This window comes from Methylobacterium sp. P1-11 (genome assembly GCF_008329595.1).
Taxonomy (GTDB): domain Bacteria; phylum Pseudomonadota; class Alphaproteobacteria; order Rhizobiales; family Beijerinckiaceae; genus Methylobacterium.
Genome location: NZ_NPKS01000010.1, coordinates 113756 through 170916, shown reverse-complemented (window position 1 = coordinate 170916; position 57161 = coordinate 113756). Strand labels below are relative to the sequence as shown.

Below are 57161 nucleotides of genomic sequence, written 5' to 3'. Positions count from 1 at the left end.
GAACACGCCGTCCCGGCAGGCACGATGCTCTTCGAACAGGGTGAGATTCCGAGCTTCCAGTTCGTCGTCGTCTCGGGCTCCGTTCAACTTTTCGGACGCTCGCAGGACGGTCGCGAGGTGCTCATCGAGGTTGTCAGAGCCCCGGATCTGCTCATTCCCGCTGCGGTCATGAACAACTCGCCGTACCTGATGCAGGGGCGCGTTCCGGAGCCGACGCGCTTCCTTCTCATACCGGCAGATGCGTTCCGTGATGCGGTCGACCAGGATCGGCAACTCGCAAACGCCGTTCTTGCAACAATCGCCGAGCAGTTCCGCCGGATGGTGCGCCAGACCAAAAACCTGAAGCTGCGCTCCGCGGCCGAACGCGTAGGCTGCTACATCCTCGTCCTTTCGGAACGACAGGGCACACCGGACCGCGCGATCCTGCCCTACGAGAAGCATATGATCGCTTCCGAACTCGGCATGACGCGGGAATCGTTCTCGCGAGCTTTGAAAGCCCTGGCGAAGGCCGGAATTGTGGTGACAGGCCAGGAGGTCGTCATCCACGATCGCGCGCGGCTCGCCGCGATCGCCCTGCCGGATCCCATGATCGATCCGCCCTATCCCGACGAGAACGGGCCCCGGATGTCGGCTCTGATAGAGCGGCTGAGAGGGAAGGACATCCTGACGGTCTGAGACTGCCGGTGGAAGCCTGCCGGGAGCCTGACCATACGGCTGTTGTCATTGATCACATTGCACCCGCCTCGCTCGCGTACACCGCCGCTTTTCGTTCGATGAAGACGCGTGCACTCGGGACAGGTTCATAGGGAGACCAGGTGGCGGCTCTGGGCTCTGGTTGCCTTCGAACGGAGCATCCTCCGCTTCCCGACGCATGCGGGCCGCGATGACGGCTGGGCACACGTTCGGTTATTGCAATCGGAATCGGCCACGTCTTCCGTCCCTGTGAGTGCTGGCGAAGCAGAGCAAGCTATGGGACGCGCGGCAGCCGAGCGCGCCGAGCCGTCCGGATCATCGCGGAGGGCGCTCGTCGGTCGAGCAGCAGGCAATCGGGCACGGGATCCAGCACACAAGTGTAGGAACCGCGCTGGACCGTAATCGGCCTGTCATTCAACGTCTCGATCGGCGACCGCGACAATGGACCGAACGGCACCGCCGCGATCATCGTGCCGCTGCCGACCCACGGCTGAACAGACGCGCAGACAGCTCGCTTCAGCCACGCTTTGCAGAAATCTCGGTCCGGCGGATCTCGCCGTCTTGAAGTCCGAGCGCAGCAGGGGTCCCGAACCAACCCCTGCGGACACGGCACCCGATCTGTCGTCTTGGGTCACATCGTATCAAACCCTAAAGCCAAGCAGCGTTCTTTGCGCTGGATCAAGGTTGTAGCTGCGCGCTTCCAGCAGGTTCCGTCGTAGATCTCGCCGCCGGCCCGAAGGACCGCTCATGTCGATCGCCAGCATCATGGTCTCTCTTGACCTTGCAGAGGCCGCCTCCAGCCGCGTTCGCGTGGCGGCCAGCCTCGCCGAACGCTTCCAAGCGACGCTCACGGGCATTGCGGCCGGCAAGGTTGCGGTCCCCGCCCTCTTCGGCGACATCGCGGTCGAGCAGTCGGTTTACGACGAAGACACCGCGCGGCTGTGCGCGGAGCTTGCGAGCGCGAAGGCGGTCTTCGAACGCGGTGCAGACCGCGCGCCACGGACCGGATGGCGGCAGGCGGATGCACTCCCGGAGGCCTTTCTGGTCAGCCAAGCACGGGGCGCCGATCTCATCATCGTCGGTCGTGGTCCCGGCGGAGGCGTCGCGGATCGGTTTGCGGCGGCTCCCGACGCCGTCTTGATGCAGGCCGGACGGCCGATCCTGCTGGTCCCGCCGGACGTCGAGCGGTTGAAAGCCGCTCGCATCGTGGTGGCCTGGAAGGATTGCATGGAGGCACGCCGTGCGGTCACCGCCGCCCTGCCCTTCGTGGACTCGGCGGATCAAGTCTTCGTCGTGAGTGGCGGCAGCGACGCCCGCCTCCAAGGTGCGGAGGATGTCGCCGAGTTGCTGGCCCGGCACGGCGCGCATGTCACGACGCATCTGATCAATGCGGCTACCGGCGATATTGCTGACGAGATCCTGCGCTTCGCCAATCATCAGGATGCGGACCTGATCGTCATGGGTGGGTACGGCCATTCCCAGCTTCGCGAACGGCTGCTCGGTGGCATGACCCGCGACATGCTGCGGCGATCGCCGCTTTGCTGCCTGATGGCCCATTGAAGCGCGTCGCGAGAGCGGCGGACCGATCGATCCCGGTCACGGTCGGCAGGTCACGCGAGTTGCCTGCGGAGTGTTCGGGATCGTCGATGCCGACCGACGCGAATCGAACCCGCGCAACAAGGATCCGGAGGCTGCGAAATTGGCGCTGATCGTTACCGTCCGCCCGAATTTCGGCGCAACACCGTTGCGAAGCCGCACACTTGCGTGGCCGGTCTCGTGAATGCGATGACCCGTCTGGAACGGACCCTCAACGCCGCGCGCGCGTTCACGTCAGCTCGCCGCCAAGCGTTCGAGCCGGGCCGCATCGAGCAAACGCACGCCGCCCGGAACAAGCAGGATGCTGTGGGCCCGGTCGAGCCGCGACAACATGCGGCTGACGGTTTCGATGGTCAGCCCGAGGTAATCTGCCATGTCCTGACGGCCCATCGGCAACTCGACGGTGACGGAGTTGTGCCCGATGCGCGCGAACCGATCCCGCAGGGACAGGAGGAAGGATGCAACCTTCTCCTCCGCCGTCCGCCGTCCCAGCAGCAGCATCTGGTCCTGGGCGAGCGTCAGCTCGTACCGGACGCGGGCGTGGAGGCTCTTCAACAGATGCGGCTTCGCCTCGGTGATGGCGGCGAAGTCCTCGCGACCGAAGCGGCAGGTTTTGACTTGGCCGAGCGCCTCCGCAGAGACCGAGTGGCGTTCCTGCAGAGCCAATCCCAAGAAATCTCCCGGCAGAGCGAAGCCCATGACCTGCCGCCTGCCATCGGGCAGCAGTCGCGTGAGCCTCAGGCATCCCTCGATGACGTTGAAGACGGCGCTTGCCGGCTCGTCCTGGCCGAAGAGGGTTTGGCCCTTGTCGAGCGTCAGATGCTGGCTGAGTCCTTCCAGCTGCTCCAGTTCGACCAGGGAAAGCACGGAGCACACGCTGATCGGGCGCACTTTGCAGTCGCCACATCCATTGTCCGAACGCCTGTGATGGCAGACATGCGCGTTTCTCTCGCACGCCCCGGTGTCAACCAGCATGTCGACTCCTCGCGAAATCGGGACGCATCTCCGGGCATATCCCGTCGTCCCGGCCCGTCCGCAAAATGGATCGAGGCTGCTGCCGTGCATTGATCCAACGCAAAGGGCCCGACTCCGCTCATCAACGGGCCCGCGTTTGAATCCGGATCGAGCCGGCCAGTCAGGTGAACTGACCCGCCTCGACCTGCAGGCAGATGTCCCGAAGTTCCGTCGACACCACGCGTGCTTGCCGGAGAGGCTACCCGGCCGACGGTCTCATTGTTTTCAGCATCCTCCTGCCGTGGCGAAGCGAGGGGTGTCGGAGCCACGCGAAGGGGCGGACCAGCTCGGCTGGTTGTTTCACACCTTGGATGGTTTGGAGCGCGATCCCGGCAGTCCGTGCGGCCGCAAAACCATCGCTTCAGCGACATCGATCAGCGAGCACCTCACCATCCGGCATGACCATCGCTCATCCCAAAACTTCGAGACTATTTATCGCCCTACCATCAGATCCAAATATTCTTGTTCGACATATTGCGGCGTATCGCGACCGTCGGCCGACGGGTCACTCAGGTGCCGCGTCGGGCTCGTCGGCAGCCATGCCCTTCAGAAGCGCAGCTGCATCCGGGCTGTTCCGGCATGCGAGACGAAGTGGTCTCCGACCTGGCCCTGATACTCACCGGTGACCTCGATGCCGCCGCCGAGGCTGATCTGGAAGCCCAGGCCCATCTCACCGAGGCGATCGGGGATCGCCGATTCCGTGGCGAACAAGCCGAGCGCACCGGTGCCCTGGAAACTCGCCTTGCCGGTGAAATGGTCGTCCGAGAGGAGCGTCACGCCGAAGGTGCCGTAGGGCCGGATCCAGCGGCCCTCGTCGAGGTCGATCCGGCCGCCGATCTCCAGCATCGGGCTGAACGCCACCAGCGTCTTGGCAACCGGCCGCATGTCGAGGTTGAAACCGGGGGCGCCGGTCTCTGAATAGGCGGGGCTGTAGCTGTAGAGCAGGTCCAGATCCGCGTAGGGCTTGAGGTACCAGTCCCCGAACAGAACCTGATAGCTGGCTCTCATCCGGCCGCCCGCGGTGAGAATTCCGGACTTGCTGCGCGCCGTTGCGGTCGCGCCGCCAAAGTCGATCAGGCGCTTGTTGTCGGCCCAGGAATAGCCGAGGTTGGCGGATGCCGCGAAGAGCCAGGGGCCGATCTGGTGCTTGAGCGCCGCTGAGACATCGGCGGCATCGCTGGTCGTCCCGGTGATCCGGTCGGGGTCGCTCTGGAGGGCGCGGGTATAGGCTCCGGTGAGGCCGAAGAACCAGTCCGGCGCGAACTCGGTCTGCAGTCCGCTCTGGTAGCTGAGGGCGGTCTGACGGTAGCCGCCATCATCCGCGGTCGCCGACTGGGTCGTGCGAGCGCTGGTGATCCGACCCCAGACGCACTCGCCCTCGCGGAGGAGCGTGCCGGTGCCGGTGAAGGCCGGACAACTCATGGCGCGCTGGAGGCCCTTTCGGGTGTCGAGCGTCCGGTCGGTCAGGATGTCCTGGTTGGATTCAGGCTTCAACTCGTCCAGGGCAGCCGCATAGGCCTTCTGGCTGTCGACCGAGAGGAAGCGCGCGTAGAGGGTGCCCAGCTTGGTGGTGTTCCCGTCCCAGGCATCCTGCAGGCCCTGCGCGACGTTGCGTTGATCCGAGGTGAGCGTCACGCCCACCGGCGCCGTGAAATGGGCCTGCGGCACCAGAGCGATGCTGTCCCCTGTCGCGACGATCGACCAGGAAATCGGGATCGCCCCCGAATGGATGCTGCCCCCGGTGGCGACGGCGCTGGCATTCACGACCTGACCGGCTCTGAGGAAAGTGTAGCGGCCGGGCGAGAGGCCGTCGATCAAATGCGGCTCGATCACGCCCTTCAGCGAGGCGGTGCCGGTGACGGTCAGCAGATCGTTGCGCAGGGCGGAGTCTGGCGCCAGGGGTGCGATGTCGACGAGCAGACGGCCATATTCCGTCTGCTCGAAATTGCCGGTCACCGTCGCGCGCGCAACGGTGCCGACGCCGCCGATGTCGAGGATGGCGCTGTTGCGCAGGCGGCCGCCGGCTCCCAGCGCGACCACGCCTTCGGGCCCGGTACGCAGGATCGCCGACGTCGAACCGGCGTTGTAGGGACCACCGTTGTTGAAGACGACGCTTCCCGTCTGGCCGCCAGTCAGGTCCACGTCGCCGACCACGGTCCCATGGTTGTTGATCTCGCCGGCCGTGAACGCACCGACGATGGCACGACCGGAGGCCGCGCTGACCACGGCGCGCGCATCGATATCGATCGTGTTGTAGCGTCCCCCGTCGATGCGGATCGCCGCTCCGGTGCCGCTGCCGCCTGTGACAAGGCCGTTCACCCGGACGGTGATCGTGCCGCCCCGCTCCCGGTCGGGCTCGAGGCTGCCGTCGGTGCGCTGGACTCCGGACTGGGCGAAGATCGCGTTCGCGTCGAGACCTGAGGCGATGATCGATCCGGACGACTCGATGGTGATGTCACCGCCTTTGCCCGTGGAGCCGAGGCGGCTCTGGCCTGAAGCGGCAGTGGCTGCGGCGGCCGGATCGAGGAGCAGGCCGCCGCCTGCGCCGAGGCTCTGGGCCAGGATTCCATGGGATTGGGTGCCCGTCGTGCGGATCGCCGCGCCGTCGTCCAGCGTCACGCGGATGGCCCCGCCATCGCCGTTTGACCCGTCGCGAAGCACATAGGGGACGGCGTAGCCCATCACCTGATGCGCACCACCGTATCCGCCACCGCCGCCGATGGATTGCAGCAACAGAGCCGGCGCCGCGTCGCCTGCGGTGAAGACTTGCGCGCCCGCGGTCAGGCTCACTGTGACCGGGCCGCCATTCCCTGAAGCGCCGCCGGCGCCACCGATCCCGAACGTATATCGGTGGCCGCCCGGCCCGGCTGCAACGGAGGCGAGTCCGCCGCCGCCGCCGATGCTCTGGGCCAGCATGCCCACGGCCCCGAACCCGGTCGTCGTGATCGAACCGGATTGCACGATTGTCACGTCGCCGCCATTGCCCGCCATGCGTCCGGAGCCGCCGAGCGTCAGGCTGCCGGATTTCTTCGACACACCGGTCGGATCCTCAGGAGGAGCGATCCGCTCGATATCGAGTGCGCCCAGCAGGGCGTCCGCCAACGCCTGGGCGTCGCTCTTGGTATCCTTCTTGGCCTGCCCCGTCCCGGCGGCCGCACCCCCGTCCTGCGCGGAGGGCGAGGCGGGCTCGGCCTCGGCCATGGCGGCCGACGGCGCGGAGAAGCTTCCCCCGCCGCCGCCGATGCTCTGCGCGACCACGGCATGCGCCTCGGTGCCCGTGGTGGTCACCGTTCCGCGGTTCTCGACCCGAACCGATCCGCCATTCGCCCCAGCCCCCCCGGACCCGCCGACGGTCAGGTTCAGGGTCAGGCCCTTGTTCGTGTCGCTGCTGGCGATGGTGGCGGCGACCCCGTTGCCGCCGCCGCCGCCGATGCTCTGCGCGTACAGGCCGTAGGCGGCATCCTCCACGGTCGCGACGCTGCCGGTGTTCTGGATCTCGACCGCGCCGCCGGTATTGCCGCTGCCGCCCACGCCGCCGAGCGTCGCCGACAAGTTGGTCCGGTTGGTCGCCTCCGCGAAGGCGAGGCCCCCCTGGCCGCCGCCGCCGCCAATGCTCTGCGCCATGATGCCGTGCGAGCCGATGCCCCGCGTCGTGATGGTGCCGGCATTCTCGATGGTGACGGTGCCGCCGCTCCCGCCCTGAGCCCCGTCGCCGCCGAGCGCCAGGGTCGCCGAGACGTCCGGCAGCTTGGCGGCGCCCTTCTTCTGCGCGTCGAGATAGCTCGAGACGCTGCCGCTGTAGGATTTGAGCGCCTTGCCGAAATCCGAATTCTTGAGCTTGTCGGCCAGATTCTTGTACGTATCGCTGCTCTTGATGTCCTTCACGAATTGATCAAGAGCTTGCTTGTCTTCCTTGTTACTCTTGTCCTTCGCCCACTTCTCGTATTCGGCGGCACCGATCGTATCCTTGATCTGGCGCCATATCGTGCCGATCGTGTCGGGGTCGGTATCGTCGCGCGCCGCGATGCTGCCGCCCATGCCGCCGCCGCCGCCGATGCTCTGGGCGACGATGCCGTGCGATCCGTCGCCCCCGGTCTTGATCACGCCGGCGGCGGCATTGGACACGGCCACGTTCCCGCCGCTGCCGCCGACGCCCCCTGTTCCGCCGAGCGTGAGGCTGACGGCGAGCTTGCCCACGGCCGATCCGGACACGTTGCCACCATTGCCGCCGCCGCCGCCGATGCTCTGCGCCTCGATGCCGTGGGCATTCGATCCGCCGGTTGTGATCGCGCCCCGGTTCGTGACCGTGACCAGGCCGCCGCGGTTGCCGTTGCCCGTCCCGCCCCCGATCGTCTCCGTGACCGCGAGCGAGTCGGCGATTGGCAGCTTGCCGATGAGGCCGTTCAGGGTCTTGTCGAAGGAGAAACCAGTGGCCGCGAGGGTTGAGGCATTGCCGCCGTTGCCGCCGCCGCCGCCGACGCTCTGGGCGAGGATGGCGGCGGCATAGGCGCCCCCCGTGGTGATGCTGCCGGCCTGCGAGACCGTCACCGCGCCGCCGACCCCGCCGCCGCCCGCGGTCCCGCCGATACCCCGCGACACGGTGATATTCTGGCGCAGGCTCACGCTGTTGCTGGTCGCGGTGGCGCCGCCACCATTGCCGCCGCCTCCGCCGATGCTCTGAGCCTCGATGCCGATGGCGCCGTCCCCCGATGTGCGGACCACATCGCTATTCTCGGCCGTCACGGTGCCGCCGTTGCCGCCGCCGCCGCCCCTGCCGCCGAGCGTCGAGGATGCGGATACGGCCGTCTGGCCGGGCGGCGCGACTGCCAGCGCGTAGGCGGCCGCATCGCCGCCGATACCGCCGCCACCGCCGACACTGAGGGCGAGAAGACCGACGGCAGAGTCACCGTAGGTGGTGACCGAACCGGAATTGAGGATGCCCGCCGCGCCGCCGTTGCCGCCCGAACCGCCCGAGCCGCCGATCGCGGTGGAGAAGGCGAAGCTCGGCAGCGCCGTACCGCTCGGCGTGACGAAGGGTGCCGTGATGGCCTTTGCACTGGCGAGGCCACCGACTCCGCCGCCGCCGCCGATACTGAGGACGGACAGGCCGTTCGCCCCGAAACCCGAGGTCGTCACGGTCGTGCTGCTGTCGATCCGAGCCTCGCCGCCGTTTCCGCCCAGGCCGCCGCGCCCCCCGATCGCCCAGGAGGCCGAGAGTACGACCCCGGCCGCAACGCTCTTGACGTCGCCGCCCACGCCGCCGCCGCCGCCGACGCTCTGAACCAACACAGCCGTCGACCCAGCGCCGCTCGTCTCGATCGCGCCAGATCTGCCGGTGAAGCGGGCAAGACCGCCATCGCCGCCGCCGCCACCGCTCCCGCCCAGACCCACAGAGAAGAATGCTCCAGCCGGGAGGGCGCCGCCGCCGCTGCCGCCGCTGCCGCCGATGCTCTGCGCCAGAGCGCCGAAAGCCGTGTCGCCCTCGGTCGTAATCCGGCCGCCTTCGTTGATGATTGCAGCAGCGCCGCCTGCGCCGCCGGTACCGCCGGTGCCACCGCTGCCGAACCAGTACGACAAGCCGCCGGCTCCGCCACCGGTGGTCTTGGGCGCCACATCGAGGGCCGAGACCGGCAGGGCCGAGAGGGCGCTGCCGCCGCCGATGCTCTGCGCGACAAGTCCGCTTGCCCCTGTGCCGGAAGTCGTCACGGTGCCGCCGTTGATCACCGTGACCGAACCGCCCGCGGCGGCAGCGCCGCCGGTGCCGCCGCCGAAGACGCTGCCGCCCCCCTTGCCGCCCGGCCCGCCAACGGATTGCGCGACGAGGCCCAGGGCGTAATCGCCCTCGGTGACGATCGTGCCGCGCTGGGTCACGGTGACCGCACCGCCGTCTCCGCCCCGCGCACCCGGCCGGCCGCCGGCATCGGGCTGGCTCCCACCGTCTCCGCCGATGCTCTGGACCAGCGCGCCGAGGGCATAGTCGCCAGCGGTCCTGATCGTGCCGGATGTGTGGAGTTGCGCCGTGCCGCCCGCGCCACCCGCCGTCACGAAGGGGTTGCTGTAGAATGTGCCGCTGCCGCGAACGGAGCCTGCGCCGCCGAGGGATTCGACGATCACCGCGGTCGCGCCGGTGCCGTCGGTGACGACCTGCCCGGATCGCGTCACGGTGAGCGCGGCGGTGCCGCCGGCGCCGCCGGTCCGCGACGCAGTCTGGTCCGCGTCGGTTCCGCCGCCGCCAGCGGCACCGCCGGCCGCGCTCACCCGCACGCCCAGGAAGGCCTGTCCCTCCGTGGAGATCCTGGAAGACAGAACCAGGCTGGCCGACCCGGCATCGCCGCCACCGCCGACATCGTGCTGTCCGTCGCCCCCGCGGCCGCCATAGGAATAGACCCAGAACCGGGGGATCGGCCGAAATTGGAGCTGGGCGCTGCGGTTGCGCGTGGTGTAGCTGACCTGCTCGCCCTGCCCGGAGACATCCTCCTCCAGCGTCACCGCGACGGCTCCGCCACCTCCCCCTCGGGCGCCGGGGACGGAGGCCAGCCCGATGACCGCATCGCCCCGACCTCCAGTCCCGCCCACCGACCCGATCCGAATCGTCGCGGCAGGGTCGTTGCCGGCGGCCGCGGCATCAACACCGATCAAGGACAGGTCACCGCCGGTCGCGCCGGGCGTCGCGGCGATGTTCGAAGAGAACACGTTGGCTTTCCCATCCCGGCCGTTTGCACCGGTCACCACCTGGGGCTCGGGCCGCTCGGCGGCGCGCACGGGCACGTCAACGATTAACACCAGGGTGGTGATGGCCGCGACCAGAAGCCGTCCGCCCTTGCGAACCTTCTGGTCACGGGTCGGGACACATGGCTGACTTGGAAAGCACGGCATCTAAAAAGGGTCTCTTTGCGCGCTTCGACCCGGGCATGCACGCGGCTCTCAGCGAGCACGTCAGGATCGTCGGCGCCTGGGCGCGGGGCGGCGAGATCACACACCGTGCTGTAAATTTTCTTTTAGGATGGTTAATGAACCCTTTATGACGAGAATGCCCCACGATGATCGCGCAGTTATTTTTTAATCTGGCATAAACACGATCATAGAAGCAGTATATTGTCAGCATTAGGTTTTACATGGCGACACGCCTTGCATGAAACCCGCGAACGCCACGTCCGTTTATTGTTTTCGATACCGGCGGATTCCATCCGCACACCGTCGTTGGGGCAGGTTCCGTACTCCTCGATATTGATGCCAAGACGCTGACTTCGACGGGGCCCATCCGTACGTGCGCGGGCGCCTGTATTCGTGACGAAGCTCCCTGCGGCTGCGTGCCCCGCGGACTCGCGCTCACACCCGAAGGCGAGCCTCTTCTGGTGGCGCGGCCGGACGGAACCTTCATTCTCCCCGTCCTCGGCACCTCCGGCGTCCCGCGCCTGCCGGTTCATGTGCGCATCGATCGCCGAACGGGCCGGTCGAGCAGAGCACCCGACCCAGCCGCCCGCTCTCGACCTGATGCGGATGGCGTGACCGTTGCACCCCCGGTCCTGCGTCTGCAAAGAGCCCACCCGACACATCTCCAGACGCGTCGCGGCGGATCGCGGCCGAGGGAGGATCATGACGGACCAATCCACAGAGGTGTCGGCAATGGGCCGCGGACGTCGTCGATGAAGGCGACGGAGTACGGCGATCGCGTAGGCGCGATCTGCCAAGCCCTGCGCCGGGCCATCGTCGAGCGGGCGCTCGCCCCCGGCGACCGCCTCCCGGAGGACGCCCTCGGCGAGCGGTTCGGGGTGAGCCGCACCATTGCCCGGCAGGCCCTGCTGCGGCTGGCCGGCGAAGGCCTGGTCGACCTGCGCCGCAACCGCATCGCCGTCGTGGCGACGCCGAGCTGGGAGGAGGCGCGCGACACGTTCGACGTGCGCCTCGGCCTGGAGCGGCTGGTGGTGCGCCGCCTCGCCGGGCAGCTCAGCCCGGAGCAGCGCCAGGGGCTGCTGGACCAGATCGCCCGCGAGGAGGCCGCCCGGGGCGGGCCCGAGGCGCTGTCGATCCGCCTCGCCACGGAATTCCACCTGATGCTCGCCGAGATGACCGGCAGCGCCGTGCTGACCCGTTACGTCGCCGAACTCGGCTATCGCTGCGCCCTGATCCTGTCCCTCTACAGCCGCCCGCACTCCTCGGATTGCGCCGTGAGCGAGCACCGCGACATCGTCGCCGCCCTTGTGGCGGGCGATGCCGGGCGCGCCGCCGCGCTCATGGACCACCACCTCGACGCGGTCGCCGAGCGGGCGCGCATCGTGCCCCCGACCCCGCGCGAGCGCGATCTCGGACGCCTGCTGGCGCCCTACGTCGCGGGCGGCGGGGCCTGACTCCGCCGCATCAGGCCGTGAGGCCGTGCTGGGTCAGCAGCCGCTCGGCGCTGTCGTTCCAGACCTCCATGCCGACGATCAGCCCGTCGCGCACGGTGAAGCGGTCGACGTAGCGGTTGCCCTCGAACGGCGTGCCGTCCGGCCACGCGCCGTACAGGGTGCCGAGGCTGTAGACCGTGGTGACGCCGTCGCCCGGCACCACGTCCAGCCGCTCCATCCGCTTCTTCACCCAGGCGTAGCGGCCGGCATTGAAGGCCGTGACCTCGGACGGATGGTTGAAGACCCGCGCGCCGGTGAACACGATCCGGGTGCCCGGCGCCATGTAGCGGGCGGCCGTCTCGGGATCCGGCACCATCGAGGCCTCGAGATAGGCGGTGACGTTAGCGGCGTCGCGCGCGGTTGCCGCGCTGGGGTTCACATCGGTCATGGCAGGCCTCCTGTCGGCCCTAACGTGCCGCAAAAGCGCGGACCGTGCATGCAGGAAGTGTATGCACTTTGACACGCGATTGAGCACAGAATGCCTCGGAAGGTGCACGCATGCGGCACCGGGGGTGGCAGGGCATCGGGATCTCGGTGGCATGGAGGTTGCGGTCGGATGGGGCGCCCCGCCCTCGGAGACACGCCATGGCCTCCTTCCTGCCCCCGACCCTGCGCCGCTTCGCGGTGACGACGAGCGCCCTGCTCGGCCTCGCGGTCTCGACCGCGCAGGCGGCCGACACCGTCAAGATCGGCCTCGTGACCGCCCTGAGCGGCCAGTCCGCGAAATCCGGCGAGGCGATCTCCCGCGGGATCGGGCTCGCCATCGACGAGATCAACGCCAAGGGCGGCGTCCTCGGACGGCCCCTCGAACTGGTGGCCCGCGACGATGAGGCCAACCCGTCCAAGGGCGTGCTGGCGACCCGCGAGCTGATCCAGCGGGTCGGCGTCGTCGCGGTGGTCGGCGGCCTCGACACGCCGGTCTCGATGGCGATCGTGCCGATCGCCAACCAGATGAAGGTGCCGTTCATCGGCCCCTGGGCGGCCGGCACCGGCATCACCCGCAACGGCGCCGCCGACAATTACGCCTTCCGGGTCTCCGCGGTTGACGCCCTCGTCGACGAGGCGCTGGTCGCCTACGCGGTGAAGACCTACGGGGCGAAGAAGCCCGGCATGATCCTCGTCAACAACGCCTGGGGCGAGTCGAACCAGAAGGGCCTCAAGGACGCCCTCCAGGCGGCCAACCTCCCGGCGGCGGGCATCGAGAAGTACGAGGCCAACGACGTCGACATGGTGCCCCAGCTGTCCCGGCTGAAGGAGGCCGGGGCCGACGCGCTGTTCCTCGTCGGCAATGTCGGGCCCTCCGCCCAGGTGGTGAAGTCCCTCGACCGGATGGGCTGGTCGGTGCCGGTCGTCTCGCACTGGGGTCCCGCGGGCGGGCGCTTCGACGAGCTCGCCGGCCCGAGCGCCGGCAAGGTCCACTTCATCCAGACCTTCACCTTCGCGGGCAACACCTCGCCGAAGGCGAGCGCGGTGCTCGACGCGCTCAAGGCCAAGTACCCGGCGATCAAGTCGATGGCCGACGTCACCCCCGCCGTCGGCATCGCCAACGCCTACGACGCGACCCACCTGCTGGCGCTCGCCATCCAGGCCGCCGGCTCGACCGAGGGCGCGAAGGTCCGCGACGGGTTCTACAAGATCGGCACCTATCCGGGCCTGATCAAAACCTACGAGAAGCCCTTCGCCCCCGGCCAGCACGACGCGCTCGGCCCGAACGACTACGTGTTCACCCGCTTCAAGGACGGTGAGATCGTCGCGGTGACCAACTGAGCTCGGCGATGCTGACCTCCATCCTCGTCAGCGGCCTCGGCCTCGGCAGCATGTACGGGCTCGTGGCCCTGGGCTTCCACGTGACCTACGCGGTGTCGGGGACCGTGAACTTCGCGCAGGGGAGCGTCGTCACCCTGGGGGCGGTCCTGGCCTACGCGCTCGGCGTCACCCTCGGCTGGCCGATGCCGGCCGCGATCGTCCTGGCGCTCGCCGGCTGCGCCCTGTTCGGCCTCCTGGTCGAGCGGGCGCTGGTCCGCCCGTTCGTGGCGCGCGGCTCGGACGCGTGGCTGCTCGCGACGGTGGCGGGCGGCATCGTCCTCGACAACACCGTGCTGTTCACCTTCGGCAAGGAGCCGCGCAGCCTGCCCTCGCCGCTGGCGACCAAGCCGGTGGAGATCCTCGGGACCGGCATCTACCCGCTGCAGCTCGTGATCCCGGTGGTCGGGATCGCGCTCGCCTTCGCGATCCGCACGGTGTTCCGCCGGACCGATCTCGGCCGCGTCCTGCTCGCCGTGGCGCAGAACGCCGACGCCGCCCGCCTGATGGGGATCGACGTGCGCCGCACCGTGGCCTGCGCCTTCGCGCTCTCGGCGGTGCTGGCCGGCATCGCCGGCCTGCTGATCGCGCCGCTCTTCTCGGTCTCGGCCGAACTCGGCACGCTGTTCGGCCTCAAGGCCTTCGCGGTGGCGATCCTCGGCGGCATCGGCTCTGCCACCGGGGTGATCCTGGCGGGGCTGCTCTACGGCCTCGTCGAGGCCGGCGTCACCGCGACCCTCGGCTCGACCTACACGCAGCTCGTGGTGTTCTCGGTGATTATCCTGGCCCTCACCCTGCGCCCCGACGGCCTGCTCGGCCGCGCCGCGGTCAACAAGGTCTGACGCGATGCCGTACCTGCGCTCGGCCCCGGCGATGCGGCTCGGCATCGCCGGGCTCACCGCCGCCGCGCTCGGCCTCGTCGCGCTGACCGCCGGCTACAGCCACTTCGTGATCGCCCTCGTGGCGCTGACCACGGTGGCCGGTGTCGGCCTCAACGTGCTCCTCGGCCTGACCGGTCTGATCTCCTTCGGCCATGCCGGCTTCTACGCGATCGGCGCCTACGCGAGCGCGATCCTGACGCTCCACGGCGTCAGCTTCTGGCTGGCGCTCCCGGCGGCGGCCCTGGTCGCGGCGCTCGTCGGCGGCCTCGTGGCGGTGCCGGCGATGCGGGTGAAGGGCCCCTACCTCGCCATGCTGACGATCGCCTTCGGCTTCATCGTCGAGCACGGGCTGATCGAGGGCGGCGAGCTGACCGGCGGCCAGAACGGCCTCGTCGTCACCGACGCGCCGAGCCTCCTCGGCGAGCCGGTGAGCGCGGCCGGTCTCGCGGTGCTGGCGGTGCTCGCGGCCGGGGCGAGCCTCGCCGGGTTCGACCTCCTCGCCCGCAGCCGCCTCGGCCGGGCGATGCGCGCCGTGCGCGACGCCGACGTCGCCGCGGCGGCTCTGGGTTTCGATCCGGTCCGGGTGAAGACCCTGGCCTTCGCGATCTCCGCCGCCCTGACCGGCCTCGCGGGGGCAATCCTGCCGCCGCTGATGCTGTTCATCGCGCCGAGCTCGTTCCCGTTCTCGCAGTCGATCCTGTTCGTCCTGTCGGTGATCGTCGGCGGCGCCGGCACGGTGCTCGGCCCGCTCCTCGGGGCCCTCGTCACCGTGCTGCTGCCGGAGGCGCTGTCCGGCCTCGCCGAGTACCGCCTGCTGTTCTTCGGCGTCGCGACCCTGGCGGTGCTGTGGCTGGTGCCCTCGGGGCTGGTCGGCAGCCTCGCCCGCCTGCTGCCCCGCGGCCGGGACGCGCCGGCCGCCGCGGAGAGTGGGGACGCGCCGCTGCCCGGCGCGACGGCGCGCGAGGCCCTCGTCCTCGAGGGGCTCGGCATCCGCTTCGGCGGCATCACGGCGGCCGAGGGCGTCGACCTCACCGCCCGGCCAGCGGCCGTCACCAGCGTGATCGGCCCGAACGGCGCCGGCAAGACCACCCTGCTCAACATGGTCTCGGGCTTCTACCGCCCGAGCGCCGGGACGATCCGGCTCGGCAACCGCGACCTCGCCGGCCGGCCGGCTTACGTCGTCGCCCGGGCCGGCATCGCGCGCACCTACCAGACCACGCGCCTGTTCGGCTCGCTGCCGGTGGTCGACAACGTCGCCCTCGGCCTCGCGCCGGGCCAGCTCTGGCGCCGCGCGCGGGCGCAGGACCGAAAGACGGCCGCGTCGCTCCTCGCCTTCGTCGGCTACCGCGGCGCCCTCGACCGCCCGGCCGCCGAGCTGCCGCATGTCGACCGGCGCCTCGTGGAGATCGCCCGGGCGCTCGCCGGCAGCCCCGCGGTGCTGCTCCTCGACGAGCCCGCCGCCGGCCTGTCGCGGGCCGACACCGACCGGCTGGCCGGCCTGATCCGCCGGATCGCCGACCAGGGCGTCGCGGTGGTGCTGGTCGAGCACGACATGCCGCTGGTGATGGGCATCTCCGACCACATCCTCGTCATGGATGCCGGTCGCCCGATCGCGCGGGGCACGCCCGCCGAGATCCGGCGCGATCCCGCGGTCCTGCGCGCCTATCTCGGCGGCGCCGACACGCCGGCCCGGCCGCGGAGCGCGCCGTGGCAGGGCCCGGCGGACGCGATCCTCTCGGTCCTCGACCTGACCGCCGGCTACGGCGCCGCGCCGGTCCTGGACGGCGTCCATCTCGACGTGCGGCCGGGCGAGACCGTCGCCCTGCTGGGCGCGAACGGCGCCGGCAAGTCCACGGCCATGCGGGCGCTGGCGGGGCTTCTGCGCCCGGTCGCGGGCGCGATCGTGTTCGACGACCGACGCGTCGAGGCGCTGCCGGCGCACCGGATGGCGCGCGGCGGCCTCGTCCTGGTGCCGGAGGGCCGGCAGGTCTTCCCGGAGCTGAGCGTCGTGGAGAACATCCGCCTCGGCGCCTTCGGGCGTGGGACGCCGATCGACCCGGCCGAGGTCGAGCGCCTGCTCGACCGGTTCCCGCGGCTGCGCGACCGCGCGGCGAGCCGGGCGGGCCTGCTCTCCGGCGGCGAGCAGCAGATGCTGGCCATCGCCCGCGGGTTGATGGCGCACCCGCGCATCCTGCTCCTCGACGAGCCGTCGCTCGGCCTCGCCCCGGCGATGATCAACGCCCTCTACGCCACCGTGGCCGAGTTGCGCGACGAGGGCGTCACCATCCTGATCGTCGACCAGATGGCGGCGCTCGCCCTCACGGTCGCCGACCGCGGCTACGTGCTCGAGCAGGGTCGGGTCGTCGCGCGCGGAACGGCCGCGGAGCTGTCGGCGGACAAGGGGCTGGAAGCGGCCTATCTCGGTGCGGCGTAACGGGGGCCACGATGGACACGAATGCCGGACACGGCCGCTACGGCTACAGCGCCCTCCCCGACCGGCCGGTCTACGACTGGCCGGAGGGCAAGCGGTTGGCCGTCTATATCGGGCTGAACCTCGAGACCTTCGCGTTCGGCGAGGGCCTGGGCGCCGAGCTGGCGCCGGGCGGCCCGCAGCCGGACGTGCTCAACTATGCCTGGCGCGACTGGGGCAACCGGGTCGGCGCGTGGCGGATCGCCGAGATGCTGGACGCCCTGGCGATGCCCGCGAGCGTGCTCGTCAACAGCAACCTCTACCGGGACTGCCCCGGGCTGATCGAGGCGTTCCGGGCGCGGGGCGACGAGATCGTCGGCCACGGACGGACCAACGCCGAGCGGCAGGGTACCCTCGACGAGGACGCGGAGCGGGCGCTGATCGCCGAGACGACCGCGGTGATCGCCGCGCAGGAGGGCCGCCCGCCGGCCGGCTGGCTCGGGCCCTGGATCTCGCAGTCGCGGGTGACGCCCGACCTGCTCGCCGAGGCCGGCTACCGCTACCTGCTCGACTGGGACCACGACGACCAGCCGACCTGGTTCGCGACCCGCGACGGCGGCCGGATCCTGGCTGTCCCCTACCCGCAGGAACTCAACGACATCCCGGCGATCGTCGCCCGCAAGGAGACGGGCCGCCAGTTCGCCGACATGATCGTCGACGCCTTCGACGAGATGCTGGAACAGGCGCAGGCCGCGCCCCTGGTCATGGGCCTCGCGCTCCACCCCTACATCGTCGGGCGCCCGCACCGGCTGAGGCCCCTGCGCCGGGCGCTCCACCACATCGCCGACCGCCGCGCCGACATCTGGCTCACCACGGCCGGCGCCATCGCGGACCACATCGTGGCGCAGGAGGCCGGGCCGCGCTGACGCGGTCCGGGTCCAGTCCCAAGTCTGAAGGGCCTCAGAGCACCTGCGACAGGAACCGGCGCGTGCGCTCGTCTCGGGCGGAGGCGAAGAAGGTCGCGGGCGGCCCGTGCTCGACGATCACGCCGCGGTCGGTGAAGTAGATGTGGTCGGCGACGTCGCGGGCGAAGTTCATCTCGTGCGTGACGAGCATGCAGGTCATGCCCTCCTCGGCGAGTTCCCGAATCGTCACCAGCACCTCCTTGACCGTCTCCGGATCGAGGGCGGCGGTGACCTCGTCGAACAGCATCACGTCCGGCCGCATCGCCAGCGAGCGGGCGATGGCCACGCGCTGCTGCTGGCCGCCCGACAATTCGCCCGGATAGGCGTTCTCCTTGCCGGCCAGCCGGACCTTGGCGAGGAGCGCCCGCGCCCGGGCCTCGACCTCGCGCTTCTCCTGCCCGAGGACGTGGATGGGGGCCATCATCACGTTCTGCAGCGCGGTCTTATGCGGGAACAGGTTGTACTGCTGGAACACCATGCCGACCTTGCGGCGCAGCGCCAGCTTGTCGAGCCGCGGATCGGTGACGTCGATCCCCTCGACCTCGATCGAGCCCGCACTCACCGGCACCAGCGCGTTGACGCAGCGGATCAGCGTCGACTTGCCCGAGCCCGACGGGCCGATGATGCACACCACCTCGCCCTTGCGGACGTCGAAGCTGATCCCCTTCAGCACCTCGAACGTCCCGAACGACTTGTGCACGTCGACGACGCGGACGATCGGCTGATCGGGGGTCCAGCTCGGGGACGGGGTGGCGGCCAGGGTCGCGCGCGTCATGGTCTCAGCGGGTCTCGAAGCGGCGTTCCAGGGCGGCGGTGAACCGGTCGATCGGGTAGCAGTAGAGGAAGAAGCAGAGCAGCGCGAAGCCGTAGAGCGGCGCGAACAGCTCGGGGCGGCCGCCCTCGGCGGCGTGCACCTGCGCGGTCAGCGTCAGCATCTCGGTGACGCCGACGATGGAGGCCTGCACGGTCGCCATCGCGATGAGCGAGTAGACGTTCATCCAGGGCGGCAGCATGCGCTTCGCGCACTGGGGCAGGATGATGCGCCACATCGTCTGGCGCCGGGTGAAGGCCAGGGATTCGGCGGCCTCCCACTGGGTGTTGGGCACCGAGCGCACCGCACCGCGGACGATCTCGGCGACGTTGGCCATGACCGGCAGGCTGAAGCCGAAGGTCGCCTTGACCCAGTCGGGCAGCGGCACGCGGACACCGAACACCGTGACCTGGAACGGGACCAGGAACATCACGAAGAACAGCAGGACCAGCCAGGGCACGTTGCGGAAGACCTGCGTGGCGCACCACGCGAGGCCGGGCAGGATCCGCCCCTCCGCCAGCATGGCGAGCCCGAGCCCGATCCCCGCCACCGTCCCGATCGCCATCGCCATCAGCGAGATCGCGACGTTGAAGGCGAAGCCCGTGAGCAGGAGGGGCGCCCACTTGATCACGACCTCCAGCGGCGACAGCGCGGCGGCCCCGCCCTGCGCCCAGGCCGGGACGGCGACGAGGGCGAGGCCGGCCAGCAGCCAGAGATGGGCCGGGCGCAGGCGCGCCGCCGCGCGGTCCTTCGGGAGCGCGAAGGGCAGGAGGACCGGCAGGGCGCCCGGTCGTCCGCCCCGCGGCTCGGCAGCTTTCATCGGCCGTATCCCGGGATCCGCAGGGCGCGCTCCCAGCGGTGCATGATCCAGACGAGCACGCCGACGAGGACCGCGTAGGTCGCCAGCAGCACGAGCATCATCTCCAGGACGTTCTGCGACTCGGACCAGATCTGCTTGACCGCGTACAGGGTCTCCGGGACCGCGATGGCGTAGGCCAGCGTCGTGGTCTTCAGGAGGTTGATCAGGTTGTTGTTCAGGGCCGGCAGGCAGACACGCAGGGCCAGCGGCAGCACGACGTGGCGGTAGGCCTTGAAGCGCGTGTAGCCCAGGGCCTCGGCGGCCTCGATCGTGGTCCGCGGAACCGCCTCGATGCCCGAGCGGAAGATCTCGACGTTGAACGCGCCCGCGAACAGCGACAGCGAGATGATCGCCCACTGGACGTTGTTGAGGATCGGCGCGCGCAGCCCGTCCGCCGTGCGGATGTCCGGCAGCAACGTGCCGAGGCCGAAATAGAAGAAGAAGATCTGCACGAGCGGCGGCGTGTTGCGGAACACCACCACGAACCCGTTGACCAGCGCCCGCAGGACGCGCGACGGGCCGCTCTGCAGGAGCGCACCGACCGCGCCGATGACGAGGCTCACCAGGATCGTGCTGATCCCGAGCAGCAGCGTCATCCGCAGGCCGGCCACGTACCGGTCCCAGTCGTAGGGGTCGTAGAAGACCGTGAAGTTGAACCCCGTGGTCTCGTAGAGATGCTGGAACCACGCCTGGATCGTGGCGATCATCGCGGGCGAACGCCCGGCTTCGTCGTGCAGGAGCGCATCAGTTGGTCGCGTTCTTGTACTTCTCGTGCATCGCCTTCGAGTAAGCGGTCGGCTCGATGCCCCACTTCTTCTCCTCGTTGACGATGAAGCCGGTCTTCATCCAGTCCTTGGTGGCGTCCTCGACCGCGGCCTGGAGCGTGGTGTTGCCCTGCGCCACTGCCATCATCCACGGGGCGTCGAGGATGCCCTTGAGCGGCAGCGCGTAGTTGGCCTTCCAGTCGTCGTCGAGCAGCTTACCCTGCAGCATGCTCTGGTCGTAGACGTAGCCGATGCAGTTGCCCTGCTTGAGCGCGAAGAGCGGCTTCTCGGATCCGTCGAAGGCGACGATCTCGGCCCCGTAGGTCCGCGCGACGTCCTTGTTGTACCACGCCCCCGAGGTGGCGCAGACCGGCTTGCCCTTGAGCTGCGCCCAGTCGGTGATGCCGGACGACTTGGGCAGCAGGACGTTCACGAAGTCGGAATAGTAGTTCGGGTCGATCGCCTGCACGACGCGGCGGCGCTCCGGCTTGTCCGACAGGGTGGCGATCAGCAGGTCGACCTTGCCCTGCTGCAGAAACTCGATCCGGTTGGCCGAGACGACCGGCACGAGCTCGAGCTTCACGCCCAGCCGTTTGGCGAGGTCGGCGGCGAGGTCAGGCTCCAGGCCGATGATCGCCCCGCTCGGGTCGCGGAAGCCGAACGGCTTGTAATCCGCCTTCACGCCGACGATCAGCGTCCCGCGCGTCTTGATCGCGTCGACGCCGTCGGCGGCCGCGGCCCGCCCGGGCAGCGCGACGGCCGAGAGCGCCGCGAGCGCGGCCATCGCACCGCTGGACATAAGGGTGCGGATCGTGAGGCGCATCGGATCTTTCCTGCTCGGGTCGACTGATCTTGGCATGGTTTCAAGCAATCCACGAGCCATTAGCCAGCTCATCAACCGAAACGTGCCAGTGCGAAGGGCCTGAGATCGACCGTGACGCCCGTCCCGGCCAGATCCGCCGCGACGGCCTCGCCGATGCCGGCCGAATGCTTGAAGCCGTGCCCCGAACAGGCGGAGACCACCGTGACCCGGTCCATCGCGGGATGCCGGTCGATGATGAAGCCGCGGTCGGGGGTCACCGTGTAGACGCAGGCCGCGGCCTGGACGACCTCCGGGGTCGCGCCGGCCAGCCGGTTCGCGACGCGCAGCCGGTACATCTCGTCGGATTCGGACGGATCGACGCGGCGCTCCACCCCGTCCGCGGTGGTGGTGGTGCTGTACTGCTCCGTCGCGACCTTGATGGAGCCGTCCAGCGGCGGGAAACCGTAGAGGTATTCCGTGTCGCTCGTCCCGTACATCCAGATGAAGACTGGTGAATGCGGCCCGTAGGCGGTGTCATCCGCCAACGCGTACCAGTGCAGGAGCTGACGGCGGATGGTCAGGAGCCGGTCGAACGGGCTCCCGAGCAGCGGCGCCGTCCAGGCCCCCGCGGCCACGACAGCGCGGTCGGCCAGGATGGTCCCCTCCTCCGTCTGGATGCGGACGCCACTCCCGTCCTGCTGCAGCCCGACCACCGCGCAGCTCGTGCGGATCTCGGCACCCGCGGCACCCGCGCGACCGAGCTGGGCCGCGAGGCAGCGCTCCGGAAAGACGTAGCCGCCGCCCGGCTCGTAATAGGCCTTCTCGTCGCCCGCGAGGTTCAGGAATTGCGGGAACCGGCGAGCCACGTCCGCACCGGTGAGCACCTCGTGGACAATGCCGGCACCCTCCGCGGCGCTGATGGAGCGTCCGACGAAGTCCGGCTTGCCGTGATGCGAGGAGACGCCGTGGCCTGGGGCCATGACGAGGGCGCCGCAGGCGTTCAGCAGGGTCTCGCCCGTCTCGGCCTCCAGCTCGCGCCAGATGCGGTGCGAGGCGGTGACGAAGGGCACGTAGTCGGCGCCCTCACCGACCGCCTGCCGGGTGATCCGCGTCTCGCCGTGGCTGGACCCGAGCGCGTGGGGCGGGGCGAAGCGGTCGAGCCCGATCACCGCGGCGCCCCGCTTCGCCAGCTGGTAGAGAGCGGCGCTGCCCATCGCGCCGAGTCCCAGGACGGCGACGTCGTAGCGGCGGCTCACGGCCGGCACTCCCGCTGGCTCACGGGACGGGACGCCGCCGCAGTGCGGCAGGGGAGCAGATCGGCAGATCGAGGCATCCGAAGGCGGTCTCGCGCGGCACGGGATAACGGCACACAGAATGAAGGATGCCGGGCGGCGCGTTTGACTGCAACGGACGGTTTCCTGCACGTTTGAGCCATCGGGTGACGGAGGGCGCGGGTGAGATGGATGCGGAGACCGGGGACCGGCCGCAGGAGATCGGTTTCATCCTCGTGCCCGGGTTCGCGCTGCTATCCTTCGCCTCGGGCTGCGAGCCGTTCCGCGCGGCCAACGAGCTTGCGGGGCGGCCGCTTTACCGCCTGCGCTATTTCGGCGAGGCGGAGGGCCGGGTGGCCGCCTCATCGGGTGCGGAGGTCCCCACCGAGGCGCTGCCGCGCCTGCGCGGCCACCTCCACACCCTCTTCGTCTGCGCGGGCGGCGAGCCGACCGAGTGGGACAGGCCCGAGATCCACGCGACCCTGCGGCGGATGGCCCGGCTCGGCGTCCGCATCGGCGGCATCTCGGGCGGTCCGTATCTCATGGCCGCAGCGGGCTTGCTGGCCGGTCGCGCATTCACGCTCCACTGGGAATATGCCGGCGCCACGGTCGAGACCTTCCCGGACGCGCGCCTGAACCGGGCGCGCTACGTCGCCGACGGTGATCGCCTGACCTGCGGCGGCGGCGTCACCCCCCTGGAGATGGCCCACGTCCTGATCGCCGAGCGCATGGGTGAGGCCTTCGCCCGCCGCGTCTCCGACTGGTTCCTCCACACCGCCATCGGCGCCGCCGACGACCCGCAGCGGGCCTCCGCGGTCGAGCGGTACGGGATTCACCATCCGGCCCTGCTGGCGGTGCTGGAAGCGATGGAGAAGACGGTGGAGGCGCCGCTCAGCCGCCTGGCCATGGCGCGTCTCGCCTCGATCAGCCCGCGCCACCTCGACCGGCTGTTCCTCGAGAAGCTCGGGCTGAGCTTCTCGGCCCAGTACAGGACCATCCGCCTCTCCCATGGACGGCGCCTGCTGCGCCAGAGCCCGCTCAGGATCGGGGAAATCGCGACGGCCTGCGGCTTCTCGAGCGCCGCCCATTTCGCGCGCTGCTACCGGTCCCAGTTCGGCTGCAGCCCGTCCGCGGAGCGAGCGTGACGTCCGCCCGGGCAGTCCGAGCGGTCAGTCCCGGGCGCCCGGGAGAGCCGTCGGATCGGCGGGATCCTCCCGGCGCAGCGCGACGCCGCTGGTGCCCTGGGCCAGCATCGCCCGCAGCAGCGCCTCCATCTGCCCGGCGGCCGCCTCGACCGCCAGGCCGTCCTGCCGGATGTTCGAGATGCAGTTGCGCCGCGAGTCGGGCAGGCCCGGCTCCGGGCCGAACGTGACGTAGCAGCCCAGGCTGTCCGAGGCCGACAGGCCCGGACGCTCCCCGATCAGCACCACGACGCAGCGCGCGCCGAGCCGCGCCCCGATCGGATCGCCGATCGCCACACGCCCTTGGCTCGCAACCACCACGGGCGCCAGCCTCCAGCCGGCCCGCCGCACCCGCGCCGCCAGCGCCGCGGCCGCCGGGACCGCGTTCAGCGCGACCGCCGTGGCCGACAGCCCGTCCGCGATCACGATGGCGACGTCGAAGCCCTGTCCGTGCCCGTCGAGCCCGGCGAGCAGCGCGGCGGACTCCGCATCGAGGCTGCGGCCCCGGTCCGGTCGACGCAGGTACTCCGCCCGGTCGGACACGGCCGAGCGGACCTCCACCGAGTCCAGGCCCTGCGCCCGCAGCCCTTCGCGGATCGCGGCCGCGTCGAGGGGCGTCCACACCGCCTCGCGGGCGCGGGCATGGTCGAGGCCGAAGGCGAGCGCCGCGCCGGTCGGGAGGCCGGCGCCGTGCGCGCCCAGCGCGATGCGCGCCTGGGTCAGCCCGCGCAGGTCGCGCAGCGTCGGGGGCCCTGGGCGCGCCGGCTCTTCGCTCACGCCGCTCTCCCGGGCAGGAGCCGGGACGCCTCGGCCAGGGCCGGGGGCAGCGCGCCCGTCGCGCTGGCCAGCCGCCCCTGCGCGTCCGTGATCCGCACATCCCGCAGCCATGCCTCGAATTCCGGGGCCGGACGGCGACCCAGGGTCTCGCGGGCGAAGACCGCGTCGTGATGCGACAGCGACTGGTAGTTCAGCATCACGTCGTCCGCCCCCGGCACGGTGATGACGAAGTTGACGCCGGCCGCGCACAGCAGGGTCAGGAGCGCGTCCATGTCCTCGCCGTCGGCATCGGCGTGGTTGGTGTAGCAGACGTCCACGCCCATCGGCAGGCCGAGCAGCTTGCCGCAGAAGTGGTCCTCCAGCCCGGCGCGGATGATCTGCTTGCCGTTGTAGAGGTACTCGGGGCCGATGAAGCCCACGACCGTGTTGACGAGGAGCGGGTCGAACTCTCGCGCCACCGCGTAGGCGCGCGCCTCCATGGTCTGCTGGTCGACGCCCCAATGGGCGTCCGCGGAGAGCGCTGAGCCCTGGCCGGTCTCGAAGTACATGAACTGACCGCCCGCCGGGCAGCGGCCCAGCGACTGCGCCGCCTCGGAGGCCTCGCGCAGGACGGCGAGGTCGACGCCGAAGCCGGCATTGGCCTTCTGCGAGCCCGCCACCGACTGGAACACGAGATCGACGGGTGCCCCCCGCGCCATGGCCTCGATCGCCACCGTGACGTGGCCGAGGCAGCAATGCTGGGTCGGCACGTCGAGGCGCAGCCGTAGGGTCTCCAGGAGCTCGACGATGCGGATGTAGTCCGGCAGGGAATCGGTGGCCGGGTTCACGCCGATGACCGCGTCGCCCGAGCCCATCAGCAGGCCGTCGAGGGCCGAGATCAGGATGCCCTCGGACGAATCGGTCGGATGGTTCGGTTGGTTGCGTGTCGCGAGCCGGCCTGGCAGGCCGATCGTCGAGCGGAAGCACGTCACCACCGGCCGCTTGGCGGCGACCGCGACGAGGTCCTGCAACCGGCAGATCTTCGAGACCGCCGCGACCATCTCGGGCGTGAGTCCCGGCGATAGGGCGGCGAGCGCCTGCGCATCGGCAGCGGGCGAGAGCAGCCATTCGCGGAAGGCGCCGACCGTGAGGGACGACACCGGCGCGAAGGCACCCGCATCGTGTCGGCGGGCGATCAGGTCCGAGACCTCGTCCTCATCGGAGGGGATCAACTCCTCGGCCAGGAAGGTCTTCAGCGGCAGGTCGGCGAGGGCAATCTGCGCGGCCAGACGCTCCACCGGGCCCTCCGCGCAGAGGCCGGCGAGCTGGTCGCCCGAACGCTCCGGTGTCGCCTTGGCGAGCAGGCTGCGCAGATCGTGAAAGGTGAAGCGTGTGCCTTCGATCGTCGTCGCGTAGGCCATGGCGGTCGCTCCCGGCGCGCTGTCGGACGTCAGGTAACCCGATCCTGCCGGATTTCGAGGCCGCCAGGGAGCCGGACCGGCGCAATCGGGGCGCAATCGGCGAAACCGCCGCCTTCCGTCCCGGATCTTGCGCCACCTCGCCTGCGTCGGGCGCGGCGCATGCCCGTCCTCAGGCCGGCAGCACCACCACCTTCGTCTTCACCGGGGTCCGAGCGTAGAGATGGATCATGTCCTGGCTGAGCAAGCCGACGCAGCCGCTGGTGATGCCCGTGCCGATCGATTCGGCGTCGCTGCTGGCGTAGATCGTGTAGAGTGTGTAGGCGCCGTTCTGGTACAGGTGGAGCGTGCGGGCGCCGAGCGGGTTGTCGAGGCCGCCGGGCATGCCGCGGGCGTATTTCGCGGCCTCGGGCTGGCGCCGGATCATCTCCTTGGGCGGGGTCCAGGTCGCCCATTCGGACTTGCGGCCGACATAGGCGTCGCCGTTCCACAGGAAGCCCTGGCGGCCGACATTGGCGCCGTAGCGCGTGGCGGTGCCGTCACCCTCGATGCGGTAGACGTAGTAGTTGGCGGGATCGACCACGATCGTGCCTGGGGCTTCCGACGAGGCGTACTGGACGGTCCGCCGATAGTATTTCGGGTTGACCTTGCTGACGTCGACCGCCGGGATCGGGAACTTCTCGTTCGGCATCGGCCCGTAGGTCTTGGCCGCCTCGGCCATGAGCAGGGTGTCGGTCGTCCCGCACCCACCGAGCGAGAGGGCGCCGATCCCGAGGGCCGAGCCGGCCAGGAACGACCGGCGGCTGAGAAGCCCCGCCTCGCGCCCGGGGCGCCCGCGCTCGTCGAGCCCGTCGGCCTTGCGATCGTCCGTCATCATCGCCCTGGACTTCCCTGTCCTGCAGCCTGGCGCGACCGCGCGGCGTGCCTGCGTCGCACGAACGGCCAAGCTTGAGAGTGCCGCGCGCCAGCGCGCCTGGCAAGCTTATCTCTACAAAGCCGAGAGCAGCCGAAATGCGTCGCAAATGTGGTCGATCCTCGCGGTCTCCAGACTTCGTCGCCGAACATTCGTGCCGAATGCGCCGGGCGTACTGTGGCTGCCTGCGCGGCCGTCCCGGCGCAATCCAAGTCCGGTCGGCGGAGTCAGAACTGCACGCCGCGGGTCAGGCTGCCGTCCACCACGAGGTTGGTGCCGGTGATGAAGCTCGCGGCCGGACTGGCCAGGAAAACGGCCGCGCGGGCCACTTCCTCCGGTCGCGCCATCCGTCCGGTCGGGTTCAGCCGGAGCGCCTCGGCGAACAGCGCCGGGTTGCCGGTCTCGATCTGGTGCCAGACGCCGCCCGCGAAGTAAGTGTTGCCGGGCGAGACCGAGTTGGCGCGGATGTTCCGGGGCGCGAGCTGGAAGGCCAGCCCCTGCGCGTAGTGGATCAGGGCCGCCTTGAAGGCACCGTAGGGGCCGGCCGCGAAGTCGATCTCGCGCCCGGAGACGCTGGAGATGACGACGATTGCGCCGGCCTCGGAGCGTTCGAGGAACGGCATCGCCGCCTCGACCGCCGTGACGGTGCCCATCATGTCGACGGCGAAGCCGCTGCGCCACGCCGCCTCGTCGCTGCCGACCGCCAGCGCGCTCACGTTCGGCACCACGATGTCGAGGCCGCCCAGCTCCTCCGCGGCCTCGGCGACCCAGCCGCGCAGGGCCGCGGCGTCGGCGACGTCGAGGGCGCGCCCGGTCGCAGCCACGCCCTTCGCGCGCAGGGCGTCGACCTTGGCGGCGACCTCCGCGGCGTTGCGGGCGCAGAGGGCGACGGACGCCCCCTCGTCAGCCAGGAGGTCGACGATCGCCCCGCCGATCCCCTTGGTGCCGCCGGTCACCAGCGCCCGGCGGCCTCTGAGCCCGAGATCCATGCCATCCTCCTCCGTCGCCGATCAGGCGTGGGCGATCGCTTTCGTGATCGAGGCGCCGAGCGTGTATTTCGGGTCGACCATGTTGCCGAGCCGCACGCGCCCACATTGCGTGAGCAGCATGTAGGCGTCGATCTCGTCGAATCCGAAATCGGCCGCGAGCCAGCGGATCAGCTCCCGGTAGGCGATGCGCGCCGCATCCTCCATCGGGCGGGACGAGCCGATCGTCATGTAGAAGTCTTCGGTCTCGAGCCGCGGCCAGCGGAAGGTCCAGCCCTTGATCAGGTCGATCTGCACCGTCGTGTGGGTCGGGTGCTCCACCGCAACGCCGCACAGTTCGCCGTCGCCCTGCGCGGCGTGGCAGTCGCCGAGGTAGAGGAGCGCGCCCTTGGCATTCACCGGCAGGTAGATCACCGCGCCGACGCCCACGTCCGGAAGGTCCATGTTGCCGCCGTAATAGTCCGGCTGCAGCGAGGAGATCGCCTCGATCTCCGGCGAGGTGCCGATCGTGCCGATGAACGGCTGGTAGGGCAGCGTGATCCGGTCGTTCCAGCGCACGCCGGTCTCGGCCGTGACCTCGAGCTTGCGCACCCGTTCCGGGAGCGGCGGATTGAGGAGCGCGGTGTCGCCGGTTGCGACGAGGCCGCCGAATTCCGGCATGATCAGCGTCGTGCCGCAGGGCTGCGGGCCACGCGGCCGGATCGAGCGGATCGCCACCGCGAGGCAGTCGCCCTTCTCGGCGCCGTTGACGTAGATCGGCCCGTTCTGCGGGTTGAGGTAGGGGAAGTTCAGGATCTGCGTCGGGCTGTCGGTCTCGTGGCGGATCTTACCCTCGAAGGCGTCGTGGGTCTCGACGGTGACGACGGCGCCGGGATCGACGGTCAGCACCGGCTCGGCGAAGGGGCCGTAGACGTAGTGGTAGCGGCCCTGCTCGGCCTCGGTGATCGTGTGCTCCCGGCCGGGCTTGCCGCCGGCGACACCCTTGCGGGCCATGATGGACTGGTCGAGCCACTGCATGGTCGTCTCTCCCTTGGTTGTCTGTTGGGTCGTCAGACGGCGAGGTGGCGCCGCACCAGGTCGCGGTCGTCGAGGTCCCGGGCCGTCAGCTCCGCGACGATCCGGCCCTTGTCCATGACGTAGCTGCGCTGGGCCATGGCGCGGATCAGGTCGAGGTTCTGCTCCACGAACACGATCGTCACCCCAGTGCGGCGGTTGAGATCGACCAGGGTGCGGCCGATCTGCTGCACCACCGAGGGTTGGATGCCCTCGGAGGGCTCGTCGAGCAGGATCAGGGCGGGTCCGCCGACGAGAACGCGGCCGATGGCGAGCTGCTGCTGCTGGCCGCCCGAGAGCGTCCCGGCCCGCTGCCCGCGCCGCTCCCGCAGGATCGGGAACGGCCCGAAGGCGCGCTCATAATCCGGCCGTTCGCCCTTCGGCAGCAGGGAGGCGCCGACCGTCAGGTTGTCGGCGACGCTCATGCGCGGGAAGACGTCGCGGCCCTGGGGAACGTAGCCGATGCCCAGGCGGGCGCGCCGGTGGGCGGCGAGCCCCTCGACCGCCGCGCCCCGGAACGCGATGCCGCCCGCGGAGGCAGGCAGCAGCCCGACGAGGCTGCGCATCAGCGTCGATTTGCCGACGCCGTTGCGGCCGATCACCGCCACGATCTCGCCAGGCTGGACTGCGAGGTCGACGCCCTGCAGGACGGGCTTGCCGCCGTAGCCGGCGCGCAGGCCGGTCGTCGCGAGGAGCGGCTCAGGCATCGGCGACGCTCCGCAGCGGCGGCGCGTCCGCCTCCCCGAGATAGATCGCGGCGACCCGCTCGTCCGCGATGATCGCGTCGGTGGTGCCCTGGGCGAAGATGCGCCCGACATGGAGAACGGTCACCCGCTGGGCGATCTGCCGGACGAAGGCCATGTCGTGCTCGATGGCCAGCACCGCGACGCCGTCGCGGTTGAGTGCCTGCACCATCGCGCCAGTGGCGAAGGTCTCGTCAGGCGACATCCCGGCGGTGGGCTCGTCGAGGAGGAGCAGGCGCGGCTTGAGGCTGATCGCCATGCCGATCTCCAGCCACTGCTTCTGCCCGTGGCTGAGGTTGCCGGCGCGGTCGGAGGCCGCCGCGGTGAGGTTGAGGAAGGCGAGCAGCCGGCGGATCTCGGCACCGAGCGAGGCGCCCTCGAGATGGTGCTGGAGCGCAATCTCCAGATTGTGGGCGACCGACAGGCTCGGGAAGATGCCCGGCACCTGGAACTTGACGCTCATGCCCCGGCGGATCCGCGCGAACGGCTTGAGCGCGGTGATGTCCTCGCCGCCGTAGAGGATCTGCCCCCGCTCCGGCGTGTACTCGCCGAGCAGCAGGCGGAAGAAGGTGCTCTTGCCGGCACCGTTCGGCCCGATCAGGCAGTGGATCTCCCCCGCCGCGAGGGCGAAATTCACGTCGTTGGTGACGTGCAGCCCGCCGAAATGCTTGCTGAGATCGCGGGTTTCGAGGAGCGGAATCATCGGCCCGCCTCCCGCCGGCGCAGGCGACCGAGCCCGCGCAGGGCCGCCACCACGAGGCCGTCGGGGGCCGCCAGCACCACCACGACGAGGAGCAGGCCCATCACCACCAGGGCGTACTGGCTGCCGTAGATCGTCAGCGCCTGGAAGCCGCCGAGGACCAAGAGCGTGCCGATGAGCGTGGCCGTCAGGTCGCCGCGGCCGCCGACCGCAACCCAGATCACCGGCAGCGCGGCGGCGGTGAGCCCCATGCTGGAGGGCGTGATGTACTGGCCCCAGGCCGTGTAGAGGGTGCCGCTCAGGCCCGCGAGGGCCGAGCCGATCACGAAGGCGGCGAGCTGGTAGCGCCGCACGTCGTAGCCCAGCATCTCGGCCCGTTCCGGGTTTTCGCGGATCGCCACCAGCACGTTGCCGAACCGGGCGTTCACCAGGATGCGCAGCGCGAGGTAGACGGCGATCAGGAGGCCCAGGAGCCCGTAGTAGAGGGCGACGTCGGGAAACAGCACGACGTCGCCGTCGAACCACGGCACGGTCAGGGGCGGCATACCGCTCATGCCGTTGTAGCCGTTGAGGCGTGCCGCCCCGATCTTCCATTCCGGGCCGGCGGTCTGCGCCATGAAGCGCTCCAGGGCGAGCGTCACCGACAGGGTGATGATGCCGAGGAAGACCCCGCCGATCCGGCCGAAGAACAGGAAGTAGCCGAGGAGCGCCGCCATGACCGCCGAGAGCGCCACGGCCAGTACCAGCGCCGCCAGGGTGAAGCCGTAGGCAGCGCCGACATTGAGGGTCAGCACCCCGTAGGCGTAGCCGGACAGGCCGAAGAAGGCAGTCTGGCCGAAGCTGAGAGCGCCCCCGTAGCCCCAGATCAGGCACAGGCCGAGCGCCATGAAGACCCAGCAGAAGAAGTAGGCGGTGTTGCCGACCGTGTAGCCGTCCGCGAACCACGGGTAGGCGATGGCGGCGGCGACCACGAGGGCGAAGGCGGTCCAGAAGGCAGGCCCGCGTCCCAGGGTCTGCGGGCCTTCGAGGCGCCGGAGGAGGGTCAACGCCATGGCCTCAGACCCGCTCGCGCAGGATCAGGCCCGAGATGCCCCGCGGCAGCACCCGGATCACCAGGATCACCGCGACGAGGAGGCCGATCTGCCCGAAGAGCTGGCCCTGCCACGTCGTGAGCAGCGCCCGCACCGTGCCGAGCACGAGGGCCGCGGGCGCCGTGCCGAGGAAGATGTCGGCGCCCCCGACCACCACCGTGACGAAGGCCTCCATGATGAAGGTCGTCCCCATGGTCGGCACGATGGTCATGGTCGGCGCGTAGAGCCCGCCCGCGAGGCCCGCCAGCGCCGCGCCGAGGCCGAAGGTCAGGGCGTAGACGGTGCGCGTGTCGACCCCAAGGGCTTCGGCCATGTGCGGCACTTGGATGGTGGCGCGGGCGAGCGTCCCGAAGCGGGTGGCGTTGAAGGCGAGGTAGAGCCCGGCGAGCACCGCGACGGCGGCGACCATCAGCACCACGCGGTAGGTCGAGTAGGAGTAGCCGCCGACCGTGAAGCTGCCGAGCGGCGTGCCGATTCCCGGCATGCTGGAGCCCAGCAGGATCAAAGTGCCCTGCGTCGCCGCGAGGCTGATGCCCCAGGTCGCCACGATGGTGTCGAGGGGCCGCCCGTAGAGGTGGCGGATGACGAGGCGCTCCATCACCATGCCGACGGCCCCGGCCGCGAGCGCGCCCGCCAGGATGCCCAGGGGCAGCGGCAGCCCGGCCCGCGTGCTCGCCGCCGTGACGTAGGCGCCGCACATGATCAGCTCGCCGTGCGCGAGGTTGATCACGCCCATCATGCCGAACACCACCGCGAGGCCGCAGGCGGAGAGGACCAGGAACGAGAACGCGTCCCCGATCTGGTAGAGGAACGTGAAGGCGTGGGTCAGCAGGTCCATGCGGAGGCCCGATCGTAATGGCTTGGGGGCCGGGGCCGGGGCCCCGGCGGTGTCGCGTCGTCTCCGGCCCGGGACCGAGGCGCGCGGATATCGGTCCCGGCAGGTCAGGGCTTCGGCGGGTTGCTCGGCGTGTACTGCGCCATCGGATCCTTCTGCGTCAGGTCGCAGCCGGCCTTCCCGAGCCAGTAGGGCTGGATGTTGTCCCAGGTCTTCGGGAAGGAGATCGCGTGCTTCTCGTCGACCTTCGCGAGGTAGATCGTGTGGGAGGCGTGCTGGCTCTTCGGATCGATGCAGACCTTGCCCTCCGGCGCGTCCACGCAGACATCGCCCGCCGCGATGACCTTGCGGAGGTCGGCGCGCTTGGTCGAGCCGTTCGCCCGCTCGACCATCTGCTTGTAGAGGTAGACCGCGAGGTACGAGTTCTCGGCCTCCTGGTTGACGTAGGGCTCGTTCGGGAACTTCGCCTTCCACTTGGCGAGGAAGGCCTTGCTCGACGGGCTGTCGACCTCCTCGATGTAATTCGTGGTGACGTACATGTTGGCGAGGCTCGGGGGCTGGAAGCGCTTGTGCTCGTAGCCCTGGCCGATATTGACCGAGGAGCCCATCGGCACCTTCAGGTTCGCGGCCGCCGCCTGCTCGTAGTAGGAGGCCTGCGCGGTGCCGACGAGCAGGGTCATCAGGATGTCGGGCTTGGCCTTCTGGATGTTCTGGATCGTCTGCGAGAATTGCGACACGCCGAGGGGGATGAACTCCTCTCCGACCATCTCGCCGCCATTCTCCTTGACGATGTTGCGCACCCACTCGGCCGAGATCTGACCGAAATTGTAATCGGCCGCGATCGTGTAGACCCGCTTGCCGAACTTCTCCATCATCCACGGGATCAGCGTCGAGAATTGCTGCTCGGGCACCGCGCCGGTGACGACCATGTGTCCGTCGCAGACGCCGCCCTCGTACTGGTTGTTGTAGAAGGCGAAACCGTCGAGCTGGTCGACGATCGGCCGGTAGGCCTCGCGGGACGCGCTGGAGAAGCCCGCGAAGACGGCGTTGACCTTGTCGCGCTGGAGAACCCGGCGCATGAATTCCTGATAGCGCGTGTTGTCGGACTGCGTGTCGTAGATCACGAGTTCCAGCTTCCGGCCAGCAATGCCGCCGGCGGCGTTGATCTCGTCCGTGGCGAGCTGGATGCCGTGGACCTTGCCGATCGTGGCCAGCGCGAAATCACCGGACTGATCCTCGAGGACGCCGAGCTTGATCGGATCGGCGGCGCGAGCCGTGGGGGCGGCCAGGGATGCGCTCGCCAGCATGGCGGCCGCGAAGGCGGACCGGCGGGATCCGCGGGGCATTCTCGGCATCGGGGCGTCCTCGTCTTCGTGGGGGGCAAAAAAACTTCAGGACCGGGCGAGGCGCGGCGTCACGGCGGCCGCCGCGATGGACGGACGGCCCTGCACGAGCGCCTCGCAATAGGCTTCGAGGGGCTGGCGGGCGCGCATCGCGTCGCGGCGGAGGGCCTCGTAGGCCGCATCGTCGTCGAGGCCGTGCTCCTGCATCAGCCGCAGGATCGCCTTGACGACGTGGCGCCGGCCGCGCCGCCGCTCCTCGTGGCGCGCCAAGCGCTCCTCGAGCACGCGCCGTCGGTTGTGCTCGTTCACCGCGAGGAACAGAGCGGCATAGACTGAGGCGCCGTGGATCGGCTTTCGCAGGAGGCCGGTGGCGCCGAGCTGGAGCAGCCCCTTGAGCCGGCTTGGCGCCTCGACGCCCACGAGCCCGACCACCGGGACCGGCGGCAGGTCGGAGACGGCGCTCGCCGCGAGGCCCGGCAGCGGCAGGTCGCCGTCCACGATGACGATTTGGTGCTCGGGGTCGAGGATCCCGAAATCGAGCCAGGGCGCCTCGCCGGCCGGGACGACCGAGGCCACGGTGAGCCCGAGTTTCATCAGGGTGCCGGCGAGAATATCCGTCACCGTGCTCGGCGGGACGATCAGCAGGGCCTGCGCGCCGCTGAAATTCTGGATCAAGCGCGGATTCGTCATGGCACCACCCGCAGGCGCGGTCGCCGGCTCACAGGCACGACGCGCGGGTCGCTGCGTACCAGATAGGGATCCGGCGCCACCGGCTCTTCCGCCTGAGCCACGATGGTGAACCGGGAAGCCGCCGTCGACAGGCCGATCCGGGGCGTCAGGCAGGCGTGGAGCGTTGTCTCGTCGAGACGCACCGGTCCCTGCGGCGCGTCGAATCCGTCCGCGCAGGCCGCCCGACGCACGGTCGCGGCGTCCTGCGTGCCGGCCCGCGCCAGTGCCCGCGCCAGGAGATGGACCGCGATATACGAGGATTCTGTATCCGCCGAAGCAGTCGGTCCTTCGGGAAAACGCGCCGCATAGGCTGCCGTGAAGGCGCGGTTCCGGGGCGTGTCGATCGAGGTGAAATAGACGCTCGACGACAGATGGCCGTCGACCGCCTCCGGTCCAATCGCCTCCAGTTCCGGTTCGGCGAGGCTGCAACTCGCCACCGGCATCGTGCGGGGCTGGTCGATGCCGCGCGCGCGGCAGGTGCTGCGGAAGTCGCGGAAGAAGTGGTACGCCGACGTCCCGATCAGGGTGTTGAAGATGAAATCCGGCTTTGTGGCCAGGATCGCCTCGATTACCTGCTCGAAGGCGGTCTCGCCGACCGCGAGATAGCGCTCGCCCGCAACCTGGCCGCCGGCGATCGCCAACGTCTCACGCAGGATCCGGTTGTTCTCCCACGCCCAGATGTAGTTCGATCCGACGCAGAAGGCCGTGCGCCCGCCTCGTTCAAGCAGGTGCCGCACCAACGGGACGATGTGCTGATTCGGTGCTGCGCCGGTGTAGACCACATTCGCCGAGGTCTCGAACCCCTCATAATGCGACGGATACCAGAGCAAGGCATCCCGTTTCTCAAAGATCGGGATAATCTCCTTGCGGCTCGACGAGGTGTAGCAGCCGACGACGTGGCGGATGCCTGCGTCGAGGAGCCGCTCGGCGCCAGTGACGTAACCGCCGAGGGCGCCGAGCGGGTCGCAGATCACAGGCTCGAGGATGAGTTCGCCCTCGGCATTCACCTCCTCGACCGCCAGCAGCGCGCCGTTCAGCATGGCGCGCCCCACGAGACCATAGGGACCCTCCGCGGAGAACAGGAGGCCGATGCGGTGATGGCTGAGGCCCATGCAATCCTTCAGAACGCAAAAAGCCCGTCAGTGCGTGAGCACTGCGGGCGGCATCGCCGGAAAAGATCGAGACGTATTGGCGCGAAACTGGGCAGCCTTGCCCCGCGCCTGAAAACTAGGCTCTTCGGTTATAGGGGCGGTGTCAAGTCCCAAACAGTTCTTTCAGACATCTGGCCTCGCGCATCTCTTCGGCACGGTTCATCCGGCTCTCTCGGCCTGACCCCGATCATCTCCGTCCACGGAGCGCGTCAGCTGCCCCGATAGGTCGCGTAGCTCCACGGGGTGACGAGCAAGGGGACGTGATAGCGCCCGGTCGGGTCGGAGACCCCGAAGCGGACGGGGACGACATCGAGAAAGGGTGGCGATCCTTCCGGGCCTGATCGAGCGAAATAGGCGCCGATGTGAAACAGCAACTCGTAGGTGCCGGCGGATAGAGTCGCGTCGTCCAGAAGCGGTCCGTCGGTGCGCCCATCGGCATTGGTGACGGCCGAGGCGACACGCTCGGCCGTGCCGTCGGCAGCGAGGCGGCGCAGTTCGACGGTGACGCCTGCGGCCGGCTTGCCCGAAGTGGTGTCCAGCACATGCGTCGAGAGATGGCCCATGGTGACGAATCCTATCGGTGACCCCTCCGACGGCCCGCGCGCACGATGAGGGCGCGCGAGACGAGCACGCAGAACCCCGCAGGCGCAAGCCGAAAGAAGGCCGTCATCGCGCGAAGCCCTCGGGAGATTCCGCCCCTTGGCCGTCGAACACCGCATCGGCCCGCCTGCGCGGATGCGATGGCTGGCCGAGCTGCTGTTTCCAGAGAAATCTCGACGACAGGCCGGCCGATTATTCCGCCTTCCGGAATCATGAACTGCGCAGAACGGGCATTCCGCCGACACTGCGCCGGCGGCATTCTTCTGAAACGGCGCGGGGCACTCCCGGCCCGTGACGGAGAACCGCCATCATGAAGCTCTATCACCACCCCCTCTCGGGCCATGCACACCGGGCTCGCCTGTTCCTGTCCCTGGTCGGCGCACCGCATGAACTGATCGAAATCGATTTGAAGGCTGGTGAGCACAAGAAGCCGGGTTTCCTCGCGATGAACCCGTTCGGCCAGGTGCCGGTGCTCGACGACGACGGCGTGATCGTCACCGATTCGAACGCGATCCTCGTCTACGTCGCGAAGCGGCTCGGCCGGTCCGATTGGCTGCCTGAAGATCCGCAAGGCGCGGCGGCGGTGCAGCGCTGGCTGTCGGTCGCGGCGGGCGAACTCGCCTATGGCCCAGCCGCAGCGCGACTGATCACGGTCTTCGGCGCCAAGTTCAATCCCGCGGAGGTGATCGCCCGTGCGCACACGCTTCTGGCGCGGCTCGAGGCGCACCTCGCCGGCCGGGATTGGCTCGCGGGCGGGAGGCCGACCATCGCGGATGTGGCGATCTACAGCTACATGGCCCGCGCGCCGGAGGGCAATGTGGATCTGTCGGGCTACCCGAATGTCGGGGCGTTCCTGCGCCGGATCGAAGACCTGCCTGGCTTCGTCCCCTTCGCCAAGACCCCAGCCGGCCTCACCGCCGCGGCGTGACGGGCCGGCCCGGGCGCACCCGCGCCCGCGAGCGGATTCGAATGGAGGGCGCAAAGATGGATGAGGGACAGACCTTTGCGAAGCTGCCGACATGGCATGCCGGCGAGACGTCCATTCAGGAGACGGTCGGCGCCGCCGACCGGATGGAGATGATCGGTCAGAGGGTGGTGCGAGATTACATGCCCGACCAGCACCGCGCCTTCTACGCACAGATTCCCTTCATCGTGCTCGGCAGTGTCGATCAGCGCGGCGACGCCTGGGCCACGCTCGTGGCCGGCAGCCCCGGCTTCATCACCTCGCCCGCGCCCACGGTCCTCGACATCGCCGCCCGGCCCGGGCCAGGCGATCCCGCGGCCCAGGGGACACAGGACGGCGACGCAATCGGCCTCCTCGGGATCGAGCTTCACAGCCGCCGACGCAATCGCGTCAATGGGGTCGTCCGGTCCAGAACCGGCGGGATCCTGCGGCTCGACGTCGATCAGAGCTTCGGCAATTGTCCGCAGTACATCCAGCTCCGGGACATGACCTTCGTCGGAGACCCGACCGTGCCGGTCACGGCTTCGGTCGAGGAGAGCGTGGATCTCGACGAAGCGGCGCGCGGCCTGATCACGGCGGCCGACACGTTCTTCGTGGCGTCCTACGCCGAGCGCGAGGGCCGGCGCCAGGTCGACGTCTCGCATCGCGGCGGCAAGGCGGGATTTGTCCGCATCGCCGCGGACGGCGCGCTGACCATTCCCGACTTCGCCGGCAACCTGTTCTTCGCCACCCTCGGCAACATCCTTCTCAACGGCAAGGCCGGCCTCGTCTTCGCGGATTTCGAGACGGGCGAACTTCTGCACCTGACCGGCGACGCCACGGTGATCCTGAACTCGCCCGAGATCGCCGCCTTCCAGGGCGCCGAGCGGCTCTGGAGCTTCAGGCCGCGCCGGGTCATCCGCAGGCGCGGCGCCCTCCCTCTGCGCTGGTCGTTCCGGGCGGATGGCTGGTCGCCGAACGCATTGATGACCGGCGACTGGGCAGAGGCCGCCGACCGAGTCCGGGCGGCCGCCCGCGCGACCCAGTGGCGGCCATTCCGGGTGACGAAGATCGTCGACGAGAGCCGCTTCATCCGGTCCTTCCACCTGGTGCCGGATGACGGCGCCGGACGGCTTCCGCACCGGGCGGGCCAGCACCTCCCGATCCGCGTGACGCTGCCCGGAGCGGATGCGCCCGTCATCCGGACCTACACGCTCTCGGTCGCCCCCTCGGACACGAACTACCGCATCAGCGTGAAGCGCGAGGGGATCGTGTCGGGCCATCTCCACGACCGCATCCGGGTCGGGGACATCATCGAGGCGCGCGCGCCCGACGGGGGCTTCACCCTCGATGCCCACGAGGGGCGCCCTGCGGTGCTGCTGGCCGGCGGCGTCGGGATCACGCCGCTCCTCGCGATGCTCCGGCACGTGGTCTACGAGGGACTGCGCACCCGCGACATTCGGCCGACCACGCTCATCTACGCCGCCCGCTCGCGGGCGGACCGCGCGTTCGACAGGGAGCTGTCCGAGCTGGTCGCGGCGGCGCAGGGCGCAGTCCGGATCGTGAGCGTCCTCAGCGACGTCTCGGATGCCCAGGCCGGCATCGACTACGAGGCCGCCGGCCGGATCGACATGGCCCTGCTCACGCGCATCCTGGCTTTCGCCGATTACGACTTCTACCTGTGCGGACCGTCGGCCTTCACCCAAGCGCTCTATGACGGGCTGCGCGGCTACAACGTGGCAGATGACCGGATCCACGCAGAGGCGTTCGGTCCCTCTGGGCTGGTCCGCAAGGGAACGCCGGGGATCGCCGCGCCACCTCGGCCGCCGGCCGCCACCGAGACCGTGCCGGTGACCTTCCTCGACACCGGCAAGGAGGCGCGCTGGACGCCGGATTCCGGCAGCCTCCTCGACCTCGCCGAAGCCCGCGGCCTCGCACCCGCATTCAGCTGCCGCGCAGGAAGCTGCGGAACCTGCCGCACCAGGCTGCTCGCCGGCGCGGTGACCTATCGCAAGGAACCGAGCGCGGCCTTGGCCGAGGACGAGGTGTTGATCTGCTCGGCGGTGCCCGCTGAGGGAACGGACCGGGTGCAGCTCGCGCTGTGACGCCCCTGCGCGTCCGGTACGCTTCACCCCGCTCCGTTTTGCACCTTCCTGGATCGTCGGCGGCAGATCATTCTGCGCTGCCTCGACATCAAGCCGGGGCCATTCTCTTCACCCCGCAAAGCCAAGGAGTACCCCATGTCCCGTCCGCCGCTGCCGCCCTTCGACGAACAGAGCGCCATCGTAAAGGTCCGCCTCGCCGAAGATGGTTGGAACAGCCGCGATGCCGCCAAGGTCGCCCTCGCCTACACGACCGATACCCGCTGGCGGAACCGCGCCGAGTTCCTGAACGGGCGGCAGGAGGTGGAGGCGTTCCTGACCCGCAAGTGGAACCGCGAACTCGAATACCGCCTCATCAAGGAACTCTGGGCCTTTACCGGCAACCGGATCGCCGTGCGCTACGCCTACGAGTATCACGATGATAGCGGCCATTGGTTCCGGGCCTACGGCAACGAGAACTGGGAATTCGCCGACGACGGTCTGATGCGCTATCGGCACAGCAGCATCAACGAACTGCCGATCACGGAAGCGAACCGCAAGTTCCACTGGCCGCTCGGGCGCCGGCCGGACGATCATCCGGGCCTGAGTCAGTTCGGCTTCTGATCATCCGGCCACCAGGCCGGTGCGGGAGGCCAACCGGATGTCAGCGTCGCGATGCGGCCTCAACAACCTGGAGCGAGGCCATGGATCGTTGGCAGGCCATGCGCATCTTCGCCAAGGTCGCCGAGACGGCGAGCTTCGCGCAGACTGCCCGCCTCCTGCACATGAGCCCGCCGGCCGTGACGCGCGCCGTGGCTGGGCTCGAAGAGGCCATCGGCGCCCGGCTCCTGATCCGGACGACCCGCTCCGTGAAGCTGACGGAGGCGGGTAGCCGCTATTACGAGGATTGCCGGCGGATCCTGGCCGACATCACCGAGGCGGAATCGGCGGCGGCCGGCTCGAACGCGACGCCAACGGGGACGCTCGCGGTCACGGCATCGGTGCTGTTCGGGAAGATGCACGTGCTCCCGATCGTGACCGATTACCTCGACACCTACCCGACGATGTCGGCGCGGGCCCTCTTCGTCGACCGCCCGGTCAACATCGTCGAAGAGGGGATCGACGTGGCAATCCGCATCGGTCACCTGACCGATTCCGGATTCGCGGCCGCCCGGGTCGGTTCAGTCCGCCACGTCATCTGCGGTGCACCGGCTTATTTCGCGCGGCACGGCGTGCCGACGAGCCCGGCGGATCTGAAGCGGCACCGAATCGCGGTCTCCACCGGCGCCTGGGCGTCGCCGGAATGGCGATTCGGGCGGAATGAGCGAGTGGTCATCCACCCGACCCTGCAGGGAAACACCAGCGAGATCTCGATCGGCGCTGCCCGATCAGGCTGGGGGCTGACCCGGGTCCTGCATTATCAGATTGGGCCGGACCTGCTCGAAGGCCGCCTCGAAATCGTGCTCGCCGAGTACGAGGAAGCGCCGCTGCCCGTCCACGTCCTGTACCCCGAAGGCCGGCACGCGCCCGCGAAGGTGCGGACCTTCGTCGACCTCGCGGTGTCACGCCTGCGCGCCAACCGGACGCTGAACTGAACCCGTGCGGCGCCGGATTCCAGCCTGGCCGAACGACAAGAGGTTCAACGGCCATTGTCGTCGGTCAAAACGCGGGACCGGCGATGCGCCGGCCGCGGTCGCATTGGTCGCAGCCCGCCGGCGGAAAGGATGGTTCTGTCTTAAGTTAAAGTTTCCGTGGCTCACGCACCTTCTGCGAGCGGCTGGGGCCGGCACGTGAAGACACCCGAACGCGCGAGCGCACGCGGCCGGCACTGCCTTGGCCGGTCGCCGGGATCTCGACGGCACGGGGCGTCTGGGCCGGCCGCATGGCATGGGCGCGAGGGCGCGCCCGGCGGCAGTCTGAGGGGAGACGGGCGCATGGACCAGTGGACCCGCCTGGACCCGATCTTCGATTCCGAGGCGGCGGCGCGGGACATCGCGGCCGCGGCCGCGCTGCGCGCGGATGCCCAGGATCACGACGCGGGCTTCCCGCAAGAGGACATTGACGATCTCGCCCGGCTGGGCTTGCTCGCCGCCCCCATCCCGGTGGAGCACGGCGGCGCCGGGCTCGGGACGGAGCCGGGTGCGGGAACCCTGGCGGAGGTCCTGCGCCTGGTCGGCTATGGGAGCCTCGCCCTCGGCCGGCTCTACGAGGGGCATGTCAACGCCCTCCAGCTCATCGCCCGATACGGCGCCCCCGACCAGCGGGATCGCCTGTTCGCCGACGCGCATGCCGGCCACCTCTTCGGGGTCTGGAACACGGAACCCTCTGAAGGCGGCCTGCGGGTCGAGGCCCAGGACACCGATGCACGACTTCATGGCGTGAAGACCTTCGCGTCGGGTGCGGGGTCTGTCACCCGCGCCCTCGTCACCGTCGGGCATCCGAACCAAGCCGGCACGGCGATGATGGTGGTGCCGCTTCAGGCCGGGACCCGGGCAGATCTCTCGGCCTGGCGGGCGCAGGGCATGCGCGCGTCGGCGACCGGCACCGTCGACTTCACCGGCCTCGCCTACGAGGCCGACGCCATTCTGGGCCATCCCGATGACTATTTCCGCCAGCCCGCCTTCTCGGGCGGCGCGTGGCGCTTCGCGGCGGTGCAGCTCGGCGGCATCGAAGCGGTGTTCGATGCTTGGCGCGGGCATCTGGACCGCCTCGACCGGGGCGGCGACCCGCACCAGCTGGCGCGCCTCGGCGAGGGCGCGATCGCGGTCGAAGGCGCGCGGCTCTGGGTCGAGCGCGGGGCGAAGGTTGCATCGGAGGCCGCGCTGCCGCCCGAACGCGTCGTCGCCTACATCAATCTGGTCCGCCTCGCGGTCGAACGTGCCGGCCTCGACGTTCTTCAGCTGGCCCAGCGCTCGGTCGGCCTGCAGGGCTTCCTGCGCGGCCATCCGCTGGAGCGGCGCGCGCGCGACCTCGGCACCTACCTGCGCCAGCCCGGACCGGATCGTGCGCTCACCGGCGCGGCGTCTGAAATCCTGCGCATTGGCGGCATGGCGGGAGATCTGTGGACCGAGAACGCCGCATGATCAGGCCGCCGAGCCGCGAAACCGCACCGCGGGCCGCCTGGCTGGACACGCCGGAGCGGTACGGCCGCGTCAGCCGCGGCTTCCACTGGCTGATGGCCGCCCTGTTCGCCTGGCAGTTTGCGGGCGCGCTGCTCTACGTCACGATCGGCGACACGACACTCACGCGCCTCGTCGGCGGCAGCCACTTCACCCTCGGCTTCACGCTGCTCGTGCTCGTGCTCCTGCGCGCAGCCTGGGGGCTCGCCAATCGCCGCCGCCGGCACGGCGGCCCGGGACGCGCCGCGACGGCCGGCCACGCCCTGATCTATCTCCTGATGATCCTGATCCCGAGCCTCGCTCTTCTGCGCCAATACGGGTCGGGCAAGCCCTTCGCGCCCTACGGCATCCCGCTGATGCCGGCGCGTGAAACGAAGATCGCGTGGATGATGCATCCTGCCGATCTGTTCCATTACTGGCTGGGCTTCACCCTCCTGGCCGCCGTCATCGGCCATGCCGCGATAGCGGTGCTGCACCGCAGGCTCTGGAACGAGCCCGTCCTGCAGCGCATGACGTGAACGGCCGCGCCGATGGCGTGAGATCGTCAGGCCTTGATCGCGCTGGCCGCCCGGTCGGGAAGTGGGGCGTCCAGCGTGAACACCACGCCGCGGGACCGGTACTCGATCTCCGCCGAGCCGCCCATCTCGGCGGACAGCGCCCGCTCGATGAGGCGCGTGCCGAAACCGCCGCGCGTCGGCGCCGTCACTGCCGGACCTCCGACCTCCTCCCACCGGAACCAGAGATGGGCCGGCTTCGCGCCATCCATCACATCCCAATTGAGGATGACCCGACCCTTGTCGTTCGAGAGGGCGCCGTACTTGACCGCGTTGGTCGCCAGCTCGTGGAGAGCCATCGTGAAGGCGAGGGTCAGGCGCGGCGTCAGCCAAACCTCCGGGCCATTGATCAGGAACCGCTGCCCCGCGCCACCGCGGAACGCCGTGAGGGTACCCTCCACGATCACGCTTAGCGTGGCGCCGATCCAGCTCTCGCGGGTCAGAACGTCGTGGGCGGCCGAGAGCGACTGCAGCCGCGCGTCGAGGGTCCTGTGGGCTTCGTCCAGGGAGGCGGCGTTGCGCAGGGTCTGGTGGGCGATCGACTGCATGGTCGCCATCGAGTTTTTCACCCGGTGGTTCAACTCGTCGGCCAGGAGGGTGCGGTGCTCCTCCGCGCGCTTGCGCTCGGTCACGTCGATGGAGACGCCGGCCATGCTGAGAGGCTGGCCGACCGCATCGTAGAAGGTCTGGCCCCGGATCTGCAGCCACCGCATCTCGCCAGCGGGCGTGCGCGCCCGATACTCGATGTCATAGTCGCTGTGCTCGCGGATCGACGTCTGCACCGCCGCCTGCATGCGGGGTCGGTCCTCGGGATCGATCGCGGCGATCAGATCCTCGTAGCTGAACGGATCGCCCGCGGAACGTCCGAAATTCTCCTTGCAGGTCTCGGAGGCCACCAGTCGCATCTCGGCGAGATCGAGCGTCCACGAACCGAAACGGCCGGCTTTCAGGATGAAACGCAGCCGCTCCTCGCTGCGGGTGAGTTCGCTCGTGCGGCGCTCCACCTCCTGCTCGAGCACCGCACGATCACGCTGCATCCGCGTGAGCTTGTCGCGCTCCAGCGTCACGTCGAACTGAGAGGCGCAGAAATAGGTCAGCGCACCATCCCGATCGAAGACCGGCGAGATCAGAAGCCGATTCCAGAAGACCTCGCCGTCCTTCTTGTGGTTAAGCAGCTCGATCTCGACCGGAACTCGACCCTCGACGGCCGCTCTGATCTTCGCGATATCCGACTTGTTGGTCTCCGGCCCTTGCAGGAAGCGGCAGTTCCGGCCGATGATCTCGTCGTGGTCGTAGCCGGTCAGACTCGAGAATGCGGCATTGACGAAGACGATGGGATTATCGGGCTGACTAGGGTCCGTGATCAGCATCGGCATCCGCGTCGCCCGCACGGCGGAGACGAAGGGATCGGTACTCGCGTCGCTCCGGGCGAACTCCGCTTCGAAGCGCGAGCGTTCCTGCTGATCCGTCAAAGTCCCGTCGCCCTTGCCACGACCTGCACAAGGCGACCTTCGGCCGCGATGGGCATACGTATCATAGGGAGGTTCGCTTGTGCACAATCCTCATAATGGCCAAGACGCCGCAGGCATGCGACGGCCGGTCGTATCGCTAAGCCGCAGCCGGACCGGGACCAAATCCCGCGGGCGAGCGCGAGCCAAGATGATCGCGCAGAGTCCGGCCCTCATACTCGGTCCGGAACAGGCCGCGCCGACGCAGTTCCGGCAGGACCAGCGCGATGAAGTCGTCGAGGCCGCCCGGTAGCGTCGGCGGCATGATGTTGAACCCGTCGGCCCCGCCGGACCGGAACCGCTCCTCCATCTCGTCCGCGATCTGGGCAGGCGTGCCGACGATCTGCGAGTGGCCGCGCGCGCCCGCGATGCGCAGGTAGAGCTGACGCAGGGTCAGACCTTCGCGACGGGCGAGGTCGACCATCAGCTGCTGGCGGGACTTGATGCCGTCCGTCTCGGGCAGTTCCGGAACCGGCCCGTCGGGATCGTATCCCGAGAGATCGTGGCCGCCGATCATGCGGCCGAGCAGAGCGAGGCCGACCACGGGATCGATCAGCTCCTGCAAGGCCTCGAACTTCGCCCGCGCCTCGGCCTCGCTGCGTCCGACGACGGGAAACAAGCCCGGCATGACCTTCAGGTCGCCGGGTGCGCGGCCAAAACGCGCCATGCGCTCCTTCAGATCGCCATAGAAGGCCACCGCCTCCTCCAGCGTCTGATTGGCCGTGAAAACGATCTCGGCGGTGCGCGCCGCCAGATCTTTGCCGGGCCCGGACGATCCCGCCTGCACCAGCACGGGCTGGCCCTGCGGCGTGCGCGAGATGTTGAGCGGTCCGCGGACCTCGAAATGCTTGCCGCGGTGGTTCAAGGGCCGAAATCCATCGGGCTTCGAGAACTGTCCGCTGGCGCGGTCGATGATCACCGCGCCGTCGTCCCACGTGTTCCACAGGCCGAGGACCACGTCCACGAACTCCTCGGCGCGCTCGTAGCGATCGGCGTGCCGGGCGATCCGGTCGCCGCCGAAATTCGCCGCCTCCGCGTCGGTCGCGGATGTGACGAGATTCCAGCCGGCCCGTCCGCCGCTGAGATGGTCGAGGGACGCGAACCGGCGCGCGACGTTGTAGGGCTCGTTGAAGGTGGTGGAGGTGGTGGCCACGAGACCGATCCGGCGCGTCACCGCCGCGAGCGCCGACAGCAGCGTCAGAGGCTCGAAATGGGTCGAGCGCGCGGTGCGCTCGCTCGACCTCAGATCCAGGTCCCGGATACCGGTTCCGTCCTCCAGGAAGATGAGGTCGAACTTCGCGGCTTCCGCCCGCTGCGCCCAGCCGACATACCGATCGAGGACGAGGCCTCCGTCGGCTTCGCTCGAAGGATGTCGCCAACCGGCGACGTGGTGCCCGGTCGCGTAGAAGAACGCGCCGAGGCGCAGGGTGTCCTGTCTCATCGAACCGACCGTCATCGAGCCTGATCCGCTCCGTGCCGCTTGCGCAGGCCGGAGTCTAGCCGAGCCGCCTCCACAGGCGAACTCAGGATTGCACGAGTGATGCACAACTGGCTGACGCTGTGACCATTCAGCGAATTGCCCGGAGCTGCGGCTCGGAGCGCGTCAGTGGGAACCGCAGGGGTCGGGCACGTTCTCGGATGGACGGTCGCGCAGGTCGGACGTGGCATGGCGCCCGTGCCGTGCCGCCAGGGAATGCCGCGCCTGCTGCATCGGCAGGAGGGCCGAAAAGGGGCCGGACCCCGTGCGGACGCGCTGCGAAAGCCGCGATTGCGAGACCGGAACGTCGGCCGCCGACCATCACGATCCTCTCGTCGAGGATCATGCCGCGCCCTCCCCCTCCCGGGGCAGCCCACCGCCACACAGCAGCCCTCGTGCCCCTCGCGAGCGGCCCCTTCGCGCCGAGCAGAACATGATCGGCCCTCGAGGTCGGACACCACCCCGTCCGCGCATCGACGCGTAAATTATTCTCGTCCTACGCTTGACGGACGAATATTCTTGTCTCGAGGCCGGCAAGTAGAGAACGGCCTTTTATTGACTCCGTGACCGGCCGACCGGATCTTGTCTTCACCGTCACGCGAAGGGCCGCACACGGAAGATGAAGACGCAGGCGCGGTCCGGTCGCGATTCCGGAGCGAGGAGTATGTCGACTCGGATCGACCGCTTGGCGCTATGCCGTCCCCGCACATCTTCGGAAGCGCACGGCGGACCGATCCGCTGACCGCGCCGCGCCTCTGAACTCAGCCGCCCGGACGAGACCGACCCGGACCGCGCCGCGACGTGGATCGCCCGTCCCGCGAACATCGAACCCCGCTTTTCGCCTCTTCTCACGACGTCAGGCCCGACCCATGATCTCCACTCGCCGATCGATCCTGGCCGCCGGCCTCGCTTTGGGCGGCCTTGGTGTGCTCGCGACGCGCGAGGTCCGCGCCGAGGGCCCGAACGAGATCCGCCTGGACTGGGCGACCTACAATCCGGTCGGCCTGCTCCTGAAGGAGAAGGGCTTCCTCGAGGAGGCGCTGGCGCCACGGGGAATCAAGGTCCGCTGGGTTCAGTCGCTCGGCTCCAACAAGGCGCTCGAATTCCTGAACGCCGGCGCGATCGATTTCGGCTCGGCCGCCGGAGCCGCAGCCCTCGTCGCGCGGATCAACGGCAACCCGATCAAGGCGATCTACGCCTATTCGCGCCCCGAATGGACGGCGCTCGTAACCCGTAGAGAAAGCGGCATCACCAAGCCGGCCGACCTGAAGGGCAAGCGCGTCGCGGTTACGCGAGGCACCGATCCGCACATCTTCCTGATCCGCGCGCTGCAGGGCGCCGGGCTCACCGAGCGCGACGCCAAGCTCGTATTGTTGCAGCACCCGGACGGACGGACCGCCCTCGACCGTGGCGACGTCGATGCCTGGGCCGGCCTCGACCCGATGATGGCGGCGGCCGAGATCGAGAACGGCGACGTGCTGTTCTACCGCGACGCCGCCGCGAACACTTGGGGTCTGCTCGATGTCCGGGAAGACTTCGCGACGGCGCATCCGGATCTCGTCCGAACGGTGATTGCCGCGTACGAGCGGGCCCGCGCCTACGCGCTCGCCAACCCGCAGGCGCTCACTGCGACCCTCGTCGCGGCCACCAAATTGCCGGGGCCGGTAATCGCCCGCCAGATCGAGCGGACCGACCTGTCCCAGCCAGCGATCGGCGCCGCCCAGGCTGAGTCGATCAAGGCGGCCGGCACGGCCCTGCAGCAGGCCGGAGTGATCCCGGCGGGCACCGACGTGGCCGCGGCTGTTGATGGCCTGCTCGACGCGCGCTTCAATCCCGTCGCCGGACAGTGAGCGGCGGCGTGCCGCTGCTGCGGCGGAGCGGTCGCGCGGGCCTGGGGCTGCTTCTACCGCTCGTTCTTGCGGCCGGTTGGGAGATCGCAGTCGCGACGGGCGCGGCATCGGGGCGGCTTCTGCCGCCGCCGAGCCGGATCGGCGCGACACTCTGGGCGCTCGCCGCGTCGGGGGATCTGTGGATGCATGTCGAGGCGACCCTCATCCGGGTCGGGCTCGGCTTCCTGTGCGGGGCGGCGGCCGGGATCGTCGCGGGCGCCCTCGTCGCGACCATCCCGGCGCTGCGCTGGCTCATTGATCCGAGCCTACAGGCGCTGCGCGCCGTCCCGTCGCTCGCCTGGGTGCCGCTCTTCATCCTGTGGTTCGGCATCCTCGAGACACCGAAGGTGCTGCTGATCGCTGTGGGCGTGTTCTTCCCGGTCTATGTCGGCGTCTCGGGAGCGATCGCCTCGGTGGACCGCAAGCTGGTCGAGGTCGGGCGGATCTTCCGGCTGTCCCGCTTCGCTCTCGCCCGCCGGATTCTCCTGCCGGCGGTGCTGCCGGCGACGCTTGTGGGCCTGCGCACCGGGCTCGGCCTCGGCTTCCTGTTCGTCGTGGCGGCGGAGCTGATGGGTGCCTCCGAGGGCCTCGGCTACCTGCTGGTCGACGGTCAGCAATTCAGCAAGCCCGATCAGATCGTGGCGGCGATCATCGCCTTCGCCCTGGTCGGCAAGGCGGCCGACATGGCCCTGGTCACGCTGACATCGCCGCTGACACGGTGGCAGGATACCGTGCGGGACAGCCTGTAATGACCGCCTCGGGGCTGAAGTGGCGCGCCGAACCGGGCATTGTCCGACGCCGCGATGCCTACGCCATACCCGCGCGAGAGACACCCGTGCTGACCGTTGACGACCTGTCGAAGATCTACGCAGACGGCACGCAGGCCCTGTCGCAAATCACCCTGTCCGTGCGGGAGGGTGAAATCGTCGCGCTGATCGGCGGTTCGGGCTGCGGGAAAACCACGCTCCTCCGGCTGATCGCGGGCCTTGACCAAGCAAGCCGCGGGGCCGTGCAGGTAGACGGCGAGACGATCCGCGCGCCCCATCCGAGCATCGGTGTCGTGTTCCAGGAACCGCGGCTGCTGCCCTGGCTCGACGTGGCCGGCAATGTCGGCTTCGGCCTCGCCAATCTGCCTCGATCCGAGCGCCGGACGCGCGTCTCGCGCGCGTTGGAGCGGGTCGGGCTCGCCGAGCATGGCGGCCGCTGGCCTCGGGAACTGTCCGGCGGCCAGCAGCAGCGCGTCGCCATCGCTCGGGCTTTCGTGGCGCAGCCCCGGGTGCTGCTCCTCGACGAACCGTTCTCCGCACTCGACGCCTTCACCCGGAAGGGGCTGCACGATCAGCTCCTCGATCTCTGGGCCGAGTCGAAACCGACGGTCCTGATCGTCACGCACGATGTCGGCGAGGCCGTCACTCTGGCCGATCGGGTCGTGGTGATGCGCCCGCGACCCGGACGCCTGGACGAAACGGTAGCGATTGGTCTCGCCCGCCCGCGCGAACCCGTGGCGGCGACCTACGAGGAGGCCGTGCGCCGCGTGTTGGCTGCCCTCGACCACTCCCTGCGCCCAGCCGCGACTAAGCCGCCGCCCACCCCCGAGACCCGCGCGAGCTGGTGGTAGGGCCGTCCGGGCTCGGCTGGCTCATTGATGGATGACACGATGCTCCTGTCTCGCCGAACCCTCCTCGCCGGCCTTTCGGCATCCGCCGTGGTGGCGCTGCCCCAGGTGGCCGTTGCGGCCGGCGCGCTGCGCATCGGCTATCAGCGCTCCTCGACGCTGATCGCGTTGCTGCGTCAGGATGGCGGTCTGGAACGCGCGTTGGCGCCGCTCGGCACGACCCTGTCCTGGCACGAATTCACCAGCGGCCTGCCGATCATGGAGGCGCTCAATGCCGGGCAGATCGACGTCTCGGCCGACGTCGCCGACACGGTTCCGATCTTCGCTCAGGCCGCCGGCGCCCGGATCAGTTACATCGCCCAGGAGGCGCCCTCCCCCGAGGCACAGGCGATCCTCGTGCCCGCAGACTCGCCGGCCAAGTCCGCGGCAGACCTGCGCGGTCGCCGGGTGGCGGTGACCAAGGGCGCCGGCAGCCATTACCTGCTCCTCGCGGCCCTCGGCGAAGCGGGCCTCACCTTCAAGGACATCACTCCCGCCTACCTGACGCCGGCCGACGGGCGTGCTGCCCTGGCGAGTGGTGGGGTCGAAGCATGGGTCGCCTGGGACCCGTTCCTGTCCGCCGCCCGGCAGCAATCGGCGGCCCGCGTGCTCCGCGACGGTGTCGGCCTCTCGCTGTACAAGCGCTATTATCTCGCGGCCGATCCCTACGTCGCGGCCAACGGTCCGGTATTGGCGACCTTGTTCGCTCAGGTCGCCGAGACGGGCAATTGGGTGAAGGCCAATCCGGCTGGGGCGGCCGCCCGCCTCGCGCCCCTCTGGAAGATCGAACCCGAGGTGATCCTGCGCGCCACCGAGCGCCGCAGCTACCGGGTTGAGGCGGTCACCCGCGCCGGCCTCTCGGAGCAGCAGAAGATCGCCGATGCCTTCCGCGCGGAAGGGTTGCTGCCCCGGGCTGTCGACACCTCGGCGCTCGGCATCTGGGCGCCGCAGGGCCGCTGAGCGGCCGCATCCGCTTCAGAATCGGATGGCGGTGAGCGCCTGATCCTCGGGCTCGTCCTGCTGGAACCGGGCGAATCGCAGCGCCAGCACCGGCAGGATCAGGAGGTTCAGCACGGTCGAGGTGACGAGGCCGCCTAGGATCACCAGGGCCATCGGACCCTCGATCTCGCGGCCGGGCTCACCGGCGCCGAGCGCCAGCGGCAACAAGCCCAGGCCCGTGACGAGGGAGGTCATCAGAATCGGCACCATCCGGTCCGCGGCGCCCTCCGCCGCCGTCGCCGCGTCCCAGGGGCGCCCGTCCCGGGTCACCATCTGCTCATAATGGGCGATCATCATCACGCTGTTGCGCAGGGAGATGCCCGACAGCGTCACGAAGCCGACGATCGAGCCCAGCGACAGAACCCCGCCGGTGAGCGCCGCCGCGGCTACGCCGCCCACGAAGGCGAAGGGCAGGTTGACGAGGACCAGAAGCAGGTTCGCCGCCGAACCGGTCACGATGGCGAGGAGCACCACGATGCCGAAGCCGGCGAGCCCGGCATGGACCAGGAGGTCGCGGCGGGCCGCCGCCTGCGCTTCGGCGGCACCCGAGAAGGTGATGTAGACACCCTCGGGCAGGCGCACCTCGCGGGCGATCTTGCGCTTGGCCGCCGCCACGAAGCCCGCCATGTCGCGGTCACCGACGTTGGCGGTCACCGCCTGCACCCGCTGCGCGCCGAGATGCTGCACCTGGTACCGGCCGGCGCTCTCGTAGACATCGGCGACCTGCGCCAGGCGGACGTAGCGTCCGCCGGGTGTCCGCAGGGGCATGTCGCCCACCGCGCTGAGACGGCCGCGGACGCGCGCGTCGAGGATCACCAGCACGTTGAACACGGCATTGCCGCGATAGGTTTGACCGACGATGTCGCCCTGATAGGCGGTGCGCACCGCCTCCAGCACCTCCACGGGGTCGAGCCCCCAGTGGCGCAGATCCACCGGGCGCAGCGCCACTGTGACCTGCGGCAGCCCGGCCGGCGAGGCCTGCTGGACATCCCGGGCGCCCTTCACCTCCGAGAGCTCCTGCGCGACCGAACGGGCGGCCGCCTCGATCCGGTCGAGGTCGTTGCCGACGACATTGACCACGACCGGTGCGGTGAAGCCTGAAACCGTTTCCTCGATGCGCTCGGTGAGGAAGGTCTTCAGCGAGAAGGCCGCCCCCGGGAAGCCGGCGATCAGCTGTCGGATCCCGCTCTCGATCCGGCGCTGGGCGGCCCCATCGAGGCCTGGGTCGAGGTCGATGTGGATCTCGCTGTAATGCGGCCCGGCCGTATCCTCGGCAGCCTCGGCCCGACCGATCTGCGCCGCCACGGCGCGGACGCCCGGGATCGCCTGGAGGTCCTCGGTGATCAACGTCCCGAGCCGCTGCGATTCCTGAAGGGAGGTGCCGGGGATGGCTACCATGTGCAGGATCATGTGCCCTTCCTTCAGGTCGGGGAGGAACACGGCTCCGAGCGTCGGCAGGATTGCGGCCCCGGCGAGGGTGATCAGCAGGGCGCCCGCCATAGCGGTCCGCGGCACCCGACCGATCCCGGCGAGCAGCCGCAGGTAGGCCGCCCTGCTCCAGCGCACCACCGGCGGGTCGGGCGGCGCTGTGCCTGCACCGCGCGCGATCCGGCCGCCGAGGAGCAGGAGCGCGAGGGCCGGCGTGACCGTGAGCGCCACGACGAGCGAGGCGATGACCGCCGCGATGTAGGCGAGCGCCAGCGGACCGAACAATCGGCCGGCAACGCCGGTCAGCGCCAGGACCGGCAGGAACATCAGGATCACCGCAAGAGTCGCGTAGGCGACCGAGGTCCGCACCTCCAGCATCGCGGCCAGCACCACATGGGCGGCACCGCGTGTGGTACCGCGCGCCTCCCGCAGCCGGCGGGAGACGTTCTCGACGCCGATCACCGCATCGTCGACCACCTCGCCGATGGCGAGGGCCAGGCCGCCGAGCGTCATCGTGTTGAGGCTCTCGCCCCAGGCCTGGAGGGCCAGGGCGGCGGCGATCAGCGACAGCGGGATCGCCGCCGCGCTGATCACCGCAGCGCGCCAGTCCGCCAGGAAGACGAGGAGCACGATCACGACCAGGACGCCGCCCAGCGCGAGTGCCTGCATCACATTTCCGGTGGCGACGTCGACGAAATTCGCCGGCCGGAACAGGTCGCTCCGCAGGTTCACGCCCTCGCGCTTCAGGACCGGGCGAAGTTCGTCGAGGGCGGCCTCCAGGCGGGTTGTCACGGCGCGGGTGTCGACCCCGGCCTGGGCGCCGACCATCAACAGAACGCCGGGCTTGCCGTCCACGAGCGCCGCGCTGATCGCCGGCTCCGGAGCGGTTGTGACGGTGGCCACGTCCGAGAGGACGACGCTTGCTCCGCCATCGTTGTGGAGCACGATCTGGCCGAGCGCCTCCGGGGTGAGCGACTGCCCCTCGGTCCGAAGCAGGACACGCTGGTTCGGGGTATCGACGAAGCCCGCACCGCGGACGCCGGTGCCCTTTCGGGCGGCTGCCAGGACATCGTTGAGGCCGATCTGGAAGCGGATCAGGTCGTCGGGGCGGACCTGAACCTGCAGAGTGCGCACGCCGCCGCCGTAGATCGAGACCTGCGCGATGCCCGGGACGGCCTGAAGCCGCCGACGCACGGTCCATTCCGCGACTTGACGCAGGTCCATGGCATCGCGGCTCTCGGAGGTGAGCCCGACAAGGAGCACGGTGAGCGTCGAGGAGGTCAGCGGAGTCATGGCGGGCGCAGCCACGCCGTCCGGCATGCGGCCGGCGAGCGCCGCCAGACGCTCGTTCACCCTCTGGCGGACCCGGTCGACGTCGCTGCCGGGCCTGAACGCCGCGGTGATCACCGACAAGCCCTGGATCGAGGTGGAGCGCAGGGTCTCCAGGCCCGGCAGGCCGCCGACCGCCACCTCCACAAGCTGCGTGACCAGAACCTCGACCTGCTCCGAATCGAGGCCCGGCGCCTCGGTCTGGATCGTCACGGTCGGCGGCGCGAATTCCGGGAAGACGTCGTAGCGCGCGCCCGTTAGAGCGTAGAGGCCGAATACCAGGACTGCGCAGGCCAGCGCCAGGACCACCCGCGGCAGCCGGACGGCGAAGCCGACGAGGGCAGCCTGCAGACCGCGGGGGCCTACGGCAGGGGGCGACTCAATCATCGTCGTCGCCCACGACGCGAATGCGGTTCTTCATCTCCTCCGACAGGAGCGCCTGTCCGCCGCGCAGAACGATCTCGCTACCGTCCGGCAAATCCCCGACCACGAAAGCGTCGGCCGACATCGGGGCATCCGGCCGGACCGGATGGCGCACGAAGGCCCCATCGCCGGTGCCGCGATACACCCAGGTGCCGCCCTCACCGTGGACGACGGCATCCTCCGGCACGAGAACGCCCTTTACGGCGCGGGGCGCCGCCAGGAAGGCCATCGTGCTGGTGCCCGGCAGGAGACCGCTGTCGCCGGATACGAGATAGAAGAAGCTCTGCCCCTGGATCCGCGGGTCGGTCCGCGTCGCGGGGGACACGAGCCGCAGGGGGACCCGCTCACTCTGGGGCGGAACCTCCGCAAAGGCGGCCTGTGGCGCCGCGGCGAGAGCCTCGCCCGGCGGCAACGTCACCTGCATGAGGAAATCGGCCCGCTCGATCAGCCGCGTCACCAGCTGCGACCGCTCGATGATCGCCTTGCCAAGCACCGCTCCCCATTCCTGGCGTGCGGTCGCCGCGAGGGTGCGCAGTTGCGACTCCGCAACCGTGACCGACGCCTGATCCGTCAGCAAGGTGCCCTCGGCGGTCTCGATCTGTGCCACCGCCACCACGCCGGCACCGAGAGTTCGGGCTCGGCGGGCGGCGCTGGCAGAAACCTCGACCCGTGCGCGGGCCGTCTGGAGCGCCGCCACGGCACCCGCGTAGCTGTTGGTGAGTTCGGTGATGCGGGCGAGGTCGAGGACGCTGCCATAGGCGGTCAGCTCCTGCCGGTGCAGCACGGCCGGTCGTGCCTCGGCGACGAGCCCGATCCGCGCTCGTTCCGCCATCGTCAGACGCACCAGTGTCCGGCCATCCTCGACGGCCGTGCGCGCCGCCGGAAGCTGCGCCGCTGCGGCGGGCTCGTTGCGCCGCTCCGGAAGGAGCGAGGCGAGCCGTTCCCGCATCCCCGAAACGATTGGGTTCGCATCGGCCCGTAGGCGTTCGCCCGTCGGTGAGACAGCGAGGCCGGCAAGCGCGAGCAGCATTCCCCCAATGAGCAGCATCGCCCGCCGGCCACCCACCTGGCGTCTCCTCTCCAACCCCGATTGCCGAATCTACCCGGATTTGATGCCAGATACACCCGAACTTGGCTGGCTCAAAACCGGTTGGGACCCGTGAGGCCCTGAGTTCGAGCGTAGGATGGTGTGGAAACACAGAAGCCCGTCTCGACTGCGCGAGACGGGCTTCCGGAGATACGAGAACGATCTAGGCTCGGATCAGCAATCGTCGCCGGAAACCGGAGCGGTCTGCCGGTCGGCCGCAGCCTTGTTCATGGCGCCCACGGTGCCCGGCGAGGCAGGCTGGTTGCCGCCGGCGAGGTTCGCGGCAGCCGGGTCGGTCGACTTCGACTTCGATCCCGCATCGGTCTGAGCCTGCCGATCCGCGGTCTGCGTCGCACCCGCATTGTTCATGGCGCCGACCGTGCCCGGCGAGGCCGGCTGGTTACCGCCGGCCAGGTTCTTGCTCGACTTGTCGACGTCAGAGCTCTGCGGGTTTGAAGCCTGCTGATCAGGTGTCTTAGACTTTGTGGTTCCGGTGCTGCACGGGGCCGCGAAGGCGGGACCGGCAGCGAGGGCCAGAAGCGCGATAGCGCCAGCCAGACGAGAGACCTTCATTAAACGCTCCTCCAGAATTTTACGAATTCCCAAGTGCCTAATCGTCCCATGAGTTCCGACGCGATTACCCAGATCTTCCAAATGGCCCACTCCGTTTCGAACAGTTCCACGCATTCCACGGAGCCGAATCGTATGAAAACAGACAAGTTCCGAAGGGGCAGCGGGGCAGTCGCCGCCTCGGTCATTGGTTCGGGTGCGGCCTCTCATCTCGCCATCTCTGCCGATGCAGGAACGCGCTTCGGCCCGGTCGTCCGGAACCGCTCGCGGGGCGAGCTGGCGCTACCTCGTTTGGTCACGTTCTAAGTCTGGAGCGAGCGGGATAGCGTCGACTCGCGACGGGACGTGTCCGCGGCAGCCTCAAGCGATGTGCGACCGCAGCACGAGATAACGGGCTTTGAAGGCACGGTCCCGGATCCGAATGCCCCGTTTAACCCGACCTGACCGCCGGTCAGATCGGGTGTGCGCTCGGCCCGAACGGCGGGACGCAAGTCTTCCGCAAGGTGACGGCCTCGACGTCCTGCGCAGTCCTCCGATTGGCCGACTGCCACCGCTGACGAGGCACCGTTAAGCCATCCTCACCGTTCGCGCCCGCTCCGCAACCACCCCGTCGCGTCCGAAGGATCCCGTGGCAGAACTCCGAGAGAGGCCGGAAGTGATGGCGCCGCCTGCGTTCTCGAAGCGCCGGAGTCTGGCCTGGATGGTATTCTGTCAGAGTGGGCTGTTCCTGGCACAATTCGGCACCTCGCTGGCCCTGGCGCGCCTGCTCACGCCCCACGAGACCGGCATCTTCAGCCTCGCCGCCGCCATCGCGGGACTCCTGTCCACGCTGCGCTCCTGCGGCCTGTCGAGCTATATCGTCCGGGCAGACCGGGTGGATGCGGCCTTGCTGGCGAGCGTCTTCACGGTGAACCTGATGCTGTCGGGCGCGGCGGCGATGCTGATCCTGACCTTCAGTGCGTTCGGCAGCGTCCTCCTCGGTGAGCCTGAGGTCCAGCGTGCCCTGGCCATCCTCGCCGTGGTGCCGCTGATCGGCGCGCTGGAGTTCCGTCCGGCCGCCATGATCGAGCGGCACGGCAATTTCCGCGGCGTGGCCCTGCTCAACATGCTGCGCGGTCTCGTCGCCAGCGGCGCCATGCTGGCGATGGCGCTCCTCGGCTTCAGCTACATGAGCCAGGCTTACGGGCAGGCGGCGGGCGCCGTCGCAGCGGCGCTGGCGGCGAACAGCCTCGGCCTGCGCTACGTGTCGCTCCGCGTAGGTCTCGCCGGTTGGCGTGAGATCCTCGCCTACGGCGGCCGGCTCTTCGCCATCGCGGGTGTCGCGAATCTCGCCGGGCGGACGGGCGACCTCGTCCTCGGACGGATGCTCGGACTCAACGCCCTCGGCCTGTATTCCCGCGCGGCGAGCCTCAATGCCCTGATGTGGGACCATCTCCACGTAATGATTACGCGCATCATCTTCGTGGACCTCGCGAACCAGCAGCGAAACGGGCAATCCCTGCGCACATGCTACCTCAACACGTTGCGGATGATCACCGTCCTGCTCTGGCCGGCCTTCGCGGGCGCGGCCGTCCTGGCCGGCCCAATCGTGCGGATCCTGCTCGGGCCGGGCTGGGACGGTGCGGCGCTGCCCTTCTGCCTGCTGTCGCTGGCCGCGATCGTCCTGAGTTCGCTCATCATGACCTGGGAGGTGTTCCTGATCCGGGATCAGACCGCCCTGCAGGCGCGGTTCGAGTTCCTGCGCCACGGCGCCGGTCTCGTGATGCTCAGCATCGGCTGCCTGTTCGGCCTCGGCGGCGCCGGCGCGGCCCGGATCGGCGAGGCGCTCCTGGCTGTCGGCCTCTACCGGCCGCATCTCGAGCGGATGACCGACACGTTCGGGCGCGACTACGCCCCGATCTACCTCCACGCCGCCGCCCTGACCGTCATTGCCGTCGCCCCAGCCATCCTGGTCATATCGGTCTGGGGATGGTCGGCCGAGACGCCGCTGCCGAGCCTCGCGGCCGCGATCGCCGCCGGGATCGCGGGCTGGGCCTGCGGCCTCTGGTACCTGCACCATCCCCTGGTGACGGAGGCGCGCCTGCTGCTCGCGAACATGCGGCCGGCCCGACCGGGCACGACCGTGTCGGACCTCTAGCGGCGTGCCGCGGCGGCGCGGGCGCCTGATCGTCGTGCGAGGCCCGGCGCAGCCGCCCGCTCCGGGTAACGCGCTTGAGACCCCGCGCTCGCGACCGCACGCTTGCGCTTCCGCGCGCCGGGGCGCGATATGACCGGACACGAGGGCGGCGCGGGACGATCGCGGGATGGCGGATTTCCGCAGCTTGGAGGTGTTCTACTGGGTCGCG

At 69.6% G+C, this 57161-nt stretch carries 47 protein-coding genes (2 of these 47 running past the window's edge); 21 read left to right on the top strand and 26 right to left on the bottom strand.

Going from position 1 to position 57161, the window contains the following annotated elements; all coding sequences use genetic code 11:
- From CIW48_RS12700 to CIW48_RS33230, 3 genes are all read left to right on the top strand, one after another.
- Positions 1-675, top strand: partial view of a cyclic nucleotide-binding domain-containing protein gene (locus tag CIW48_RS12700; RefSeq protein ID WP_246695218.1) — the 3' portion only. Its footprint begins 21 nt before the window's first position; 675 of the gene's 696 nt are visible here — the last part of the coding sequence; its start codon lies beyond the left edge, outside the window; it ends in the stop codon at positions 673-675.
- Between the two features lie 765 nt (positions 676-1440).
- Complete coding sequence (locus tag CIW48_RS12695; RefSeq protein WP_149311096.1) at positions 1441-2253, top strand: universal stress protein; 813 nt, start codon at positions 1441-1443, stop codon at positions 2251-2253.
- A 70-nt stretch (positions 2254-2323) separates the two neighbouring features.
- Positions 2324-2473 carry a hypothetical protein gene (locus CIW48_RS33230; RefSeq protein ID WP_173009253.1) on the top strand — a complete coding sequence of 50 codons (150 nt, stop codon included), beginning with the start codon at positions 2324-2326 and terminating at the stop codon, positions 2471-2473.
- A gap of 50 nt (positions 2474-2523) precedes the next feature.
- Here CIW48_RS33230 and CIW48_RS12690 read toward each other — a convergent pair whose 3' ends face one another.
- Both CIW48_RS12690 and CIW48_RS12685 read right to left on the bottom strand, forming a co-directional pair.
- Positions 2524-3264 (bottom strand): helix-turn-helix domain-containing protein, encoded by a 741-nt coding sequence (locus CIW48_RS12690; RefSeq protein ID WP_091781389.1) that lies wholly within the window; start codon positions 3262-3264, stop codon positions 2524-2526.
- 585 nt (positions 3265-3849) lie between these two features.
- Entirely contained in the window at positions 3850-9996 is a 6147-nt protein-coding gene (locus tag CIW48_RS12685) for an autotransporter outer membrane beta-barrel domain-containing protein (protein WP_246695217.1), read from the bottom strand.
- Between the two features lie 953 nt (positions 9997-10949).
- On the opposite strand from CIW48_RS12685, the gene CIW48_RS12680 reads away from it, so the two are divergent.
- Positions 10950-11651 (top strand): GntR family transcriptional regulator, encoded by a 702-nt coding sequence (locus CIW48_RS12680; protein WP_149311094.1) that lies wholly within the window; start codon positions 10950-10952, stop codon positions 11649-11651.
- A 10-nt stretch (positions 11652-11661) separates the two neighbouring features.
- Here the strand turns inward: CIW48_RS12680 and CIW48_RS12675 are convergent, their stop codons facing one another.
- Positions 11662-12078: a nuclear transport factor 2 family protein gene (locus tag CIW48_RS12675; protein WP_149311093.1), complete on the bottom strand. Its 417-nt coding sequence runs from the start codon at positions 12076-12078 to the stop codon at positions 11662-11664.
- A 197-nt stretch (positions 12079-12275) separates the two neighbouring features.
- Here CIW48_RS12675 and CIW48_RS12670 point away from each other — a divergent pair, with 197 nt between their 5' ends.
- Genes CIW48_RS12670 through CIW48_RS12655 form a run of 4 tightly spaced genes read left to right on the top strand, consistent with a single transcriptional unit; the run spans position 12276 to position 17710 of the window.
- Positions 12276-13457, top strand: coding sequence for an ABC transporter substrate-binding protein (locus CIW48_RS12670; protein ID WP_149311092.1), 1182 nt, complete (start codon positions 12276-12278; stop codon positions 13455-13457).
- Positions 13458-13465: 8 nt separating this feature from the next.
- Positions 13466-14335 carry a branched-chain amino acid ABC transporter permease gene (locus CIW48_RS12665; RefSeq protein ID WP_149311091.1) on the top strand — a complete coding sequence of 290 codons (870 nt, stop codon included), beginning with the start codon at positions 13466-13468 and terminating at the stop codon, positions 14333-14335.
- 4 nt (positions 14336-14339) lie between these two features.
- Positions 14340-16808 (top strand): branched-chain amino acid ABC transporter ATP-binding protein/permease, encoded by a 2469-nt coding sequence (locus CIW48_RS12660; RefSeq protein WP_149311090.1) that lies wholly within the window; start codon positions 14340-14342, stop codon positions 16806-16808.
- An 11-nt stretch (positions 16809-16819) separates the two neighbouring features.
- Complete coding sequence (locus CIW48_RS12655; RefSeq protein ID WP_149311089.1) at positions 16820-17710, top strand: polysaccharide deacetylase family protein; 891 nt, start codon at positions 16820-16822, stop codon at positions 17708-17710.
- A gap of 34 nt (positions 17711-17744) precedes the next feature.
- Here CIW48_RS12655 and CIW48_RS12650 read toward each other — a convergent pair whose 3' ends face one another.
- The 5 genes from CIW48_RS12650 to solA all read right to left on the bottom strand — a co-directional run bounded on the left by CIW48_RS12650 (position 17745) and on the right by solA (position 22241).
- A complete protein-coding gene (locus CIW48_RS12650) occupies positions 17745-18524 on the bottom strand; it encodes an amino acid ABC transporter ATP-binding protein (protein ID WP_091781261.1) in 780 nt (259 codons plus the stop codon).
- Between the two features lie 4 nt (positions 18525-18528).
- Entirely contained in the window at positions 18529-19380 is an 852-nt protein-coding gene (locus CIW48_RS12645) for an amino acid ABC transporter permease (RefSeq protein ID WP_149311088.1), read from the bottom strand.
- Positions 19377-20126 (bottom strand): amino acid ABC transporter permease, encoded by a 750-nt coding sequence (locus CIW48_RS12640; RefSeq protein WP_149311087.1) that lies wholly within the window; start codon positions 20124-20126, stop codon positions 19377-19379. Before CIW48_RS12640 ends, CIW48_RS12645 begins: the two co-directional genes overlap by 4 nt.
- A gap of 37 nt (positions 20127-20163) precedes the next feature.
- Positions 20164-21006, bottom strand: coding sequence for a transporter substrate-binding domain-containing protein (locus tag CIW48_RS12635; protein WP_149311086.1), 843 nt, complete (start codon positions 21004-21006; stop codon positions 20164-20166).
- 71 nt (positions 21007-21077) lie between these two features.
- The gene (gene solA / locus CIW48_RS12630) at positions 21078-22241 is read right to left on the bottom strand and encodes an N-methyl-L-tryptophan oxidase (protein WP_149311085.1); all 1164 of its coding nucleotides are present in this window, start codon (positions 22239-22241) and stop codon (positions 21078-21080) included.
- Between the two features lie 203 nt (positions 22242-22444).
- Here solA and CIW48_RS12625 point away from each other — a divergent pair, with 203 nt between their 5' ends.
- Positions 22445-23401, top strand: a complete 957-nt coding sequence (locus CIW48_RS12625; RefSeq protein ID WP_149311084.1) for a GlxA family transcriptional regulator — start codon at positions 22445-22447, stop codon at positions 23399-23401.
- A 24-nt stretch (positions 23402-23425) separates the two neighbouring features.
- Here the strand turns inward: CIW48_RS12625 and eutC are convergent, their stop codons facing one another.
- The 13 genes from eutC to uraH form a co-directional block, all read right to left on the bottom strand.
- Positions 23426-24214 (bottom strand): ethanolamine ammonia-lyase subunit EutC, encoded by a 789-nt coding sequence (gene eutC, locus CIW48_RS12620; protein WP_149311083.1) that lies wholly within the window; start codon positions 24212-24214, stop codon positions 23426-23428.
- Positions 24211-25614 carry an ethanolamine ammonia-lyase subunit EutB gene (locus tag CIW48_RS12615; RefSeq protein ID WP_149311082.1) on the bottom strand — a complete coding sequence of 468 codons (1404 nt, stop codon included), beginning with the start codon at positions 25612-25614 and terminating at the stop codon, positions 24211-24213. The genes eutC and CIW48_RS12615 overlap by 4 nt, the downstream gene beginning before the upstream one ends.
- Positions 25615-25783: 169 nt before the next feature.
- Complete coding sequence (locus tag CIW48_RS12610) at positions 25784-26488, bottom strand: L,D-transpeptidase (protein WP_149311081.1); 705 nt, start codon at positions 26486-26488, stop codon at positions 25784-25786.
- Between the two features lie 263 nt (positions 26489-26751).
- Positions 26752-27513: an SDR family oxidoreductase gene (locus CIW48_RS12605; protein WP_149311080.1), complete on the bottom strand. Its 762-nt coding sequence runs from the start codon at positions 27511-27513 to the stop codon at positions 26752-26754.
- Positions 27514-27534: 21 nt separating this feature from the next.
- Positions 27535-28527 carry an acetamidase/formamidase family protein gene (locus tag CIW48_RS12600; RefSeq protein ID WP_050731620.1) on the bottom strand — a complete coding sequence of 331 codons (993 nt, stop codon included), beginning with the start codon at positions 28525-28527 and terminating at the stop codon, positions 27535-27537.
- Between the two features lie 32 nt (positions 28528-28559).
- On the bottom strand, positions 28560-29270 hold the full coding sequence (locus CIW48_RS12595; RefSeq protein ID WP_149311079.1) for an ABC transporter ATP-binding protein: 711 nt from the start codon (positions 29268-29270) through the stop codon (positions 28560-28562).
- Positions 29263-30006, bottom strand: a complete 744-nt coding sequence (locus tag CIW48_RS12590) for an ABC transporter ATP-binding protein (RefSeq protein ID WP_149311122.1) — start codon at positions 30004-30006, stop codon at positions 29263-29265. The genes CIW48_RS12595 and CIW48_RS12590 overlap by 8 nt, the downstream gene beginning before the upstream one ends.
- Positions 30006-31058, bottom strand: coding sequence for a branched-chain amino acid ABC transporter permease (locus CIW48_RS12585; protein ID WP_149311078.1), 1053 nt, complete (start codon positions 31056-31058; stop codon positions 30006-30008). Before CIW48_RS12585 ends, CIW48_RS12590 begins: the two co-directional genes overlap by 1 nt.
- Before the next feature lie 4 nt (positions 31059-31062).
- The gene (locus CIW48_RS12580) at positions 31063-31935 is read right to left on the bottom strand and encodes a branched-chain amino acid ABC transporter permease (protein ID WP_149311077.1); all 873 of its coding nucleotides are present in this window, start codon (positions 31933-31935) and stop codon (positions 31063-31065) included.
- A gap of 104 nt (positions 31936-32039) precedes the next feature.
- Complete coding sequence (locus CIW48_RS12575) at positions 32040-33239, bottom strand: urea ABC transporter substrate-binding protein (protein ID WP_246695223.1); 1200 nt, start codon at positions 33237-33239, stop codon at positions 32040-32042.
- An 84-nt stretch (positions 33240-33323) separates the two neighbouring features.
- Positions 33324-33965: an ANTAR domain-containing protein gene (locus tag CIW48_RS12570; RefSeq protein ID WP_149311075.1), complete on the bottom strand. Its 642-nt coding sequence runs from the start codon at positions 33963-33965 to the stop codon at positions 33324-33326.
- Positions 33962-35116 (bottom strand): transporter substrate-binding domain-containing protein, encoded by a 1155-nt coding sequence (locus CIW48_RS12565; RefSeq protein WP_149311074.1) that lies wholly within the window; start codon positions 35114-35116, stop codon positions 33962-33964. Before CIW48_RS12565 ends, CIW48_RS12570 begins: the two co-directional genes overlap by 4 nt.
- A gap of 248 nt (positions 35117-35364) precedes the next feature.
- Positions 35365-35718, bottom strand: coding sequence for a hydroxyisourate hydrolase (uraH, locus tag CIW48_RS12560; RefSeq protein WP_149311073.1), 354 nt, complete (start codon positions 35716-35718; stop codon positions 35365-35367).
- Between the two features lie 347 nt (positions 35719-36065).
- On the opposite strand from uraH, the gene CIW48_RS12555 reads away from it, so the two are divergent.
- The 6 genes from CIW48_RS12555 (at position 36066) to CIW48_RS12530 (ending at position 42416) form a co-directional block, all read left to right on the top strand.
- Positions 36066-36683, top strand: a complete 618-nt coding sequence (locus CIW48_RS12555; RefSeq protein ID WP_149311072.1) for a glutathione S-transferase — start codon at positions 36066-36068, stop codon at positions 36681-36683.
- A gap of 56 nt (positions 36684-36739) precedes the next feature.
- Complete coding sequence (locus tag CIW48_RS12550; protein WP_149311071.1) at positions 36740-38803, top strand: pyridoxamine 5'-phosphate oxidase family protein; 2064 nt, start codon at positions 36740-36742, stop codon at positions 38801-38803.
- A gap of 135 nt (positions 38804-38938) precedes the next feature.
- Complete coding sequence (locus CIW48_RS12545) at positions 38939-39403, top strand: DUF1348 family protein (RefSeq protein ID WP_149311070.1); 465 nt, start codon at positions 38939-38941, stop codon at positions 39401-39403.
- Between the two features lie 80 nt (positions 39404-39483).
- Positions 39484-40374, top strand: coding sequence for a LysR family transcriptional regulator (locus CIW48_RS12540; protein ID WP_149311069.1), 891 nt, complete (start codon positions 39484-39486; stop codon positions 40372-40374).
- A 339-nt stretch (positions 40375-40713) separates the two neighbouring features.
- Positions 40714-41862: an acyl-CoA dehydrogenase family protein gene (locus CIW48_RS12535; RefSeq protein WP_149311068.1), complete on the top strand. Its 1149-nt coding sequence runs from the start codon at positions 40714-40716 to the stop codon at positions 41860-41862.
- A complete protein-coding gene (locus tag CIW48_RS12530; RefSeq protein WP_149311067.1) occupies positions 41859-42416 on the top strand; it encodes a cytochrome b/b6 domain-containing protein in 558 nt (185 codons plus the stop codon). The genes CIW48_RS12535 and CIW48_RS12530 overlap by 4 nt, the downstream gene beginning before the upstream one ends.
- 26 nt (positions 42417-42442) lie before the next feature.
- Here the strand turns inward: CIW48_RS12530 and CIW48_RS12525 are convergent, their stop codons facing one another.
- Positions 42443-43924, bottom strand: coding sequence for an HWE histidine kinase domain-containing protein (locus tag CIW48_RS12525; protein WP_149311066.1), 1482 nt, complete (start codon positions 43922-43924; stop codon positions 42443-42445).
- Positions 43925-44060: 136 nt separating this feature from the next.
- Positions 44061-45401, bottom strand: coding sequence for an LLM class flavin-dependent oxidoreductase (locus tag CIW48_RS12520; RefSeq protein ID WP_149311065.1), 1341 nt, complete (start codon positions 45399-45401; stop codon positions 44061-44063).
- Between the two features lie 905 nt (positions 45402-46306).
- Here CIW48_RS12520 and CIW48_RS12515 point away from each other — a divergent pair.
- From CIW48_RS12515 to CIW48_RS12500, 4 genes are all read left to right on the top strand, one after another.
- Positions 46307-47287, top strand: coding sequence for an aliphatic sulfonate ABC transporter substrate-binding protein (locus CIW48_RS12515; protein WP_173009252.1), 981 nt, complete (start codon positions 46307-46309; stop codon positions 47285-47287).
- 8 nt (positions 47288-47295) lie between these two features.
- Complete coding sequence (locus CIW48_RS12510) at positions 47296-48075, top strand: ABC transporter permease (RefSeq protein ID WP_246695216.1); 780 nt, start codon at positions 47296-47298, stop codon at positions 48073-48075.
- Between the two features lie 86 nt (positions 48076-48161).
- The gene (locus CIW48_RS12505) at positions 48162-48944 is read left to right on the top strand and encodes an ABC transporter ATP-binding protein (protein WP_149311120.1); all 783 of its coding nucleotides are present in this window, start codon (positions 48162-48164) and stop codon (positions 48942-48944) included.
- Between the two features lie 45 nt (positions 48945-48989).
- Complete coding sequence (locus CIW48_RS12500) at positions 48990-49940, top strand: aliphatic sulfonate ABC transporter substrate-binding protein (RefSeq protein ID WP_246695222.1); 951 nt, start codon at positions 48990-48992, stop codon at positions 49938-49940.
- 15 nt (positions 49941-49955) lie between these two features.
- Here CIW48_RS12500 and CIW48_RS12495 read toward each other — a convergent pair whose 3' ends face one another.
- From CIW48_RS12495 to CIW48_RS12485, 3 genes are all read right to left on the bottom strand, one after another.
- Positions 49956-53123: an efflux RND transporter permease subunit gene (locus CIW48_RS12495; protein ID WP_149311062.1), complete on the bottom strand. Its 3168-nt coding sequence runs from the start codon at positions 53121-53123 to the stop codon at positions 49956-49958.
- Positions 53116-54225, bottom strand: a complete 1110-nt coding sequence (locus CIW48_RS12490; RefSeq protein ID WP_173009251.1) for an efflux RND transporter periplasmic adaptor subunit — start codon at positions 54223-54225, stop codon at positions 53116-53118. The genes CIW48_RS12495 and CIW48_RS12490 overlap by 8 nt, the downstream gene beginning before the upstream one ends.
- Before the next feature lie 195 nt (positions 54226-54420).
- Positions 54421-54819 carry an exopolysaccharide production protein YjbE gene (locus CIW48_RS12485; protein WP_149311118.1) on the bottom strand — a complete coding sequence of 133 codons (399 nt, stop codon included), beginning with the start codon at positions 54817-54819 and terminating at the stop codon, positions 54421-54423.
- A 655-nt stretch (positions 54820-55474) separates the two neighbouring features.
- Here CIW48_RS12485 and CIW48_RS12480 point away from each other — a divergent pair.
- Both CIW48_RS12480 and CIW48_RS12475 read left to right on the top strand, forming a co-directional pair.
- Positions 55475-56953 (top strand): oligosaccharide flippase family protein, encoded by a 1479-nt coding sequence (locus tag CIW48_RS12480; RefSeq protein ID WP_246695215.1) that lies wholly within the window; start codon positions 55475-55477, stop codon positions 56951-56953.
- Between the two features lie 166 nt (positions 56954-57119).
- Positions 57120-57161 carry the beginning of a LysR family transcriptional regulator gene (locus CIW48_RS12475; protein WP_149311060.1) on the top strand. Its footprint extends 852 nt past the window's final position, so only the first 42 of its 894 coding nucleotides appear in the window; it begins with the start codon at positions 57120-57122; the stop codon falls past the right edge of the window.

What these genes read in the sequence shown, in the direction of transcription:
- CIW48_RS12695 (WP_149311096.1), top strand. Translation starts at nt 1,441, where the DNA reads ATGTCGATCGCCAGCATCATGGTCTCTCTTGACCTTGCAGAGGCCGCC.
- CIW48_RS12690 (WP_091781389.1), bottom strand. Translation starts at nt 3,264, where the DNA reads ATGCTGGTTGACACCGGGGCGTGCGAGAGAAACGCGCATGTCTGCCAT.
- CIW48_RS12680 (WP_149311094.1), top strand. Translation starts at nt 10,950, where the DNA reads ATGAAGGCGACGGAGTACGGCGATCGCGTAGGCGCGATCTGCCAAGCC.
- CIW48_RS12675 (WP_149311093.1), bottom strand. Translation starts at nt 12,078, where the DNA reads ATGACCGATGTGAACCCCAGCGCGGCAACCGCGCGCGACGCCGCTAAC.
- CIW48_RS12670 (WP_149311092.1), top strand. Translation starts at nt 12,276, where the DNA reads ATGGCCTCCTTCCTGCCCCCGACCCTGCGCCGCTTCGCGGTGACGACG.
- CIW48_RS12665 (WP_149311091.1), top strand. Translation starts at nt 13,466, where the DNA reads ATGCTGACCTCCATCCTCGTCAGCGGCCTCGGCCTCGGCAGCATGTAC.
- CIW48_RS12660 (WP_149311090.1), top strand. Translation starts at nt 14,340, where the DNA reads ATGCCGTACCTGCGCTCGGCCCCGGCGATGCGGCTCGGCATCGCCGGG.
- CIW48_RS12655 (WP_149311089.1), top strand. Translation starts at nt 16,820, where the DNA reads ATGGACACGAATGCCGGACACGGCCGCTACGGCTACAGCGCCCTCCCC.
- CIW48_RS12650 (WP_091781261.1), bottom strand. Translation starts at nt 18,524, where the DNA reads ATGACGCGCGCGACCCTGGCCGCCACCCCGTCCCCGAGCTGGACCCCC.
- CIW48_RS12645 (WP_149311088.1), bottom strand. Translation starts at nt 19,380, where the DNA reads ATGAAAGCTGCCGAGCCGCGGGGCGGACGACCGGGCGCCCTGCCGGTC.
- CIW48_RS12640 (WP_149311087.1), bottom strand. Translation starts at nt 20,126, where the DNA reads ATGATCGCCACGATCCAGGCGTGGTTCCAGCATCTCTACGAGACCACG.
- CIW48_RS12635 (WP_149311086.1), bottom strand. Translation starts at nt 21,006, where the DNA reads ATGCGCCTCACGATCCGCACCCTTATGTCCAGCGGTGCGATGGCCGCG.
- CIW48_RS12625 (WP_149311084.1), top strand. Translation starts at nt 22,445, where the DNA reads ATGGATGCGGAGACCGGGGACCGGCCGCAGGAGATCGGTTTCATCCTC.
- CIW48_RS12615 (WP_149311082.1), bottom strand. Translation starts at nt 25,614, where the DNA reads ATGGCCTACGCGACGACGATCGAAGGCACACGCTTCACCTTTCACGAT.
- CIW48_RS12610 (WP_149311081.1), bottom strand. Translation starts at nt 26,488, where the DNA reads ATGATGACGGACGATCGCAAGGCCGACGGGCTCGACGAGCGCGGGCGC.
- CIW48_RS12605 (WP_149311080.1), bottom strand. Translation starts at nt 27,513, where the DNA reads ATGGATCTCGGGCTCAGAGGCCGCCGGGCGCTGGTGACCGGCGGCACC.
- CIW48_RS12600 (WP_050731620.1), bottom strand. Translation starts at nt 28,527, where the DNA reads ATGCAGTGGCTCGACCAGTCCATCATGGCCCGCAAGGGTGTCGCCGGC.
- CIW48_RS12595 (WP_149311079.1), bottom strand. Translation starts at nt 29,270, where the DNA reads ATGCCTGAGCCGCTCCTCGCGACGACCGGCCTGCGCGCCGGCTACGGC.
- CIW48_RS12585 (WP_149311078.1), bottom strand. Translation starts at nt 31,058, where the DNA reads ATGGCGTTGACCCTCCTCCGGCGCCTCGAAGGCCCGCAGACCCTGGGA.
- CIW48_RS12580 (WP_149311077.1), bottom strand. Translation starts at nt 31,935, where the DNA reads ATGGACCTGCTGACCCACGCCTTCACGTTCCTCTACCAGATCGGGGAC.
- CIW48_RS12575 (WP_246695223.1), bottom strand. Translation starts at nt 33,239, where the DNA reads ATGCTGGCGAGCGCATCCCTGGCCGCCCCCACGGCTCGCGCCGCCGAT.
- CIW48_RS12570 (WP_149311075.1), bottom strand. Translation starts at nt 33,965, where the DNA reads ATGACGAATCCGCGCTTGATCCAGAATTTCAGCGGCGCGCAGGCCCTG.
- CIW48_RS12565 (WP_149311074.1), bottom strand. Translation starts at nt 35,116, where the DNA reads ATGGGCCTCAGCCATCACCGCATCGGCCTCCTGTTCTCCGCGGAGGGT.
- uraH (WP_149311073.1), bottom strand. Translation starts at nt 35,718, where the DNA reads ATGGGCCATCTCTCGACGCATGTGCTGGACACCACTTCGGGCAAGCCG.
- CIW48_RS12555 (WP_149311072.1), top strand. Translation starts at nt 36,066, where the DNA reads ATGAAGCTCTATCACCACCCCCTCTCGGGCCATGCACACCGGGCTCGC.
- CIW48_RS12550 (WP_149311071.1), top strand. Translation starts at nt 36,740, where the DNA reads ATGGATGAGGGACAGACCTTTGCGAAGCTGCCGACATGGCATGCCGGC.
- CIW48_RS12545 (WP_149311070.1), top strand. Translation starts at nt 38,939, where the DNA reads ATGTCCCGTCCGCCGCTGCCGCCCTTCGACGAACAGAGCGCCATCGTA.
- CIW48_RS12540 (WP_149311069.1), top strand. Translation starts at nt 39,484, where the DNA reads ATGGATCGTTGGCAGGCCATGCGCATCTTCGCCAAGGTCGCCGAGACG.
- CIW48_RS12535 (WP_149311068.1), top strand. Translation starts at nt 40,714, where the DNA reads ATGGACCAGTGGACCCGCCTGGACCCGATCTTCGATTCCGAGGCGGCG.
- CIW48_RS12530 (WP_149311067.1), top strand. Translation starts at nt 41,859, where the DNA reads ATGATCAGGCCGCCGAGCCGCGAAACCGCACCGCGGGCCGCCTGGCTG.
- CIW48_RS12520 (WP_149311065.1), bottom strand. Translation starts at nt 45,401, where the DNA reads ATGAGACAGGACACCCTGCGCCTCGGCGCGTTCTTCTACGCGACCGGG.
- CIW48_RS12515 (WP_173009252.1), top strand. Translation starts at nt 46,307, where the DNA reads ATGATCTCCACTCGCCGATCGATCCTGGCCGCCGGCCTCGCTTTGGGC.
- CIW48_RS12495 (WP_149311062.1), bottom strand. Translation starts at nt 53,123, where the DNA reads ATGATTGAGTCGCCCCCTGCCGTAGGCCCCCGCGGTCTGCAGGCTGCC.
- CIW48_RS12485 (WP_149311118.1), bottom strand. Translation starts at nt 54,819, where the DNA reads ATGAAGGTCTCTCGTCTGGCTGGCGCTATCGCGCTTCTGGCCCTCGCT.
- CIW48_RS12480 (WP_246695215.1), top strand. Translation starts at nt 55,475, where the DNA reads ATGGCGCCGCCTGCGTTCTCGAAGCGCCGGAGTCTGGCCTGGATGGTA.